This is a genomic window from Polynucleobacter sp. 15G-AUS-farblos (genome assembly GCF_018882445.1).
Classification (GTDB): Bacteria; Pseudomonadota; Gammaproteobacteria; order Burkholderiales; family Burkholderiaceae; genus Polynucleobacter.
This window is the reverse complement of the sequence record NZ_JACVOM010000005.1, coordinates 173,015-218,632: the sequence shown is the minus strand read 5'-3', so window position 1 is coordinate 218,632 and position 45,618 is coordinate 173,015. Positions and strand designations below refer to the sequence as shown.

General features: G+C 42.9%; 50 protein-coding genes (1 of these 50 running past the window's edge). 14 read left to right on the top strand and 36 right to left on the bottom strand.

Annotated elements, in window-relative coordinates:
• Positions 1 to 334: 334 nt before the first annotated feature.
• Positions 335 to 706, bottom strand: a complete 372-nt coding sequence (locus ICN41_RS09880) for a nuclear transport factor 2 family protein (protein WP_216292757.1) — start codon at positions 704 to 706, stop codon at positions 335 to 337.
• Positions 707 to 815: 109 nt separating this feature from the next.
• Entirely contained in the window at positions 816 to 1,634 is an 819-nt protein-coding gene (locus ICN41_RS09875) for an outer membrane protein (protein WP_216292756.1), read from the bottom strand.
• Between the two features lie 400 nt (positions 1,635 to 2,034).
• Between ICN41_RS09875 and ICN41_RS09870 the strand changes: the two genes are divergently transcribed.
• The gene (locus ICN41_RS09870) at positions 2,035 to 3,282 is read left to right on the top strand and encodes an MFS transporter (RefSeq protein ID WP_216292755.1); all 1,248 of its coding nucleotides are present in this window, start codon (positions 2,035 to 2,037) and stop codon (positions 3,280 to 3,282) included.
• A gap of 267 nt (positions 3,283 to 3,549) precedes the next feature.
• Here the strand turns inward: ICN41_RS09870 and ICN41_RS09865 are convergent, their stop codons facing one another.
• The 3 genes from ICN41_RS09865 to ICN41_RS09855 form a co-directional block, all read right to left on the bottom strand.
• The gene (locus ICN41_RS09865) at positions 3,550 to 4,377 is read right to left on the bottom strand and encodes a sterol desaturase family protein (RefSeq protein ID WP_216292754.1); all 828 of its coding nucleotides are present in this window, start codon (positions 4,375 to 4,377) and stop codon (positions 3,550 to 3,552) included.
• 210 nt (positions 4,378 to 4,587) lie between these two features.
• Entirely contained in the window at positions 4,588 to 5,091 is a 504-nt protein-coding gene (locus ICN41_RS09860; protein WP_255537970.1) for a hypothetical protein, read from the bottom strand.
• A gap of 48 nt (positions 5,092 to 5,139) precedes the next feature.
• A complete protein-coding gene (locus tag ICN41_RS09855; RefSeq protein ID WP_216292753.1) occupies positions 5,140 to 6,033 on the bottom strand; it encodes a phosphate/phosphite/phosphonate ABC transporter substrate-binding protein in 894 nt (297 codons plus the stop codon).
• Between the two features lie 229 nt (positions 6,034 to 6,262).
• On the opposite strand from ICN41_RS09855, the gene ICN41_RS09850 reads away from it, so the two are divergent.
• The gene (locus ICN41_RS09850) at positions 6,263 to 7,108 is read left to right on the top strand and encodes a hypothetical protein (RefSeq protein ID WP_216292752.1); all 846 of its coding nucleotides are present in this window, start codon (positions 6,263 to 6,265) and stop codon (positions 7,106 to 7,108) included.
• 259 nt (positions 7,109 to 7,367) lie between these two features.
• On the opposite strand, the gene ICN41_RS09845 is transcribed toward ICN41_RS09850, so the two are convergent.
• Positions 7,368 to 7,853: an isoprenylcysteine carboxylmethyltransferase family protein gene (locus ICN41_RS09845; RefSeq protein WP_216292751.1), complete on the bottom strand. Its 486-nt coding sequence runs from the start codon at positions 7,851 to 7,853 to the stop codon at positions 7,368 to 7,370.
• A gap of 181 nt (positions 7,854 to 8,034) precedes the next feature.
• On the bottom strand, positions 8,035 to 8,472 hold the full coding sequence (locus ICN41_RS09840; RefSeq protein WP_216292750.1) for a CBS domain-containing protein: 438 nt from the start codon (positions 8,470 to 8,472) through the stop codon (positions 8,035 to 8,037).
• Between the two features lie 325 nt (positions 8,473 to 8,797).
• On the opposite strand from ICN41_RS09840, the gene ICN41_RS09835 reads away from it, so the two are divergent.
• Positions 8,798 to 9,061: a hypothetical protein gene (locus tag ICN41_RS09835; protein WP_216292749.1), complete on the top strand. Its 264-nt coding sequence runs from the start codon at positions 8,798 to 8,800 to the stop codon at positions 9,059 to 9,061.
• A gap of 60 nt (positions 9,062 to 9,121) precedes the next feature.
• On the opposite strand, the gene ICN41_RS09830 is transcribed toward ICN41_RS09835, so the two are convergent.
• From ICN41_RS09830 to ICN41_RS09810, 5 genes are all read right to left on the bottom strand, one after another.
• Positions 9,122 to 9,358, bottom strand: a complete 237-nt coding sequence (locus ICN41_RS09830; protein ID WP_216862327.1) for a CDGSH iron-sulfur domain-containing protein — start codon at positions 9,356 to 9,358, stop codon at positions 9,122 to 9,124.
• Positions 9,359 to 9,480: 122 nt separating this feature from the next.
• Entirely contained in the window at positions 9,481 to 10,248 is a 768-nt protein-coding gene (locus ICN41_RS09825) for a carbonic anhydrase (RefSeq protein ID WP_216862326.1), read from the bottom strand.
• 208 nt (positions 10,249 to 10,456) lie between these two features.
• Complete coding sequence (locus tag ICN41_RS09820) at positions 10,457 to 11,221, bottom strand: cytochrome c (RefSeq protein WP_216292748.1); 765 nt, start codon at positions 11,219 to 11,221, stop codon at positions 10,457 to 10,459.
• Positions 11,221 to 12,651 carry a cytochrome C gene (locus ICN41_RS09815; RefSeq protein ID WP_216292747.1) on the bottom strand — a complete coding sequence of 477 codons (1,431 nt, stop codon included), beginning with the start codon at positions 12,649 to 12,651 and terminating at the stop codon, positions 11,221 to 11,223. The genes ICN41_RS09820 and ICN41_RS09815 overlap by 1 nt, the downstream gene beginning before the upstream one ends.
• A 106-nt stretch (positions 12,652 to 12,757) precedes the next feature.
• Entirely contained in the window at positions 12,758 to 13,498 is a 741-nt protein-coding gene (locus ICN41_RS09810) for an outer membrane protein (protein WP_216292746.1), read from the bottom strand.
• A 290-nt stretch (positions 13,499 to 13,788) separates the two neighbouring features.
• Between ICN41_RS09810 and ICN41_RS09805 the strand changes: the two genes are divergently transcribed.
• The gene (locus ICN41_RS09805) at positions 13,789 to 15,735 is read left to right on the top strand and encodes a PhoX family phosphatase (protein ID WP_216292745.1); all 1,947 of its coding nucleotides are present in this window, start codon (positions 13,789 to 13,791) and stop codon (positions 15,733 to 15,735) included.
• A 95-nt stretch (positions 15,736 to 15,830) separates the two neighbouring features.
• On the opposite strand, the gene ICN41_RS09800 is transcribed toward ICN41_RS09805, so the two are convergent.
• The 3 genes from ICN41_RS09800 to ICN41_RS09790 form a co-directional block, all read right to left on the bottom strand.
• The gene (locus ICN41_RS09800) at positions 15,831 to 16,484 is read right to left on the bottom strand and encodes a cupin domain-containing protein (protein ID WP_216292744.1); all 654 of its coding nucleotides are present in this window, start codon (positions 16,482 to 16,484) and stop codon (positions 15,831 to 15,833) included.
• 83 nt (positions 16,485 to 16,567) lie between these two features.
• Positions 16,568 to 17,917, bottom strand: a complete 1,350-nt coding sequence (locus tag ICN41_RS09795; protein WP_216292743.1) for an APC family permease — start codon at positions 17,915 to 17,917, stop codon at positions 16,568 to 16,570.
• Positions 17,918 to 17,950: 33 nt separating this feature from the next.
• Complete coding sequence (locus ICN41_RS09790; protein ID WP_255537969.1) at positions 17,951 to 18,841, bottom strand: class I SAM-dependent methyltransferase; 891 nt, start codon at positions 18,839 to 18,841, stop codon at positions 17,951 to 17,953.
• Positions 18,842 to 18,938: 97 nt separating this feature from the next.
• Between ICN41_RS09790 and ICN41_RS09785 the strand changes: the two genes are divergently transcribed.
• The gene (locus ICN41_RS09785; protein ID WP_216292742.1) at positions 18,939 to 20,345 is read left to right on the top strand and encodes a DUF2252 domain-containing protein; all 1,407 of its coding nucleotides are present in this window, start codon (positions 18,939 to 18,941) and stop codon (positions 20,343 to 20,345) included.
• A 35-nt stretch (positions 20,346 to 20,380) separates the two neighbouring features.
• Here ICN41_RS09785 and ICN41_RS09780 read toward each other — a convergent pair whose 3' ends face one another.
• The 3 genes from ICN41_RS09780 to ICN41_RS09770 are packed head-to-tail and all read right to left on the bottom strand — an operon-like array spanning position 20,381 to position 22,577.
• On the bottom strand, positions 20,381 to 21,796 hold the full coding sequence (locus ICN41_RS09780) for a 3'-5' exonuclease family protein (protein WP_216292741.1): 1,416 nt from the start codon (positions 21,794 to 21,796) through the stop codon (positions 20,381 to 20,383).
• 13 nt (positions 21,797 to 21,809) lie between these two features.
• A complete protein-coding gene (locus tag ICN41_RS09775) occupies positions 21,810 to 22,379 on the bottom strand; it encodes an Rrf2 family transcriptional regulator (protein ID WP_216292740.1) in 570 nt (189 codons plus the stop codon).
• Positions 22,380 to 22,427: 48 nt separating this feature from the next.
• Positions 22,428 to 22,577, bottom strand: coding sequence for a hypothetical protein (locus tag ICN41_RS09770; RefSeq protein WP_216292739.1), 150 nt, complete (start codon positions 22,575 to 22,577; stop codon positions 22,428 to 22,430).
• A gap of 132 nt (positions 22,578 to 22,709) precedes the next feature.
• Between ICN41_RS09770 and ICN41_RS09765 the strand changes: the two genes are divergently transcribed.
• From ICN41_RS09765 to ICN41_RS09740, 6 genes are read left to right on the top strand one after another with little or no spacing between them, the layout of a single operon-like run.
• Positions 22,710 to 23,357 (top strand): LON peptidase substrate-binding domain-containing protein, encoded by a 648-nt coding sequence (locus tag ICN41_RS09765; protein ID WP_216292738.1) that lies wholly within the window; start codon positions 22,710 to 22,712, stop codon positions 23,355 to 23,357.
• Between the two features lie 40 nt (positions 23,358 to 23,397).
• Complete coding sequence (locus ICN41_RS09760) at positions 23,398 to 24,258, top strand: oxygenase MpaB family protein (RefSeq protein ID WP_216292737.1); 861 nt, start codon at positions 23,398 to 23,400, stop codon at positions 24,256 to 24,258.
• Positions 24,259 to 24,277: 19 nt separating this feature from the next.
• The gene (locus ICN41_RS09755; RefSeq protein WP_216292736.1) at positions 24,278 to 24,652 is read left to right on the top strand and encodes a DUF4149 domain-containing protein; all 375 of its coding nucleotides are present in this window, start codon (positions 24,278 to 24,280) and stop codon (positions 24,650 to 24,652) included.
• Positions 24,653 to 24,668: 16 nt separating this feature from the next.
• A complete protein-coding gene (locus ICN41_RS09750) occupies positions 24,669 to 25,283 on the top strand; it encodes an alpha-ketoglutarate-dependent dioxygenase AlkB (protein WP_216292735.1) in 615 nt (204 codons plus the stop codon).
• 3 nt (positions 25,284 to 25,286) lie between these two features.
• Positions 25,287 to 26,312, top strand: coding sequence for an NAD(P)/FAD-dependent oxidoreductase (locus ICN41_RS09745; RefSeq protein WP_216292734.1), 1,026 nt, complete (start codon positions 25,287 to 25,289; stop codon positions 26,310 to 26,312).
• A gap of 8 nt (positions 26,313 to 26,320) precedes the next feature.
• Entirely contained in the window at positions 26,321 to 26,722 is a 402-nt protein-coding gene (locus ICN41_RS09740) for a dihydroneopterin aldolase (RefSeq protein ID WP_216292733.1), read from the top strand.
• 1 nt (position 26,723) lies between these two features.
• Here the strand turns inward: ICN41_RS09740 and ICN41_RS09735 are convergent, their stop codons facing one another.
• The 8 genes from ICN41_RS09735 to ICN41_RS09700 all read right to left on the bottom strand — a co-directional run bounded on the left by ICN41_RS09735 (position 26,724) and on the right by ICN41_RS09700 (position 33,227).
• Positions 26,724 to 28,037 (bottom strand): aspartate aminotransferase family protein, encoded by a 1,314-nt coding sequence (locus tag ICN41_RS09735; RefSeq protein WP_216292732.1) that lies wholly within the window; start codon positions 28,035 to 28,037, stop codon positions 26,724 to 26,726.
• A 131-nt stretch (positions 28,038 to 28,168) separates the two neighbouring features.
• On the bottom strand, positions 28,169 to 28,537 hold the full coding sequence (locus tag ICN41_RS09730) for a hypothetical protein (RefSeq protein WP_216292731.1): 369 nt from the start codon (positions 28,535 to 28,537) through the stop codon (positions 28,169 to 28,171).
• 162 nt (positions 28,538 to 28,699) lie between these two features.
• On the bottom strand, positions 28,700 to 28,894 hold the full coding sequence (locus ICN41_RS09725) for a hypothetical protein (RefSeq protein ID WP_216292730.1): 195 nt from the start codon (positions 28,892 to 28,894) through the stop codon (positions 28,700 to 28,702).
• A gap of 204 nt (positions 28,895 to 29,098) precedes the next feature.
• Complete coding sequence (locus tag ICN41_RS09720) at positions 29,099 to 29,641, bottom strand: hypothetical protein (protein ID WP_216292729.1); 543 nt, start codon at positions 29,639 to 29,641, stop codon at positions 29,099 to 29,101.
• Positions 29,642 to 29,680: 39 nt separating this feature from the next.
• The gene (locus ICN41_RS09715; protein ID WP_216292728.1) at positions 29,681 to 30,067 is read right to left on the bottom strand and encodes a hypothetical protein; all 387 of its coding nucleotides are present in this window, start codon (positions 30,065 to 30,067) and stop codon (positions 29,681 to 29,683) included.
• A 26-nt stretch (positions 30,068 to 30,093) separates the two neighbouring features.
• A complete protein-coding gene (locus ICN41_RS09710) occupies positions 30,094 to 31,782 on the bottom strand; it encodes a thiamine pyrophosphate-dependent enzyme (RefSeq protein WP_216292727.1) in 1,689 nt (562 codons plus the stop codon).
• 62 nt (positions 31,783 to 31,844) lie between these two features.
• Positions 31,845 to 32,717, bottom strand: coding sequence for a sterol desaturase family protein (locus tag ICN41_RS09705; RefSeq protein WP_216292726.1), 873 nt, complete (start codon positions 32,715 to 32,717; stop codon positions 31,845 to 31,847).
• An 81-nt stretch (positions 32,718 to 32,798) separates the two neighbouring features.
• Complete coding sequence (locus tag ICN41_RS09700; protein WP_216292725.1) at positions 32,799 to 33,227, bottom strand: hypothetical protein; 429 nt, start codon at positions 33,225 to 33,227, stop codon at positions 32,799 to 32,801.
• A gap of 273 nt (positions 33,228 to 33,500) precedes the next feature.
• Between ICN41_RS09700 and ICN41_RS09695 the strand changes: the two genes are divergently transcribed.
• Entirely contained in the window at positions 33,501 to 34,127 is a 627-nt protein-coding gene (locus ICN41_RS09695; protein ID WP_216292724.1) for a TetR/AcrR family transcriptional regulator, read from the top strand.
• Here ICN41_RS09695 and ICN41_RS09690 read toward each other — a convergent pair.
• From ICN41_RS09690 to ICN41_RS09675, 4 genes are read right to left on the bottom strand one after another with little or no spacing between them, the layout of a single operon-like run.
• On the bottom strand, positions 34,116 to 34,592 hold the full coding sequence (locus ICN41_RS09690; RefSeq protein WP_216292723.1) for a DUF2127 domain-containing protein: 477 nt from the start codon (positions 34,590 to 34,592) through the stop codon (positions 34,116 to 34,118). The genes ICN41_RS09695 and ICN41_RS09690 overlap by 12 nt on opposite strands.
• 17 nt (positions 34,593 to 34,609) lie before the next feature.
• On the bottom strand, positions 34,610 to 35,215 hold the full coding sequence (locus ICN41_RS09685; protein WP_255537968.1) for a glutathione S-transferase: 606 nt from the start codon (positions 35,213 to 35,215) through the stop codon (positions 34,610 to 34,612).
• A gap of 40 nt (positions 35,216 to 35,255) precedes the next feature.
• Positions 35,256 to 35,669, bottom strand: a complete 414-nt coding sequence (locus ICN41_RS09680) for a DUF2244 domain-containing protein (RefSeq protein WP_255537967.1) — start codon at positions 35,667 to 35,669, stop codon at positions 35,256 to 35,258.
• Between the two features lie 56 nt (positions 35,670 to 35,725).
• Positions 35,726 to 35,905: a hypothetical protein gene (locus tag ICN41_RS09675; RefSeq protein ID WP_216292720.1), complete on the bottom strand. Its 180-nt coding sequence runs from the start codon at positions 35,903 to 35,905 to the stop codon at positions 35,726 to 35,728.
• Between the two features lie 167 nt (positions 35,906 to 36,072).
• On the opposite strand from ICN41_RS09675, the gene ICN41_RS09670 reads away from it, so the two are divergent.
• A complete protein-coding gene (locus ICN41_RS09670) occupies positions 36,073 to 36,666 on the top strand; it encodes a histidine phosphatase family protein (RefSeq protein ID WP_255537966.1) in 594 nt (197 codons plus the stop codon).
• Positions 36,667 to 36,671: 5 nt separating this feature from the next.
• Here the strand turns inward: ICN41_RS09670 and ICN41_RS09665 are convergent, their stop codons facing one another.
• From ICN41_RS09665 to ICN41_RS09645, 5 genes are all read right to left on the bottom strand, one after another.
• The gene (locus ICN41_RS09665) at positions 36,672 to 37,001 is read right to left on the bottom strand and encodes a P-II family nitrogen regulator (protein ID WP_216292719.1); all 330 of its coding nucleotides are present in this window, start codon (positions 36,999 to 37,001) and stop codon (positions 36,672 to 36,674) included.
• Positions 36,998 to 40,093 carry an efflux RND transporter permease subunit gene (locus ICN41_RS09660; protein WP_216292718.1) on the bottom strand — a complete coding sequence of 1,032 codons (3,096 nt, stop codon included), beginning with the start codon at positions 40,091 to 40,093 and terminating at the stop codon, positions 36,998 to 37,000. The genes ICN41_RS09665 and ICN41_RS09660 overlap by 4 nt, the downstream gene beginning before the upstream one ends.
• 3 nt (positions 40,094 to 40,096) lie before the next feature.
• Positions 40,097 to 41,443: an efflux RND transporter periplasmic adaptor subunit gene (locus tag ICN41_RS09655; RefSeq protein WP_216292717.1), complete on the bottom strand. Its 1,347-nt coding sequence runs from the start codon at positions 41,441 to 41,443 to the stop codon at positions 40,097 to 40,099.
• Positions 41,443 to 42,714: a TolC family protein gene (locus ICN41_RS09650; RefSeq protein WP_216292716.1), complete on the bottom strand. Its 1,272-nt coding sequence runs from the start codon at positions 42,712 to 42,714 to the stop codon at positions 41,443 to 41,445. The genes ICN41_RS09655 and ICN41_RS09650 overlap by 1 nt, the downstream gene beginning before the upstream one ends.
• Positions 42,715 to 42,899: 185 nt before the next feature.
• Positions 42,900 to 43,232, bottom strand: coding sequence for a hypothetical protein (locus ICN41_RS09645; RefSeq protein ID WP_216292715.1), 333 nt, complete (start codon positions 43,230 to 43,232; stop codon positions 42,900 to 42,902).
• A gap of 216 nt (positions 43,233 to 43,448) precedes the next feature.
• Between ICN41_RS09645 and ICN41_RS09640 the strand changes: the two genes are divergently transcribed.
• On the top strand, positions 43,449 to 44,321 hold the full coding sequence (locus ICN41_RS09640; RefSeq protein WP_216292714.1) for a LysR family transcriptional regulator: 873 nt from the start codon (positions 43,449 to 43,451) through the stop codon (positions 44,319 to 44,321).
• Positions 44,322 to 44,388: 67 nt separating this feature from the next.
• On the opposite strand, the gene ICN41_RS09635 is transcribed toward ICN41_RS09640, so the two are convergent.
• A protein-coding gene (locus tag ICN41_RS09635; protein ID WP_216292713.1) for a GGDEF domain-containing phosphodiesterase crosses the window boundary here: on the bottom strand, positions 44,389 to 45,618 show its 3' portion. It continues 1,179 nt past the right edge of the window; the window shows 1,230 of its 2,409 coding nt (coding positions 1,180-2,409); its start codon lies off the right edge, out of view; its stop codon occupies positions 44,389 to 44,391.

The following is a 45,618-nucleotide window of genomic DNA, read 5'->3' as shown; positions in this document are numbered from 1 at the left end:
CACAAAACGTAGCTTTTCATCCATCTTCGTACTTTCATTCCACGGCATAGAGTGGTCCCTCCTATGCCAAAAACTGTAAAGTATGTGTCCGGTATAAAGTGTTAACTATGTGTCGAGTCGTACACAAAAGCCCCTTGAGAAATCTTGGGGCTTTTCTTTAGCATGAATGACTACTACAGACCGACTTGAAACTTTGAGATCGATTACTGCAAATAGCCTCTTCTTAACTCAAGGTAAGCCTTCATCCCATGATAAAAAACCTGCCGAAGCAGGTTTGATATCAATCCAATTCAAACAGATTCCTCATTGCAAAACTATTCTCCGAGAATCATACTTAAACAGGATTTAAGTTAGCCAACGCTATCATCTGCCAACCCTTCGATGTTTTACCCCAAACACTTAAACGGGTAGAAGATTTAGTAGAAAGACGCTCGCCATCAATAGTCTCCTCAATAGAAATCCAACATGTAACAACAAGATGGCTATCTGCTTTGGTCACTTTAAAATCATGCAGAGTATATGTGCCCAGGTCAATACCTTTTAAAAGGTCTAATTCAGCAACATGGTCTCTTGCTCCATCAGAGTGAGCTGATTGAAAGCTAGGAGAAATCATGGCTTCAACTGCCGACCAATTTTTGCCAGCTATTGCACTTAAAAACTGGCGATAAAGATTTTCACCTTCTAAATTCAGATCTATTTCTGACATGGCATTCCCTTACATAAAAAAATGTTACATCATTTTTACAGCTATTGCTCTCATATTAGAACAAATTGAAGCTCTCATTTATATGGACTAAGAGAGTGCCCAACTACTCCTAAAACGCATAACCCAAACCAATTAACATTTGATAGGTATTGAGGCTAGCAAAGCTAGCAGTCACAGTTCGAGTACTCGTAGTAGTCACACCGCGAGACGTATCTGTTGCATTAGTAGAGGAAAATGTATAGGAAGGCGAGTTATAGCCCATATAGTTTCCTTCAACAAAACCATACAAGCCATTCGAGATGACTTGTCTATAACCAAGTCCCAATAGGTAACCTCCTTGATTAGAGGACTGGTTTCCACCTGTTGCAGGATAAGTATTTGATACACCATTTGTTGTTCTTGTTGCAGAAGTAGCTCGGTTATATTGAGCAGTTACTTGGCTATAGCCTGCTTTGACATATACCAATTTGTCTTTATCAATCGCATACCCTGGAGTAATAAATAAATTAAAACGATTTGATAACTGCATATTTCCGCCATTAAAAGTCAGGCTTTCACCGGGGGCGATAGAAGTACTGCCCGCAGCGTTAGCGACGGTTACTGGAATCGAGGAGCTGGTTTGCTTTAATGCTGAATAATCTGCGCCTAAACCGATTAACCATTTATCGTTGGCTTGCCAGTAGTAACCAATCCCAAGAATTAATGGTGCACCGCCAAAAGTTTGACTAGGTCCCGTATTGTTAGTGTTAGATTTTGCATACGGGGTTACAGTTGCTGTATCACTTTGACTACCTAACTGATTGCTTTCATAACCAGTCGAGAGCTGTCCATAAAAACCAGCAAACGCATTTTGAGCTTGGGCATCTACTGTCATCAAACTTGCCGCTGTACATCCAGCTAATACCGCAAAAGAATTACGCCATTTCATGAATTAATCTCCAAGGAAATTGATTTAAAAACACCTTGCGATATTAAAACTCTCTTCTTCTATTTTTTGCTCTTTTATTAAAGGCATTGAAAGCCCATATTCACTAGGTCCGGAGGGCAGAGTCAGAGACTGCTCGGTTTTACCTTAAAACAAATTATCTGGCGTGAAATATTCTCTCTCAGCTTGACTCAAGAATTTTCATCCTGAAATTGCGAGGATAGTCAGACATAAGCACCATCCTTGAACTAATCAGGATGGAGATCTTCATCATGTCATATTGCAGTGGCTTGGATAATGTTAGACTTTGCGCGATGAAGTATTGACTTGCATATGATCTTAGCAGTCAGCCTTTCAAGAAAACTAGGCACTTGTTTTATTTTCAATCTCAGGGAGCTGCACAATGTCTCAAGGCATAGATAAAAAAACGGTTGCTGCAGGTGCAATTGGAAATGTTCTTGAGTGGTATGACTTTGCCGTTTATGGTTATTTTGCAACCTCAATCGGGAGAGTCTTCTTCCCAAAAGAAGATCCTATTGCCCAACTTCTTTTTGCCTTTGGAGTTTTTGCAATCGGCTATTTAATGCGCCCCTTAGGCGGAATGCTGATTGGGAATATTGGTGATCGACTTGGCAGAAAGCAGGCTTTATCAGTTTCAGTTGCTGCAATGGCCATTCCTACTTTTATAGTTGGAATTCTGCCTGGGTATGACAGTATTGGACTAGCTGCCCCAATTCTTTTAACACTATGTCGAATGCTGCAAGGATTATCCGTTGGCGGTGAATACACCACTTCGATAGTATTTATGGTTGAAAATGCGCCATCTAATAGGAGAGGCCTAGCGGGAGCTCTTGCTGGCTGTGGAGCGGTATTAGGTATATTGCTTGGCTCAGCCACCGGCACAGCCCTCACAGCGTTAATACCTCCTGAAAGTCTTAGTTCATGGGGCTGGCGAATTCCATTTTTACTTGGATTGGTAATCGGATTTGTGGGCCTATTGCTACGAAGAAATATTGAAGTGAAAAATGAAGTTGTGGTTGAAAAAAAACAACCCATCATAGAAACACTAGAACATTACCGGCCACTAATTGCTCAGCTTGCGGGACTATCCATCTTCAATGCAGTGACATTTTATTTAATTTTTGTTTACTTAGTTAGCTGGTTACAGCTGGAAGATAAGATGCGGCAAGAAGTTTCTCTTGAAATTAATACAATCAGCATGGTTATAGTGATCCCTATCATGATTGCTGCAGGCGCTATATCTGACCGTATTGGTCGAAAGCCTTTATTAATAGGGACTGTCATTGCCGCAATCTTCCTTGCTTACCCACTATTTAATGGAATGTATCTCCAGAGTCAGGCACTTGTCCAGTTGTGCCAACTTGGTTTTGCTTTGCTTATTGGAATATATATTGGCTCTTCTCCTGCTTTTATGGTTGAAACAGCCCCAACACATATTCGCACTACTTCAGTGGCCCTAGGCTACAACTTAACCGTTGGAATAGTTGGTGGACTTACGCCCTTAACTGCTACTTGGCTGGTTCATCAGACACATAGTGCTATTGCGCCCGCATTTATGATTATTGCTGCTGCCCTTATATCATTTACTGCCCTCTTATTCATGAAAGAAACTTACAAACAAAAATTATGATTAGCGGTTGTAGTGAGTCACCTAATCGATATTAGAGGTGGCTGCAAACAAATACATATTGAGTAATTCCGCGTAACTCTGAGTCCGTCAGCGTCTAACTAAACCATTTAATCCGTTAGTCACGAGTTTGAATACGAAGTTTCGACGAAGTCAATCTCGCCCGATCCACCAAGTGTTACCAGGTATCGTTCTGCAGGGCTTAGTCAATTATCCGGGGTCGATTGTTGATTAATGCAACACATCAGATAGCTCTCATGGGTAATATTTTTAGCTGGGAGGCGAAAAAATCAACTTGAGCTTATTTTTAACTCCGGGAGTCTCAATCACTTTATGTATCAACTCACGCCATACTCTAAAGACCACTTCAAAAGGGTTACGTGAATGATTAGGATGAGTTAGTCCATAAATAATTTCTATCCCAGACTCTTCCTTGGCATAGGTGCCAAAAAGACGGTCAAATAAAATCAAAATTCCACCGTAGTTTTTATCCAGATACATCGGATTACTAGCATGATGAACTCGATGTGATGATGGGGTATTGAGAATGCCCTCTAAAAAACCCAATTGACCGATAAGTTTTGTATGGAGCCAGAACTGATACATCAAGTTTATCGATAGCATCGTAAAGACAGCAACCGGAGAAAATCCAATCAGTACCAGTGGTAGAAAGAATACCCAGCTAAAAGATAAAAAAGGCATCCAACCTAAGCGATATGCGGCTGATAAAGTCATTTCATTAGGGGAGTGATGGGTGCTATGAGTAGCCCACATTAAAAAGACTTCATGTGAAGCACGGTGATACCAGTAGTAACAAAACTCCAGACCAATAAACAATGCGAGATATACCCACCAGGCGTTTGGCATAGTGTAAATACGATATTGCCAAACAAAACTAGCCATCAAACCTTGGATTAAGAGGCGATTTACGATCCCAGTTAATTGATGACCAAAACCCACGCCCAATGAAGTAGCACTCTCGCGCCATGGATAAGATTTTTTATACTGTTTTTTATAGTAATAAGACTCAACAAGAATAGCTATTGCAACAAGCGGCAAGAAAAAGATCAGTTGATGGTTAGTGAAAAACTGTTCCATATCAATAATGAAGGGTCTTTTAGTAATTTACTTAATTTTAGTAGAAAAATTAGTAACTTTTAATCCGTTAGTCGCGAGTTTGAATACGAAGTTTCGACGAATTCAATCACGCGCGACCCACTAAGTGTTACTACGCCTCTCTCTGTGAGGCTTAATTATTATCAAAGCTAAATTTGAAAAAGCCTCGTTGTTTGATTAACAGTGAATTTATTATGGCACTGTTATTTTGCCTTCAAGGCTAAATATTCTGTCGGAAGGAATTGGGGCTAGCCTGATATGAAGGATGCCGGCACCTTTCATTCCTTTAAACGAGCCAGTGCCGCTAACCACTTCCCAGAACCCGTTGTCATTCATTTGCGGTATGCCATCTTTACCTGTTAAGTAAATCGTTCTTACCGTCCACTTGATATAGGCTACGTTACCCTCACCCTTGCCGAAGACAAGATAACCGCTAGGATTTCCGTTAAGGCCCGGAGTAACGTCATGTCTGCCATACTCAGTAACCGATGCTCCAGCCAATAAACCACTACCAGTGGATTGACCCTCCCGTTTGACCATCAAAACATAATGGCCAGTGCCGTCATTAATATCCAACATGATTTGTTCTTTAGGCGTCATTACTGCTGAAATACTTAAACTACTTAGATTATCTGCAAGAACTAAATTAGCCTGAAGCAAGATAAATGCCATTAATAATTTAACTAAATTCTTCATAGAAATCCCTTAAATTTTCAACCATTCAGTAGGTGCTAAAAACCAGATCTATTGAATCTTTAACTCACGTTCCACTTCCTCAATCGGAAGATAGCTTTTCGCAGCAACATAACCTGCAATTCCAGCGGGACTTTTAGCTGTAGCATCCAATTTGATTGCGAGCAGCGCATTAGTTACTCGCTTAATTGTTTGTGGCGATACCTTTTCAGTTGCCACAATTGGCCATTCTGGGTAAAGCCGTGTCGATAGGGCAACAGGGAAACTAGCGCCCGGCTGAGAATTAATAATTTTGAAACTGGATAATTTAATTTGCCCTCTTTTTTCCATTCCCTCCAGAACTCCAGTTCTAACAAAACCTACATCTGCTTTGCTATTTAATACATCCATGACCACTAAGTCATGCTTCTCCTTGAAGACTATTCTTTTAGGTATAGGCAGACCTGCTTTTAGCAACTCGAATGCTTGTGACTGGTAACCTCCTAATGATCGAAGATCAGGAGAAGCAATTTGCGTATTAACGATGTCTGGCAGACCCTTGATATCAGTCCGATCAGCTTTGGCAAAAATGACGCCGCCCATCATTGCAGTCGGCTGCCCTTTTTCAAAAACCTCCTGCGTTACCAGCGGGCCAATAAATTTATAGGTTTTTTTAAGTTTGATGTAATGACTTGGATTGGTTAGTAATAAATCCAATTCCTTACGATTAAGCGCATTCTCAATTTCATTCTTATCATAAGATAGTGGTACTAGTTTGACATTGACATCCCCAAGCGATTTATTAAGACGATCAACGATAGGCTGATACCGCTCTACAATTTCTGATTTAGGCAAATAAGCAAGTACGCCTAATGTAAGTGTCTCAGCTGCGCTAGATGTGCCCGCACCCAATAGGGAGGCTGCAATAAGAAAGGGGGTTATAAGCCGAGATGCTCGTAATTTCATTGGTAGTCCTTAACAGTCAAAAGAACGCTTAATGCGTGCGAAGCAAATCCTAACATTCCCTTTTTGTAATTAACGCTCTTTTATTGAATCCATGAGAAGCCCTAATTGATTGGGTTTTAAGGCAATTAAATGATTCGCTCGGTTTTTCTGAAAGATAAGGTCTTAGGCAGAAGTCTGTCACTATTCACGCTTTCAGCCCTTCTTGAAAACTCAGTTAAATTATTAGCTCATGCACAAGTTTCTCTTTCTATATCTTCTTTGTCTCTCATGCCACTCCTTTTCGCAATCTAGAAATACCTCACCTCTAGAAAATAAAAGTGATGCCAATCTTGCCTATGAATTAACTAATCCATTATCAGATTTGCAGATTGTTTCTTTACAGTGGGACCACAATCGAGGGTTAGGAACCAATCAAGCGGGAACAAGTCAAAATCTTCAGATTGGTCCTCGCTTTAAAATTGATGTATCAGAAAATTGGAATGCGATTTCTCGCGTCTACATTAATGGAGATAAGGTCCAAAATGTGAATGGAGTAAATAACGCTGGGATGGGGCCAACCCAGATTGAAACTTTCTTTACACAAAAATCTGACAATAAAACCATTTGGGGAGCTGGACCTTATTTACAAGTGCCAGGTGGCCAAAGTGGCGAGTTTGGAAGTAAGCAATGGGGCGCTGGAATACGAGCTGTATTTCTGACCAAGCCAAAACCATGGACTCTTGGAATAAAAACTTTTCAGTCCTGGAACGTGGGTGGTCCAGCTGGCGCTGGGACTATTAATAGTCCAGGCACCGGCACTACCAACACCTTTTCTGCATGGCCTTTTATGGCCTATGTAACCGAAAATGCATGGGTATATTCATTTGACAGTGAATCTAGCTATAACTACGATGCTCGAAGAACATTTAATCCTGTTAACGCTGGTATTGGTAAGGTCCTTCGCGTTGGAGGTGTTCCCGTTGATATTTCTGTAGGCGCAAGATATGTTGTCAGCGGCTATCCAAGTACATTGCAATATCCCGGTACTCCGAGGGGTTGGGGAGCAAGAGCGCAACTCACCTTCATTATTCAATAAGCACCTTAAGCTGGCCTTTTAATCCGTTGGTCGCGAGTTTGAATACGAAGTTTCGACGAAGTCAATCTCGCCCGACCCACCAGTTATACAAAGGGATCATAGCAATGCGGTCCCTTTTCTTTTGACCAAGTGGAATACTTTGGTGATCGTTAGTGATATTTCAATATCTTATAAGATGTTATGGGTAGGCATGAGAGAAGCTGGGCCGGGACTGACGCATTAGCAGCTGACAATCAAAGTAAATGCCTGAATAGTTCTACTAATAAACACCAGGAATTAATTTTTTGACCCGAGCCTGATAGGCCTTATAGTCTGGGAAACGCTCTACCAACCAAACCTCTTCACGCCTAGCTTTGATATCAAACAATACAAATAAGAAGATTGAATAAACTAATACATAGAGACCAGGGAAGATGAGTATCCAGGCAAGAGCCGCCAAGAGAACACCAAAATAGATTGGATGCCGAACATATTGGTATAAACCAGTCTGAATCAGAACAGCATTATCTTTAGGACAAGGTAAGGGGGTAAGATTTTTACCCAGATTAATAGCGGCAATCACCATAATTACACAAGCTAGCAAACCAACGGCAATACCGCAGGATTGCAGGATGGTGACGAGCGGCTCTGATTGAATGAGAGGGGATCCTTGGGGCCCGAATAAGATCAGGCCAATGAGAATTCCCTGAACCACCACATACCATGCACCTCTCTTGAATATAGATTTATTAGGTGATGAATTCATATGATGGCCTTATGGAGGTAAGTCTATAGTCTATCCCTTAGCAGCTAAAGGCATGAGTAAAGCGCTCCAAGCATCCCTTTATAGTGCGGTTGATAGAAATTGTCATCTAGATCGACCTAAAGGCAAATAAAAAACCACCCGAAGGTGGCTTTGCTGATTCTTGGTAGTGCAGCAGGAAAAATTAACTTCCGTGACCCTTAATATAGGTTTCTAGAAACTTAATCTGGTCTCCTTGAAGCGCCATAATCGTTTTAACCGTATCCCCGACAGAGATAATTCCAACTGCCTTCCCTGCTTCAATTACAGGTAAATGTCTAATATGTTTATGAACCATGATTGCCATACACTCTTCTAATGAATTAGATAGAGTCACAGTCAGAGGATTCGCTGTCATAATTTTTGAGACGGGAACTTGTTTTGGATTCTGATTGGGCAACAATACTTTGATGGCGCAATCCCCTTGAGACACAATCCCCTTTAAATTGCCTTCATCAATAACTAAAATTGCTCTGACTCGATGATCGCGCATCAATATCAATACTTTTTCTACAGAGTCGGATGAACTAACAGAATAGATCGTGTTGTCTTTCTGTGAAATCACTTGCTTTACTGTTGTCATTTTTACCCCTCTATAGATCAATACAATTTTGAGATTATTAGTCTTTTCTATAGTATTTCAATGCTATAGAAAAGATGAAATTACATGTGGTGCAAAGATTAAAATGACTATATCAGGTTGTAGTCATTTATTCCTCACTTTTGTATTTCTGGAGCGATCCCGGCAGACACCCCATTTACTTATATTGATGGGGAGCTTGTAGCCTATACAAGTGCAGCATAGCCCTCCTCCCAAGGTCAGCCCCTCAAAATCTCATCTAAACCGTCAAACCATAGCGCATGAGAAATCAGACTTAATTTGATAGAGTTAAGATAGCATTCAAGCAATGGCTGCGCTGGTAGCCCATTATTCTGCATATGTTGCAGTCAAAAATAACGAAAGTAACGTGATTACAGTTAAACACGAATCAGATGTCTACGAATTTGAAACTCTTGATCAAGCAATGGCTTGGGCAAAAGAGCTAGGTGAGTTTGTGACCATTCAATTTAATGGCACTGAAGTTGTGGGGAAGTTCGGGGCTGATGGCATCTCGGATGGTAGGTTTCCAAATGGCGAGCTTTACACCTGGAAAAAACGCAGAAGGCAGTAAAAAATAAACTGATTGAGCGTTGTTCCCTACTCACCCCTTATTCAAATTTGTAGGCAACTCTTAGAGCTTGTTATGACTGCCGTCACAAAATGCACCCTTAGCACTATGCTTACATCCGCACAGATAAACAGTCTCTGTTTTTTCTGCAGTAATCGCTACTGGCGTAAATGAAGTGGGTTTGTGACTACCATCACAAAATGGTTGATTCTTACTGAGGCCGCAAGAACACCAGTAGTAGGTCTTACCGGCAGTTACTTCTACAGCATATGGTGCTTTTTGTGCAATATGTGGATTCATAATTCTTCCTTTAACGATTAAAAATGAATCTAAGGATATTGAGAGACTCTTCAATTTCCTTCACTTCCTGTTATTCAAAATCGGAACGCCGCTGATGCCATGCTGGGCGTTCCTTAATCTATTTAACCCCCCTCTGTCACTTTTCTACCATTAAGCGGCATTACAGGTCTTGCATTCATTGGGAAAATTTTCTTGAACTGTGCCAATTGGGCGGCTGACATTTCTACTGGGGTTTTGAGGATATAAAAAGTAACGCCCTCATTACAACCTGGGGTAGTTAAAGATCCTGAATAACTGTAGTAAGCCATGGACTTCGGAAGGAGCTTAGAAACATCAAACTTCTGCTTCATTACCACCTTACCAACCTTCGCTGGCATAACCTCAAAAATAGGTTTTAATGCGGCGTTTTCCTTACCCTCTTGGAAGAAAATACCAATCACCGCCAATTTACCTCTTTCGGTATCGCTCTCGCTATCGCCCGGATTAATGTGGACTAAGTGAGCATTAAATGGATAGCTCTTGCCATCAACTGTTTCTTCACCAGGAGCATGCATATGAAATTGCAAAATATTAAAATCATCATCTGACAAACTTGCATAACCGCCATCGGGAAGATCAACCTGAATAGTGTGACCGTTATTGACTACCGTCGCTTTTGATGAATGATAAAAAGTTTTAACTGGGGTGGTCGCTTTTCCAAGGCCTTTAGAAGAAATATCAATCGGCGCTTGTACTTTTCCATTTTTACACATAGCAAATTCGGGACTGAGATCACCCCAGTTAGCGGGACCGATATTTCCTTCGTAACCCCACTTCACCTTACCGTCAGCAATTGCTGATCCAGCCAGAAATATCAGACCACAGGTAATGGCAATTTTCTTAATAATCATCATGTCTCCTTGATAGTAAAAATACTAGATTTAAGGAATCTAACAGATTTTGAAATTATTGCCATAGACCTAGCACTTTTGAAGTGCAGTGCACCATAAATGCCACCGGTGGCTAAAGTCAGCTACAGCTTGAATATCATTTCAACAATGATGAATCGCTGAATCGACCATACAGATTCAGAGTCAAATGGAAAAGGGGTCTTTCAAACTAAGGAAGTGTACTGAGATATCCAGCTACGGCCTTGATATCTTCATAAGATAGATTTTGCTCTTCGTTCATCATCAGTGTGCCGTGAGGTCTTGCAAATTGAATTGTTCGCGGCGCCCAAGTATTGCCGCCCACCTCCATAAATTCTTTTTTTACGGGCTGCTTCCACACATTCAGTTGCTCAATTAAATAATACGTATGCTGACCAGCAATTCTGGGAAAGGTCGCCATGCCCTCCCCTTTGGGGCCATGGCATGAATTGCATTGAATAACGCCTTTTGCAGGAATTCCATTCTCGAAAATTTCTTTTCCTCGCGCAAATGTAGATGGATTACCTGAGACTATGGCAGCAGACTTAGGCACTTGCTTTGAGAAATAATCTGCTAGCTCTTGTATTTGCTTATCTGTTAATGATCCAGCCATGCCCCACATAAACTGCACGGCGTATTTATTACTTCTAGTGCGATCTCGATAGTCTTGCAACTGATTCACAATATATTGTCTTTGCTGTCCGGCAAGATTTGGAACCATAGGTGACTGGGTTTGGCCATTAACACCATGACAAGCGGCACATACTTGAACCGCCAGTACGTTACCTGCAACCTCATAGTCGCCAAGAGTCCTGCTTCTCGTGGGATTTTCGAGGGTGCTTACTGGAGGAATGTTATTGAAGTAGGTGCAGCCACCCAATACCAATATGAACAGAAATCCGCCAACTGAGGCAATCCGTCTGGCGGCTTTACTTAGGCGCAATGGAGTATTCATCACATTGCCACCCATAGATAAAGCCAGCTTGCATTATTCGCACTCGCGTTCGTTCCCAAACCGTTGTAATTGGTAGTGCCACCGTTATATTTTGTGAATGCAGTGTATTGATAAGTAAGTCTTACATTTTGCAAAGGCTGATACCAAATAGAGGGGATCCATGCTGCAGAATTCGGATTTAAAGCAGCCCCCGTTACTGCATTGGTTCCATAGAATGTATCAGCTGTGCCAGTAATATTCTGAAATGCTACTGCCGCCCCATAAGTCGCGTTGTAAACATAACTAATCTTGGTCATAAACGAATTGGTTTTATTGTTTGCATTGCTATACAAAATGCCATTCGGGTCGGAAATAGTTTCTTTGGTATAGCGAGCTTGCGCAGTGACAGTATGCGGGTCTACCAAATATTGATATTGACCATCCACTGCTCTATCTTGATATTGCACGGTACCAGAGCTCAAGGCTGGTGAATTGATAGCCCCGCAACTTGGAACAGATCCTGTATAAGAACCGCTATTGGCAATCGTCGTACAACTTGAATACTGATTAATATTTGCCCCCAAGACTCCCACCATCCAGTTGTGACCAGCACGCTCGTCACTTTGGTAGGCCAATCTAATATAGGGATTAACTCCCTGTAAGTACACCGGGGCATTATTAGGGTTACTGTTAGTAGCTGGATAAGTCATCCAAGAAAGTGCGCCTGAGCCACCTGATTGATACAAGTCAGCCTCAAAATAGAAATTACGATTGATATAGGCATAGACTCCAACCCCTGGGTTGTGCATGGAGTAGGCAGATAGCCTGGTATTAAAGGGTAAGCCATATGTTGAGTAATTTCTGGTGGATCCCATATAGGGATACATCCACATAGGAGAGGAGTTCCATACATCGGTAACACCTGCATAGTTATTTAAAGACGCCCCCCAGATGATATCTTTAACAACATCCGTACCATCACCTACATAACGATCGGCATAGCGCCAGTCTTGAACATCTGCGGCAAACTGATTTTGATTTGGAATGCTTCCATTGCCACTCACTTGCTCATTAAACGCGTAATACCATTGACTGAATGCGCCAAAATTGTCAGTTATTTTTCCGCCAACATTCAGAAATGCGTAATTTGCTTCAAGCTTTCCGCTTTGATTAACTTGGCCAGTGCCATTATTTCCATTAGTACTGGTAGCAGCGCCACCAACAAACTGAACGGAAACTGGAACGTTGGTCCGCTTACCCAATGTGTAACCAGTTAATTTGAAATAACGCCCATAAGGAGTTAATTCAGGGTACTGACCTCCAGCATGACAAGCGACACAGTTTTGCTCTGTCTGCCGAGAAAACAATGGCAGCGCCTCCGCATAATTCAAGCCAATACAATAGAGCAGGACTCCAAATAAGAGTGCAGTAAACGCTCTAAATTTTTTCATGATGGACAATTTAACATTCAGAATATTGAAAAGCTTAGAAAATACGTTCACATTTATGGTCGCGGAGAGCCCATCTTTTGCATGCTTGGATAGTATACAAAAATATCTAGTACTTGTAGCCCACACCAATCAGAGTCTGATAAGTACTTAAGCTTGGGCTATTAGTGACTGTGTAAGTAAGTCCATTCACAGAGGAAAAACTGGGTTTGCCATAGCTCATATAGTTGGCTTCAGCAAAACCATAAAATCCATTTGCAATCATTTGCTTATAACCAAGGCCAAGCACATAACCATTAACTGTAGCACTAGGGCTTGTACTCCATGCGGTGAGCGCAGTTGTACCAGTAGACTTGGTAATCGTAGTGGGATAGGTTTCTTTCATTGAAGCAGAGCTATATCCCGCCTTTAAGTAAACCAACTTCTCTTTATCAATCACGTATCCTGGGGTTATAAAGATATTCACTCGATTTGAGACCTGCAATTGAAAGCCATTAATGGTGGCAGGAACATTATTCACACCACCTGTTGGGCTATATGAACTATAAGTAGAAGTTTGTTGGCTGATAGCTGAATAATCTGCGCCAATGCCCACTAACCACTTAGGAGAGACTGCAAAGTTATAACCCAAACCAATAATGAGTGGTGCGCCACTGGAGCTTTGATTACCTGTTGTCCAAGTATCAGGGACTGCCTGGCTTGTGTTGGAACCTGTACCGCTTAAATTGGAGTAAGTATTATTTTCATAGCCAGTAGCTAATTGACCATAAGTACCCTCAAATGCCGATTGAGCCATAGTAGTTGATGCAATGAGCCCAAAGGAGGCTATTGCCAATAATTGTTTTTTCATTTTGCTGCCTTAATAGATGAGTGAACAAACGTAAAACCAAGAACAATTTGCAAATCCTAGCATCAACTTTTTTACAGGCACCGCTCTTTTATCCGCTCGATTAAAGGCCTATATTTATTAGGTCTAGAGCTTAAAGCAAAATCTTGCTCGGTTTTACCTATAAATCATTCCCACCTAAGCTACCAGGATGCAAAAGCCATTTTCGGATGATTTTTAGAGGATTTGATTAATCATTTTGTCACAAAGCTTCCGCAGAATAAGGTTTCCAACCTAATACTGACATATCTATCATGAAAAATACTCCTGTTATTGAGCGTCGCTCATTCATCAAAACGATGATGGGGGCTCCGATGCTTCCTCTTGGCGGAACTGGTATAGCTGCCTTAATGAGTTCCGAGTCTGTGCTTGCCGCCCAAGCTAATAGTCCGTTTAAGTCGGCTGAATTTACCGCAATGGCTGCGCCATCCTTAATGAATCCTGAGGCCATGGCAACAACCTCCGTTGGATCCTTTTTAGAAATTACAAGCCAAAACAATCTCAAGAAAACTTATCAGCTAGCTTATGAGCCTTTTTTCATGACAGGTGATATGGTTCCAGATGGAAAGGGTGGGAAAGTTTTAGCCGGGGGTTATGTCGATATTCATAACAGACCGATCATGGATTCATCCGTAGCCGGAAAAGAAAGGCAGTTCTTCTCTGATTGTCCAGATGGCATGTCTTTACTAAAGCTAGCGAAACCTAGTGCAAAAGGTGTATCCGGTAACACCGTATTTGCAGTTGTTCAATTTGAATACACCAATAGCAATCAAAACGGTGACAAGATGTATGCGCAACTGCCCTCCCAAATTGCAGTGCTGACATTAAATCAGAACCCAAGGAACGGAAAGCTTTCCTTGGTTAAATACTCTCCCGTCAATACCTCAAATGCCCAAGGGCTATGGATCACTTGTGGATCCAGCCTATCCCCATGGAATACACACTTATCAAGCGAAGAGTATGAGCCGGATGCGCCATTTGCTCATGAGAATGCGAGATTTAAGAGTTTTAGTAAAAATCTCTACGGTAACGAAACTAGCGCCAATCCTTATAACTATGGCCACCTCCCCGAAGTCACTGTGAATGCCGATGGCACTGGAACATTAGTAAAGCACTATTGCCTTGGAAGGATTTCACACGAATTAGTTGAGGTGATGCCCGATAGAAGAACAGTATTAATGGGTGATGATTACACCAATAGCGGTCTGTTTCTTTTTATTGCAGATAAAGAAGCAGATCTCTCCTCTGGCACTTTATACGTTGCAAAGTTAGGTGATGGGTTTTCAATAGACCCTAAAGATGCAGGTGCAAAACTGAGTTGGATCAAGCTAGGTCACGCTACTAGCGATGAAATTAAGAAACTAGCGAATTCTTTAAAGCCGTCTGACATCATGACTGTTTTAAAGAAGGATCCAAACGATCCTTCATTTACCAAGATCTTCTACGATGGAACAGCCAATTGGGTAAAGCTCAATCCTGGCATGGAAAAGGCAGCAGCGTTTCTAGAAACACACCGCTACGCCTATTTGATGGGTGGCAGCATGGGCTTTAGCAAAATGGAAGGCACAACTGCCAATACGAAAGATAAGGTTGCTTACTTTGCTTTGCAAAATATTCAAGACTCCATGATTAAAACTGGCAAAGGTTGGAATGCGCAAAGTAATATTGAGCTATCCAAGCCACTCATTGCAGGTGCAGTGATGACTAGTAAACTAGAGGGCATGCAGAAAGATCAATTCGGCGATACCTTAAATAGCGAATGGATACCCACTTCACTATCAGCCCTATTGGTTGGTGAGGATATCGAGCCAGATAACTTAGGTAATCTAGCCAACCCTAATATGATTTCAAATCCAGATAACTTAAAGTTTTCAGAAAAGCTAAGAACCCTCTTTATTGGCGAAGATAGCAGTACTCATGTGAATAACTTTATTTGGGCTTACAACATTGATACGAAGAAGCTGAGTCGCATCGCTTCCATGCCATCTGGCGCTGAAGCAACTGGACTAGGGATAATCGATGACCTCAATGGCTGGATGTATATCACAGCAAACATTCAACACCCAGGAGACTGGTTAGGGAAACTGCACAATACCGTCAAACCTACCCTTGATCCACTAATCAAGAAGAATTACAAAGATCGCTTTAGCGCGGCAGTCGGCTATATCACTGCCGTTCCTGTTGGAATAAAAATAAGCTAAAGAATTTGTTGTATTCAACTTTTACCACTTGATACAAAAAAAGGGTCATAGCGATATGGCCCTTTTTCTTTTGGATAAGAATGTTTATTCTTTCATTAGCCGAGCAAATGTCCGGTCTTTACAAAGATCGTGCAACCTTCCTTACTGAAAGGTTGGTGCAGACTCATATGCGGACTTCTAATCCATGAACCAGTTGGGTAACGTCCATGCTCATCCTCAAACACACCATCGACTACAAAAATCTCTTCGCCGCCGTAATGCTTGTGGGGGTTGAAATAGGTCTGAGGCGCCCAACGAACTAGGGTTGATCCACTGCCCTGCTGCATGAGTGGCATTACATGAAGACCGGGAACCATTCCTTGATGCCATTGTGCCGTTTTGGTATCAATGACCTCACGTACTACTTGATCTGGGCCAAGATGACGTAACTTCACAAAGAGCGTGCAGCCCGTTTTACTAAAAGGGGCATGTGAAGATCCGGGTGGATTCATGAGGTATGTACCAGCTGGATAGTCACCCGTTTCATCGCTGAATACTCCCTCCAGAACCAAGATCTCTTCACCCAAGTCATGGTTATGTTGCTTAAATTGGGTTCCGGGCGCATAACGAACGATCGATGTTGCTTTTGCTACTTCTTCACCCATGCGCTCAAGCATGCGTCTGTCGACTCCAGATTCAGGACTTGGAGTCCATGGCAAATCCTGGTGATTAATCACTACCCGTTGAGTGTAGTCGGCATTAATGTTCATTTATCATATTTATAGATAGATTAGTCAGACGATGGATGGTAAGAAAGTGGGTGTGAGCATGGCTAGACTCACCATTCACCCAATTACTGAGTCGCTTTTTTCATCCTAAGAATAAATAGTGCGATAAGGCCCAAGAGCATGACATACATGGATATGTAAACGGCCCCTTTGCTGTGTGCATAAGCAAAGCTTGAGTAACTCAAATATGCGCAAGATAAACAAAATAGCAGGGGCGTTAATGGATACAGAGGAATGCTAAATTCTCTCTTCGCTCCATGATGTTTATGACGCAGAATAAAAACCGCCACCCCTATTAAGAATAGAAAGAACCAGAATACTGGGGCTGTAAATTCCACCATGGCATCAAAGCCATCAGCCTGAAAGGCTCCAAAGACTACTAAGGCTAGGCAGATAACTGATTGAACTAAGAGTGCAAAATGCGGAGAGCCACGAGCACCCTGCCAGCGCCCCATAAAGCGCAAACTATCCCAATCTTCCCCCATGGCGTAGTTAGTCCGCGCCCCAACAATCATGGTTGCATTAATACTAGTTAAAGCCGCAATCGCAACAAATAGACCGAGTAATTTTTCACCTAATGGTCCAAAAGCTAAAGCCAAGAGATCGGCGGGCGCCGCCTTACTACTGGCTAATTTATCCATACCTAAGCCGGCAATCAGAGCCCAGTTCACCAGTAGATAAATAATGGTGATCAGCACAATACTCAAAACAATAATCGAGGCTATCGTTCTACTACCCCCTTTTACCTCTGCAGAAATATAAGCAGACTCGTTCCACCCACCAAAGGTCAGCAAAACAAATACCAGAGCTAATCCCAAAAGACCTGTTGAAGGAGTGCTTGAAAAAAGAGGAGCATGTTCCACTGGCGGCAAGGGCTCCCCAATCAAACCAAAACCTACGGCAACAATGACTACCAAGCCCGTTACCTCAAACAGTGTTAATAAGGTTTGAATACTGGCGCTAAAGTGAATGCCAACTAAATTCACTATCGTCAGGACGATGATGATCATGAATGCCCAAATGACGCTGGAGTAAATGCCAAGAGATAACACCTTCGTCATGTAATCACCGAAAACAAACGCAAGTAAGGCGATTGACCCGGTATTAATCACAGCAGCCTTGGCCCACCCATATAAAAATGCAATATTTTTTCCGTAGGCCTGGTTGAGAAAGTGATAATCTCCGCCTGCATGGGGATAGGAGGTAGCCAGCTCTGCATAACAAAGGGCTCCTGCCAAAGAAACAATAGAACCCACAACCCAGATCGCCATCATCCATCCGATATCACCCGTAATACCGGCGACCATGGATGGCGTCTTAAAGATTCCGGCACCGATGACAATACCAACAATAATGGCAACTGCACCAGAACGCGATAAGAGACGCTCAGGAATATTTTGAGCGTGTGTGTTCATTGCTTAATTGAAAAGCGCTTTGCGAGGGATGCTTTAACGCCTAAAACCAGAGAATTCTCTAACCATATAAGTAGAGTTTTCTTCACCTTTGGCTTTAGCATCATCAAATTTTAGGCGAACTGATCGCAAGTTATTGTCGTTATCGGTATAAGAAAAGAGCAAAGTATCGCCCATCAGCTTAGGATTGAGTATGGGCTGAGTCTTTTTACCCAAGGTGATGTTGCCTCCTACGTATTGAAACTTTTGAGACAGATTTAATACAGTAGCGCCTTGTGAGTCGAAGCTATTGAGGACCCATTCTCCAGCTACATTGGCTGGGACCACCCAAAAATATCCCCTAGCAGGAGTATCAATCTCAGCGTCAGGCTGCCAGTCGCCCATATCAAATGCATGAGAGACAACTCGTGTACCGGGCTTCATCTTGAGAATTGTTGGCCTCAGTTGAAAATTGAGCTCGGGTAGTAAATAGAGAGTGACCACTGTTGCCATAGAGAAATCTTCTTTAAAAATATCTCCTTGAATAATTTTGACTCTATTTGCTACGCCTGCTCGTTCAGCATTTCTTTGTCCTAGCGCGGCCATATCCGCGTTGTACTCAATTCCAACAGCTCGAGCACCAAAATCTTTTGCTGCAGCGATGGCAATCTTTCCATCGCCAGCACCTAAGTCATACACAAGATCGGCTGGGCCAACATTGGCAGTTTTGAGCATCTGTGTAACCAGCTCATTACCCGTAGGAATCCAAATGACATCCTTGCCGCTTTGTCCCATATTTGGCCTGTACTTCTCATCGCCAAAATTGTAAGAAGGTTGAGCAATCGCATTGCCAAGCGCCAAAAAGAACAAGAAAAAACTGATTTTTTTAATCATATAAATGAAAGAAGAGTAAGCCCAGAGAGAATATAACCCGAATTGACTATTCATGAATTAAGTCCTCAGAATAGCAATTCAGCCCGCCAATGATTGAAAGGCCAGGCTGAAGCGTCTTTTTGTTTTATCCCACACATGGCATCATATAACCATGCATAGCGAACTATATAAGTCATTTACGAGTCAAAATCCCAGCCCTCAGGAACGGCATGAGCTTGGGAAATCATTTCGCAAGGAAGTCAGCAGAACCGCATTGGGGGAATTCAAGGTAACGGAGAGTCGCCAATCCCCTATTGAGATCTTACTTTCTCAAGCTAAAACACGAATTCCAGAATATATTCCGATTCGCCATGCCAGAATGGCAGCTGATCCATTTGCCTTTTTTCGGGGTGGAGCCGCCATCATGGCTCAGGACTTAGCTAAGATACCCAGCCCCTCTATAAAGGTTCAATTATGCGGCGATATGCATGTCAGCAACTTTGGATTTTTTTCTACAACCGAGCGTCAATTGGTTTTTGGAATCAATGATTTTGATGAAACCCTTCCCGGAAATTTTGATTGGGATTTAAAACGCCTGACTGCTAGCGCAATGATTGCTGCAAAAGCATTGGGCCAAGACCATATTTATGGCGAGGAGCTGGTACGTAATATCTGCAGATCCTATCGCATTAATCTTCAGCGATATGCCTCGATACCCTATATTGATCTCAAGCGAACTTATATTGATGAAAAGTCTTTAGTTAACATTGCCGCTAAATATGCAAACCCAGCTAGCCAAAAATACCTAAAGGGGATAGTAGAAAAGGCCAGAAAGAATAATTCTCAAGGCCTCATCGGTAAGTTAACAGAAGTCACTTCCGATGGAATACGATTAATTAATAACCCACCATTCATCGAACACCCCAAGTTTTCTCGAAAGGGATTAAACATTGCAGACTTGAATGATGAAGGCCTCAACTCCTATATCAAAAGCTTAGCTCCGGATCGAAAGAACTTGTTATTACGCTATAAGTGGATTGATTCTGCACGCAAAGTTGTTGGTGTTGGTAGCGTAGGTACTGCTTGCTGGGTAATCTATTTTGAGGGGCTTGATGCAAATGACCCCTTATTTCTACAAACAAAACAAGCTCAAAAATCTGTTTTAGCCTCTTACTTTCCCGACACTGAGTTTGAGTCTGAAGGGGAGCGTGTAGTCCATGGACAATGTTTAATTCAAGGAGCGCCAGATCTCTTTCTGGGTTTTGGCAAGTCTGCAGAAATTGAATTTTATATACGCCAACTACGAGATATGAAGGGTGGTATCTCGATTGGTGATGATGGAATCAATGCCAAAATATTTCCGGATTTTGCCAAGCTGTTTGGATGGGCCTTAGCTAATGCACACGCTCGCTCTGGAGATGCAGCCATTCTTGCTGGATACTGCGGTAAAAGCGAAGCCTTAGATGATGCTCTGGTTAAGTTCTCAATAGCCTATAGCCAACAAAATGAGATTGACTATGAGGCATTCTTGCAAGCCATCAAGTCAGGCCAAGTCTCGTGTGCTACTGAGCACTTTTAGACTGCAGTACAAATCCAACCAAATCCAACTTCACTCTAGCCCTCACTAGTCACCAAGTTAGATAGCAGTCTCACTTCATGCTTATAGGGTCCAGAAAGTGCCTTTTTAATAATCTTGTAAATATCAAGGTCAAACTCCACCTCACCAGAGGAGGCTAATTCACTGAGCTCATCTTCATTGATGGCGCTACCTAGATAGCACCATTTATCTATTACCAACATCGCATCCCCTTCGCGAATAGCGATAGGCCCCCTATAAGGCCACACCTGGACACGATAGGACTCAAAAACGGATTTCAATTGCAGGTTATGAAGTTCTATGGGGCTTGCCCCAATACAAGATCCAGTGCAGTTCTTCACCTGATAGCCAAAACAGGATTTGCCCTCAATACGCTTTTCGAGTCCAAGTAAAGCTTCACATAGTCGGTATTTTTTTGCTACTGCCTTTAGGTAGGATTGGGCTTCACGTTTACTGTAAAACAGACCATAAAGATTCTCTTGCAAGCCAGGCGATAAATTTTTGCGCCCTACTAGGGTAGGCACAAGCACTCCAGCCTCATCCATCTCAAGACTCCAAGCACATAAGTCCTTGGAGCGACGGAGTTTGATATTCATGCTGGGCATACGCTCTTTGATAAGCTGTGACTCTAGCAATAAGGCGCTTAACTCTCCAGCGGTATCAATCCAATCAATATCTCTCACCTGCAAAGAAAGCTTCATTTCCTTGCGTTGCGTTAGTGCCCCCTGAAAGTGCCCCATGACCCTACTGCGCAGAGAAATACTTTTGCCAATATACAGAGGCACTTTATTTTCTCCATAGAAAATATAGCAACCCGGACCATCTGGAATGGAGTCAATTAATGCTTGATCAATATTCGGCGGCAGGCTTGCATTACCAATCAGTTGATTTACCGCTTGGAGTAAACGCTCTGACCCTACTCGTTTTTCACAGACATTCCAAAACTGCAGTAACAAATCGGCATCACCTAATGCACGGTGTCTAGCGCTAATCTGCAGACCATGGACATTAATAATGGTGTCCAAGTTGTGTCTTGATTGATCCGGAAAGAGTAAGCGGGACAGTTTTACTGTGCAAAGTACCTTTGGCCGAAAATCCATTCCCATACGCTTAAATGCAGCTTTAATAAAGCCATAGTCAAAGCGAGCATTGTGCGCGACAAATATCTTTGCTTCGAGCTCGGCCTTCAGCTCTCTAGCAATCTCCTCAAAGCTCGGTTGATCAGCAACCATGCTGGGACTGATGCCCGTGAGCTTTTGAATATTTTGAGGTATATAAGTTTGTGGGTTGACTAAGCTTTCCCAAACCGTAAGCTCACCGCCAACTAAGGACTTAACCCCAATCTCCGTAATACGATCACGATCAAAGTGAGAGCCCGTCGTTTCAATATCAACAAATGCTAAGGGTGGATATTCCTGATCAAGCTTGCTCATCTTTCGGTACTAGTTAAGATGACTTGTTATCAAGATAGCTTGCAAAGTTAAAAATAGAGTTTGGGCCCAAAGCGACTTCCTCGACTTTTTTGAACTGCGCCTTAACTACCTTCTGCGCTTCACCTTTGAGCGGCTTCCGTTTAGGCTCAACAATGGATGTGTACGGCCTCCGCTCAGGCGCGCTGGTAGCATCACTAAAACGGGGGATGTAATCCCTGATTGCAGGTGATAGCGAGGCATTAGAGAGATATGTCTTCATATAAACCTCTAGAGATTGATATAACTCCTTTGCCAAATCAGAAACCTCAATCTTGCGTTTTTTAATGTGGTTCATGGCAAGCACAATATCTTTGATCAACAATTCCTGAGGATCTTGATTCAGGAGATATCCACCATGACGACCTTTGGTACCCCTCACAATGCCTGCTCTTCGCAATGCGCTCAAAAGAAGCTCTATGCGACTAATCGATAATTTTTGTCTTTTGGCCAACTCGGGCACAGGTACAGGATGCCCATTGCTTGAATAGCGGGCAATATCTACTAAGGCATTTAAAGCAGCTTTGGCTGCAATCGTTATTTCCATGATGGGGAGAATCAATCTCTGAAATCAATACTTTGGGAAGGGCAAGACTTACTTCATGTCTTTACGTTTTTGAGCTTGTGCAAGCTGATCGGCGCTTCTCTGCTGAAAATCAACCATGCTGTGATAACCCATTTGATAACAGGGACAATGCTTCCCAAGAATCCAGCGTGCTAGCTTGATGCGTAATGTTTGTATCATTTTTTATCTCCAATATTTATCTATCAAATGTAAATGAGAATTTGATTCTTTGCTTGGCATCATATTTGGAGAGCTTTTGCCGTCATACATAGTCAGCAAGCAAAAAATTCTGAATTCCTTTACATTGGGATCATGTCTTCCAAATCACTCTCCACTCTTCAAATTCCACTTTTCCCGCTGGGCACCGTTCTGTTTCCAGATGGTGTGATTGCCCTCAAAATATTCGAGGCGCGCTATTTGGATATGATCAAACGCTGCTTACGCGAAGAAAAGCCATTTGGTGTGATCAGCATCATGAAGGGCTCTGAAATCCAGTCTGATCAAGATCCAGTAACTTCTTTTGCCAATATCGGCACTCTGGCGCATATCGAGGATTTTGACCCGATTCAGCCTGCGCTCTATATGACCAAGTCTTTTGGCACTCAACGCTTCAAGTTGATCGAGGCAAAGCAGGCAGAAGATGGACTATGGTTAGGTGAAGTAGAGCTGATTGAGAACGACCCCCTCATCCCAATACCACAAGAACATACAAAAGTGGTCAAACTCTTAAATGAGATTATTTCCGTTATCGAGAGTGAAGACCTGCTTGGTCAAACACCTTTTAAAGCGCCGCATAAGCTCGATGATTGCGGCTGGGTCTCCAACCGACTTGCTGAACTACTACCGCTTTCGATTGCCCAAAAGAATCATCTACTTGCACAGAGTAATCCCCGTATTCGTTTAGACCTCATTACTGAAATCATCGATGACGATAGTCTTCGTAACACCAGTATTCACTGAGTCATTCACTAAGTGAATCAATACGTGAATCAATAAGTAAATGCTGGATGAATTTATACGCAAGGGAATTCGAGAAATGGTGGGAGGCGGAGGCCCGCCAGTTGCATTCTTGACGCCTGCAGGCGACCGCGGGCTCTTCGGCCCAGAATCCATAGCCTGGAAAGTTCATGCTGACTTTATTTCCATGATGATTGGTGGCATTAGTTCACTGATCATGCAAGCACTTCATCCTCAAGCACTCGCTGGCGTATGGGATCACTCAAGCTTTCGGGAAGATCTCAAAGGCAGACTCGGTAGAACGGCATTTTTTATTGCTGCCACTACCTATGGCTCACAAGAAATGGCTTTAAATATCATTGAGAAGGTCAATCGCATTCATACCAAAATTAACGGGGTTGATGAGTTTGGCAAACCCTATCAAGCGAGCGACCCACATCTATTGGCCTGGGTTCATCTCACTGAAACGAGAAGCTTTATGAGTGCATTTGAATCTCATCGCGTAGAATTGCTAAGCTTAAGCGCCAAAGATCAGTACTTTGCAGAAATGAAGGGTTTGGGCGAACGTATGGGGGCGATTGATTTGCCTGCAAGCTATGCTCAAACCAATCAAGCAATTGAAAGCTACATACCCGAATTGCATTACGGTGAGCGAGCCAAAAGCATCATTCAATTACTCGAATACTTTCCCAGTAATTTAGCTGCCAAACCCTTTGTCAAACTCATTAGTCGCGCCGGGTTTCTGAATTTACCCGATTGGGTACATCCCATCTTAGGCAGGCCTAAACCTAGCACCCTAGAAAGAATTGCCGTAAACCGAAGTATTGATTTAGTAGCCATTCCTGTTCGCGAAGCCCTGAAAGATGGTGTAGCGGCACACTCTCTTCGTAGGGTGTATGGATAGCCCCTTATAGAAAGCCATCATGATTACCAACTATCTTCTCTCCGCCATGATTGGCATCATGTTATTTTTTACTGTTGTGGTCGCCCCTACAGTATTCAAGGTTTTGCCTGTTGAGTACTCCAGCAAGTACGTCAGGAACTTTTTTCCAAAGTATTACGCCACGCTAGGATTAATCACGATTATCAGTGCCTTTACAGCCCCTGATGGAAGCAGCCAGCTTCTGCTAGCTATCTGCGCAGCACTCTTTGCCTTCACCCTCTTCTTTCTGACTGGAAAAATTAACCTCGCGAAAGATGAAGGGAAAAGTCGACAGTTCCACATCCTTCATGGACTCAGTGTAGTCATCAACCTATTTCAATTGCTCGTATTCATCTATTTAGTAGTTGCTAATTGAGCATTTGAGGTTGTTGATGCAAATATCACTCATAGACTCCTTAGGTAGCAAAGAAATAACCAATCTATTACCAAAAGATGGTTGCGTACAGTATTACCCGCAGATTTGGAATGAAACTCAATGCGCTGCCATGTTCGATGCATTGCTTCAATCACTGCATTGGGAGACTGATCAGCTAGTCATGTTCGGAGAAGTCATTACAACCAAGCGAAAAGTAGTCTGGGTAGGCGATGAAGGTCGTTCCTACACCTACTCTGGCGTCAAAAAGCATCCGCACCCTTGGACAGCAGAACTGCTTGCCATTAAGGCAAACTTAGAAGAACTTGCTCAGTGGAAATTTAACTCCTGCCTCCTCAATCTGTATCACAACGGGAGTGAAGGTATGGGCTGGCATAGTGATAATGAGCCTGAATTAAATCCCAAGGCCCCAATAGCTTCTCTTAGCCTAGGAGAAATTCGTAAATTTGCTTTTAGGCATAAGATCGATAAAACAGTCTCGTCTGTATTTTTAGAAAATGGTAGTGTGTTAATGATGCATGCACCAACACAAGAATATTGGCAGCACAGCTTACTAAAGACATCAAAACCGCTGGGGCCCAGAATCAATTTAACCTTTAGAGACATTCGATAAATGATGCCAAAGCCAACACAGAAAAAGGTAGCGGTCATTGGTGCCGGTATTGCAGGACTCAGTTGCGCAATACAGCTTCAGAAAATGGGATTTGGTGTAGAGCTATTTGAAAAGAGTCGCGGCCCTAGTGGACGCATGAGTACTAGGCAAGGGAAAGACTGGGTGGCAGACCACGGTGCACAGTATTTCACGGCAAGAGATCCGATTTTGATTGCTGAGATGAGCGCTTGGATTGCCACTGGCATTGTGAGTCTTTGGAATCCCAAGATTGGCATCTACGAGGGCGGGCAGTGGACAGAATCTACTTCTCATGAAAAACGCTTTATTGCTAACCCGGGCATGAATGCCCTCGGAAAGTATTTAGCAAAGGACCTTCACCTACACTTTAATCAAACCATTGATCAAATAAGCCCTATCAGAAATGGATGGCAGCTGAGCAGCAAAGAGTCAGGCCTCATCAATACGCTTTTTGACTTTCTGATCATCGCCATTCCTGCACCGCAAGCAGCGCAACTTACAAAAAGCTTATCCAAAGAGATCCAATCCATTTTTAACTCAGTACAAATGGATGGATGCTGGACCGTGATGGCGAACTTGGATCAAAAATCATCCCTAGCCTTTGATGCCGCTTTTATCAATGGTGAAATCATCTCCTGGATCTGCAGAAATCAATCAAAACCGCATCGCAATAGTAATAGCAATGGCAAGGACAACGAGACGTGGACTATTCATGCAAGCCCCAGCTGGAGCCAAGACAATATAGAGCTTGAAGCTACTGAGGCAAGCGCAAAACTCATAGAGTGCGCCAAGAAACTTGGATTAGATTGCACTCACGCTGAAATCTCAACACATCGCTGGCGCTATGCCAGCGGATCTGCCAAACCGAGTCCTGAATGCATTTTGATTCTTACGCAAAATCTTGGATTCTGTGGTGACTGGCTTAATGGCGGCAGAGTAGAAGGTGCGTGGCTTAGTGGATATAAGTTAGCCTCCCAAATTGAACAGACTCAGAATCAAACCCCAACCTAAAGATCACTATGACAACAACTGCGCGCATTGAATTAAAAGACCTAGAGATCCAGACGCAAATCGGAACCTATGCTCCAGGGGCGGTCATTCCTAAGCAGCATCTCTTGGACTTAACGCTTTGGATTGAGCCACAGCTGGTTTTAATCTCTGAAGATGTGATGGAGAATGTTTTTGATTACGATCCTTTGATGGTCGAGATTGATCAGCTAGCAGCTGACGGTCATTATGAAACGCAGGAAAGACTCATGTCCCGAATTATTCAGGCCTGCACCAAGTATCCTGAAATTGAGTCACTAGAAATAGGTTTGAGAAAGTTACCAGTGCGCGCAGGCACCGGCTCACTTGGTGTTCGACTCTTTGTAAATCAGGAAACCCTAGCAAGCTTGCGAGCCTCTAGCGCTTTATCGTAAATTATTGCGTTTCGCTAATAGCACTTCTAAAGGCATCGATCATTTGATCAATTTGAGCTCGGGTAGTAATAAATGGTGGCGCCAATACGAGCGTATCTCCAGGAGCGCGTGTTAATACACCCTTCTCAAATGCGAGAGCCTGAGCCTGAAAGCCCCGTTGCCCAATTGCACCTGATTTAGCCCTTAATTCAACTCCAGCTGCTAATCCATAGTTACGAATACTGACGACATGCTCAAGATCCGCCAAAGAATGTACGGCCTCTTCAAAATAAGGCGATAAGGCATTGACTTGGTCAATGAGACCCTCTTCCTCGATGACATCGATCATGGCAAGCGCTGCTGCGCATGACAAAGGGTGTCCTGAACAAGTGTAGCCATGCATTAATTCTGCTAAATGAGGAGGGCCCTGCATTAAGGCATCATGAATTGAACGTTTCACAATCACGCCACCTAGCGGAGCTGCTCCGTTAGTAACGGTTTTCGCAAACAGAATCATGTCCGGCACAACATCAAAACTGGTCGACGCAAACATATTTCCAGTACGGCCAAAACCAGTAATCACTTCATCAAAAATCAGCAGAAGCTGATGACGATCGCAAATTTCTCGAAGACGCTTTAGATAGCCTTTGGGTGGCACCAAGACTCCTGTCGAACAAGCAATAGGTTCAACAATGACTGCTGCAATATTACTAGCGCCATGTAGGGCAATGATTCTGGTTTCAAGCTCATCGGCCATCTCAATCCCAAGATCTGGCTGACCTTTTATAAAGGCTTGATTTTCAGGATCCCAGGTAGAACGCAAATGGTCAGCGCGGAGCAAAGAGGTTCCGAAAGCATTGCGATTATTGACCATGCCTCCTACTGAAATTCCGCCAAAACCAACACCATGAAAACCGCGCTCACGACCAATGAATAAATTACGCTGACCCTGACCATTTACACGCCAATAAGCCAGGGCGAGTTTCATTGCTGTATCGCAAGCTTCAGAACCACTATTCACTAGAAAGACTCTATCTAGACCCGGCGGCGCAATGGAGGCAATGCGGTCAGCGAGCTTGAAGGCACCAGGATGGCCAACCTGAAAACTAGAAGCGAAATCCAGTACATCAATTTGGGATTTCATGGCTTCGGATATCTTCGGATGACGATGTCCTGCCCCAACACACCATAAGCCCGAAGTGCCATCTAAGATCGACCTACCATCCTCGGTCTGATAAGTAACTCCTAAAGCTGAACTGACTAAGCGAGGTGCAGTCTTGAACTCTCGGTTAGGAGTGAATGGCATCCAAAAGCTATCTAGAGAATTCATATCCATTTAATTTGAACGCATTGGTGAGTGATTAAAAGCTAGCTTGCATCAGCATACCCGAAAGGCGCCCTAGTGCTGATAACGTTTACGACCGAAGCGAATTAGATGCAGTGCAATAGGCATCTTTGCAGCACATGCTATTCACAAAAACCCGTCAACAGAAGGCTACCTGAAAAGAACCCAAAAGGCTTTTTTGCCCCCTTCACAAATTCATCCACGTTTAAGTAATCAAGAAAAACTCCATTTTTACCAGAGGCTTTTTGAGTCCAAATGACTTTGTATGAATTTTTCTCGCTACCCAAGGCAAGTACTTTAGGATTTTTCATTGGATCCATGACATCCCCAATGATTTCGCCCGTTTTTTTAATCACTGAAAATGATTGATCCACTCTAGAGCTATCTTTTACTATATCGAGAGCTCCATCGGGCTTAATACTGGCATCGCTTACCACCTGGCATCGATAAATCTCAGGAGCAGCGTAAGAAACTAATGGGGTGAATGTCATCACAACAGAAAAGGCGAATAAGAAATACTTCATAGTAGATAAGAAACCCTTAATTAAATCCATTTATGTATTTGGAATACGTTTCACAACACTCAAATTAAGTGTATCTTAAAGTGATAGCTTAAAGTATTCGCTCAAATTTTAGACTCAAGCTATTGGTGATTATTCCTCCCAGGGAAATCTCTCACGAGACAGAGCTTCCATCATTTCTCGCTTACTCAAGGCAGCCTTTCTTGAAGCATTTGCACCGTATTTGGCTCTGAACTCACTATCAGACAGAATCTCTGATGACTCATTCCTTTCACCACCCTCTTGAGGGGGTAACTTTTCAAGCTTTGAGTTGGGATTAGTAGTCATAAGGCAGCAATTCTTCTAGTGCAAGTTGCCATTCTTCTCTACTCTGAAAAGGGGCCAAGCAGCATAGAAAGCACATCAAAAATATAGGATAGATTTTGATACCTAAAAATAATAGTACTAATTTAGCATCTTTTAATTGGCTTGATAGTGAAGTTAGAAAGCCACCCGGAGGTGGCGTTATTTGCTTGTTCAGCTAAGAGAATGTTATGGAGCGACCCACTGCTTGTTAAGTACTCGCCTCACCATTGGGTCAAATGTTGATAAAGGTTCACTTTTGTAATTAGGATCAAAAGAGATCTCATCATATTTAGCGCAAAATTCGACTGTTTGATCATAAGCAGGATCAGACTTGTACTGATCGCGTGCATTAGGGTCTAAACCCAACTTATCACCATAAAAATACGTTTGGAATAAGCCATGCTGAACTAACATCCAGTAATTATTTCTAGATATAAAAGGATGCAAGATCGATGCAATGACCTCACCATGATTAAACGGCCCTAATGGTTCGGCAATATCATGAAAGAGTGCAACGACAATATATTCTTCATCTTTGCCATCACGTAAGGCTCTAGTAGCCGTTTGTAAACAATGCTCCTTACGCGTGATGTTGTAAGCCGTATCCTTGGAAAGATTTTCCAGAAGCGCATAAAGCTGGTCCGGTAGAGCTGCCAATGTATGCTCATGAACTTTTTTTAAAGTCTCAAAATCAGCAACAGTTCCCTGATCCATTCTGGTGAAATGCATTTTTTCCATATCAAGCCTCTGAAAATAAATAGGATAGTTTTATTGTCTTGTAACTTCATGACAATCTGCTACTGGTCCAGCAGACTGATCGTAACGGTCGGTAGTTGTAGAAGCAAAATTGACTGACATCACATTTGGGCCAGTCATCTTAAAAGTATACGTGCCGTCTTTATCCGCCATCGTGCCGCTTACTAGATCACTACTAAATGAGCCAACGATTTGGACGGTATGTCCCTCAATCGTAAATATCCCTGCAAACGCACGATTTGACTGCTTATTAAATTGATACGTTACCGTTAGACCAAGAAAGCGCACTTCTCCTGGCTCGCCATCTGGGTAGTGGCTTCCACCACCAATAACAGCATCATTCGTTTTGCCTACCCATGTACCGATGACATTGGGAGCTTGTTTATTTGAATCTGACATACTGATCAACCTTTCAATTAGAGAAATTACTGCCTGGCATTTGCTTTTGCTACGTGACTACCCCACTCAGCTAACTGCCTAGAGCAATCATCGCGATCAAGTGGGCACTCTATTAATACTGGACCCCCTTGATGTGCAATTGCTTGGCTAATTGCAGCAGATAAATCACCCGCCGTCTTAACCTTAATTCCAAGACCTTTTCCATCGTCCGCATTAAATACATTCATTAAACCTGCGTAATCCCAGTTTTTGATCTTGTTATAAGGACCATCATGTAACTCTACTTCAATAGTGTAGCCACCATTATTCATCAAGAAAATAATGGGATTGACTTGATAGCGAATCATGGTTGACAACTCTTGTGCGGTCATCTGAAAAGAACCATCACCTATCAAAGCAATGACTCTCGTTTTTGACTCGCTTGCTAAGGCTACACCCAAGGTTGCCCCAACGGACCAACCAATAGAACCATACTGCATTTGTACGTGGTAGCTCGCACCCTTTGGTAAATGCATATCTTGGCCGTTGAACCAAGAATCGCCTGTGTCCACAAGTAGACTCGTCTCTGAGTTAATCATGCCCTGAATTTGCCTTCTTAACTCTCTCAAATTCAACACATCATTTGCAGCTGCAACCGGTACCGGAGCAATTGGCTCCTTGTAACGCAGGAACTCTTGCATTGAAGCCTCTTTTTTAGATACTTTAGCCGCTAAAGCATTTAAAAAATCAGACATATACACCTGAGTGAAAACACCCTCAGGCATGCTGACTTGATCAACCCCAATATTGATCGCACTACCCATCTTATATAGTGCTGTCCATCCAGTCGTTGTGTAATCGGTTTGCTGCACCCCCACTAATAGCTGGCAATCACTTGACTCAATGATCTCTGAGCAATTGGGGCTGCTGACTTCAGACCAATAGGTACCCAAGAAATTAGGATGGTCTTCTGGAAAAATTCCTTTTGCATCTGGCGTAGTAGCAATTGCGCAAGCCATTGCATTTACTACGCCTACAACCGCATCAGCTGACTGTGCGGGTCTAATTTTTTCTCCTACTACTATTACCGGCTTAACAGCAGCATTAATGCGTTTGTTGGCAGCATCCACTGCAGCCGCTAATGTACTTGGGTCGCTCTTAAAAGCAGGCAATGGAAATTGCATGGGGGTAGGCGCTGGGATGTTTAGCCCTGTCAAATTACAAGCAATCTCAAGGTAAACAGGCTTTCTCTTGGTCAAGCAAGTGACGATTGCTTCATCGATCATTCTTGCTGCATCTTCCAAATGGCGAATATTAAATACTGCTGCAACTACAGGGGCATAGCATCGCTCAGCTTGATAAAGATCTAACTCACCAATCGTATGGTGAATTCTGTGATGATCGTGAGCGTCATTTGAATTGGGCCCACCTGAAATAGCCAATAAAGATAAATCATCACCATAAGCACCTGCCACAGCATTGATTAAGCTTAAGCCGCCAACAGTGTAGGTAACTACGGCTGCTGAAAATCCTGCAGTACGTGCATAGCCATCTGCCGCATATCCAGCATTGAGCTCATTACAGCAACTGACCATGCGCAAACCAGGCGTTGCCAATAATTGATCTAGTAAGACTAAAGTAAAGTCACCGGGAACGGTAAAGAAGTCCCGTAAGCCAGCCTGTACTAAACGTATACCCAAATAAGAGCCAACGGTGACCTGCTTAATATCATTCATATGAGATGCTTTCGATGTCTGAAAAAAATACTATAAGCGAAATTGAAATGATTGAACGCTAATTACTGAGGTGGCCCAAAAAAAACATTGAGACGCGCCTTCCAGCTTGGAGCATTTATGAGGCCTTTGGCTATCTTCCGATATTGCCCAAAAGCAATATCGAACACATTGGAGGGCCTAGGCAGCGCAGGAATTAATCCAAATTGAGCTTTGTTATCGGCAAGCTCAGCTTGATATGTGCCGAAGATATGATCCCAAATCATCAAAATTCCACCGAAATTCTTATTGATATAAATATCATTAGTACCATGATGCACTCGGTGATTTGACGGCGTGTCAATAATATATTCAAGCCACCCTAAACGTGGAACCAATTCTGTATGGACAGAAAATTGATAGGCTAAAGATGCACTTACCATTCCATAGACCCATTGGGGCGTAAAGCCTAGCCATACGAGTGGTAAATAGAATAGAAAAACACCCGATATCAAGGGAGTCCATGTCAATCTGATAGATGCCAAAACAATCATTCTTTGGGCGGAATGATGAACTGCGTGAGAGCCCCACAGAAAATTTACAGAGTGACTAGCCCGATGCATTACATAATAGGCAAAATCACATAGTACAAATAGAAGTACTCCCATATACCAATGATTCATATCTACTGTTAATGTAAATAATCGATAGTGGTATACGCCAAAAGCAATAATTCCAAAGACGATTCCATGAACTGCGGCGCCAGCAAGCAAGTGCCCCGACATCAGTGCCACACTAACACCAGCCTCTTCCCAGGGGTAAGCTTTTTTTTGAATTCTATAGGCAATAACTTCAGTGAGCATGGCGAAAATGATTAATGCAAAAGCCACTCTACCGGCTGCATACCCCTCATTGAAAACTAACTTATACCAATCCTCTGTGCTTAAAAACCATTCCATCCTGTATTACCTCTGAATTAGTGAGTGTTTGTTTGAACAACTTATAGACTAGCTTGCTTGCTTACCTGCTTGCTATAGCTATTATTTTCTGCTGATCTCGTGACAATCCGCTACAGGACCGGCATTCTTATTTGCAGGATCAATAGTGGTAGTTGTAAAGCAGAGGGCAATCTTATTAGGGTCAATAATCTTAAATGACGTTGTTCCTTGCTTGGTCGCAATTGCACCGCTTGAGAGATCTCCAGACAAAGATCCAACAAATGTAATACTGCTGCCTTTAATGGTAGCGGCACCTGAAAAAGTTCGACCCTCTTGCTTATCGACTTTATAGCTAATTTTTTCTTTCAAAAATCGAATTTGACCTGGACTACCGCCAGGATAAATACGACCCTCACCAATCGTAGCGTCATTAGTTTCACCATTCCAGGTACCGATTAAATTAGGTGTTTGTTGCGCAAATGCGCTTACTGAAAAACCAATACCAGCTAGGAGAGTTACGAGTAGTTTCATGTTGGAGCGTACTTTCATTAAGTTTGGATTGAAGAACTTTCAGCCCATTAGGACAGCGGGCAAATACTAAAGAACAAGGTATGTATTAGCTCATCAGCAATTCATGTGAAAAAAGAAAATAACATGATCTATTTAAAGATCTTGCTCTTTTATCTACCCCCTAATAGCCCTTAATTAGCCTGGTTTAGATGGTTATCTGGAATTCTGCTCGGTTTTTGATGCGCCTTATTTTCTTAGCTTAAAATTCCGAATACTTTTAGGAAAGTGCATTCAATGCCGAATAATTACGATTCTTACTTTAATAAGCCCTCGAAGCAAAAACGAGGCGAGGAGCGGGTTGAGAAAATCTTAGAATCTATCGAGCTAGCATTAGAAGAAAATCCAAATTGGAATTTGAATACTCGAACTATCGCCAAGAATGCGAAGATATCATCTGGGGCGATTTATCATCACTTTCCTTCGGTTGGAAGCCTCTTTGCTAGTTTATTTATTCGCAAAGTTAAAAAAACGCATTCTGTCACTATCGACTTGGTCAATTCATTGGGCCCCGACGTTACTCTAGATGATATTTGCAATATCTTGGTCGATCATGCATTTGAAGTGTGGGGCAAAGGAAATATACAAATCAAAAAAATAATGATTGACTACTTTTATCGAAATGCAAAAGAACCCGAGCTTCTGTATTCTTTTATAGACCCTTTAGTTCCCCACTTTCAAGCTTTTGTAGCGCGCAATACTACTAACACCATTAGAGAGATTGCTGAAGAAGAATGGCCTATGATTTTACGAACTACACAAACAGCCATTTCTAGTCCTTTTATTGAAAGACAAGCAATTGCTGGCACTGATCAACATAGACGATTTGCCAAAGATTGCTTTAGACGCTTGCTATCTAAGTGATCTATGCGATCTCTTGATCAGTAATATTCGCAATAAATACATGATGACCAGGATGCTGACACATAAAGAAATGAATGTGATCCAATTAAATCCGCTCATCAAACTCCAAGAAAAGAAGGTTACAGCAATAAGGCCGGTAAAGACTGCAAGCCATTCAGCCCAACTTTGATCAAACCAAATTCCCACTGCCTCACTAAAACGAACAATGGAAACAAGCAAGGCTAAGACAGATAATCCAAGGGCATTGAATTCAGAAAAGCTGGATAGCCAGGCAGGAGTAATGCCAGCCATTCCGATGATTCTATTGATATAGGGCTTATTCAATAAACCCTCTCCGGCGAGAGATAAGTCCTGCTGGGATAACCAGAATAAACAGGCCGCCAAAGCTAGCGCACCAATACCGCGTATTGTTTTGAAGACGGCGATGAGCTTTAATCCGTTTGGCATGGCGCCATTATCGATCATGCTGTGAAAATGAGTTCTCAGTCCACCCATACAGGGTATTTATTCATCACAGAGCTAAAGAGCTCAGACTCCAACAATTGATTTAGCCACTGCTTTGTTTTCGGATAGGGCAATGCATTGAACTTTTGCAGATCCACCATCGAAAACTGTCTTATAAATGGAAAGATGGCGATATCAACCCATGAAAGCTTACTGCCCAATAGGTAGGGGTTTGAATGCAAAGCAGTCTCTATAGGCTTCAGCATGAGTTTGCATACAGAACTGAGAACTTCTGTTTGCTCAAGCTCTGGGAAACGATTGGGATATTTATATTGATCTAAGAGAAGCTTAAATGGGCCATCATTTTTTTCAATCCACTCTTGAGCGAGACTGTGATCCACACTCAACCATCCATCGGGATCTGATTGCTCTAGCGCCCAATGCATGATGTCAATGCTTTGGTCGAGTACTAGCTCATTTACACATAAAACAGGAACAGTTCCTTTGGGTGATGCGAGCAACATGGATGAGGGCTTATTACGCAACTCAATTTCTCGCTGCTCAAGCTCAATGCCTGCATACTTCAATGCCATACGCGCCCGCATGGCATAGGGGCATCTTCGGTAGGAGTACATAATAGGCATCATCGATCCATTATCGCTGGAGAGACAATTGCTCAGCACCTCAACCCAAGTGGGCCCGAACTGAGGAAATTAAGGGCAGCTGTTGCTCTTGCCTCAAGAACTGGCCGAGTTCAACCCGCTGATCTGATTGACTAATGACAAATACTTTTTGACCCTGCACAGGTGGCTCAATCTTGGCCCACTGCGTATTGAACTCATAAGTAGTTTCTTTATAGCCAATAAATTTGCGGACGATGAGGCGTCGATTAACGATTTCAATCGACTCATAATCTAATGCATGCCGGCAATAAATCAGGAATCCAATAGTGACTGCCGTTAACTCTAAGCCAGTAAAAATAGGGATAACCCAAACACCTGCCAAGAGAAATCCAATAGCAACAGTAATCGATAGGCAGACTAGAGCAATATAGAACTTTAGCAACTGCTTCGGTGATAGCGCACAGTTGCGTTTCATCTGCCAAGTTTTGGTTTGGTAATTTTGCATTGCCGTTACAAAAACAGTGGATACGCCTAAGACTCGGGGCCTAAATCCTTAGGGGTCTGCTTTGGCTTGAGTGGGCTAGGAGATTTAGTAATCAAACTAGGGTGAGCCATTTTTTCACCATCCCACACCTGACCACACCAACATTCTCCATCGGCATTAATAATGCACACACCAGATCCACAACAACGTTTATCAGTTTTAACCATTCTCAAAATACCTTTGACTCATATCCATTTATAGACCCTTAGCGGGCAAATCTAGCCATATTGTTTGCTTAGTGTGGCACAAATTGGGCGCTGATGCATTTGACTTTAGAGGGAAATAACCAGCCTCAGCAAATAATGAGAATCTTGAATAAACTTAATAAATTCAAATGATTGCCTATATGAAACCCTCCAAACTGATTCCCCTGCTTTTTTTCACTCTTCTAAGCACGATTGCCTCCACTCAGGCTTTTGCCAATTTAGCCCAAGATTTAAGTGATGGTCGACATGTTCTGCTGATGCGCCATGCGGATGCTCCAGGCTATGGAGACCCCAAGGGTTATCAGCTGGATCAATGCGCTACCCAGCGCAATCTTGGAGAGGTAGGAAAAAAACAATCCCAAATCATTGGCCAATGGCTCAAAAGTCAGGGCATTAATAATGCACGGGTCTTCAGTAGCCCCTGGTGTCGTTGTATTGATACTGCGAAGTTACTGAATTTAGGGCCAGTCACTATTGCACCAGAGTTAGGCTCATTTTTTGATGATATGAGTCTGGAAAAAGAGCAAACCCGTAATCTAGAAAAACTGATTAAAGCACAACTGAGTTCAAAAGTTAAAACGCCGATCATTATGGTGACACATCATGTCAATATTCAGGCGTTCACAGATAAAGTGGTAAACGTGGGAGATATGGTTTTAGTTAAGGTAGATCAAAATGGCCGTTATGTCTCGCACCAGCACTACCCTAGTCCAAAGTTTTAATCGAACTAGATTGAGCCAGTAGACTTTGCAATGAAATAGCCCTTGGGTACTGGAGTGCACCAAACTACACCATCACCAACCTGCCCTGTCTGACATACTTTAACGATCTTATCCATTAAGACATCAGCAACATCGGCACTGCAAACAATCTCAATCCTGATCTTTGCCGAATAATCCGTGAGCTCATCCTTAATAGTTGATTTATTGGTTTTAGAGGGCGCACTACAACCCTCAACCTTAAATACTGTCATCCCAGGAAACTCTGGCATCTCCAGCAAGGCTGTCCTTAATGTAGCTAATTTATTAGGGCGTATAACCGCCTTGACCTCCATCATGCTTCTATCTCCTTATCCTCAAACCATCTATACAAGACTGGCAATACCAACAATGTTAATGCGGTAGACGTAACCAAACCAGCAATCACAACCGCTGCTAATGGGCGGGTGACCTCAGAGCCAGGACCGCCGGAGAACAACATAGGCACCAAAGCCAACATCGCCACAGAAGCAGTCATCATGACCGGCCTAAATCGATGGCCACATCCGTGCAACAAAGCATCTTCCATACTGTAACCATCTTCACGTAATTGCTTGATAAACGATATTAAGACCACGCCATTGAGAACGGCAATTCCCCATAAGTTAATAAAGCCCACTGCAGCAGGAACCGACAAATACTCACCAGTAATAAAGAGACCGAATACTCCGCCAATAGAGGCAAATGGCAATACCAAAATAATCAAACTGGCTAGGCGAAGCGACTTAAACAGCATGAATAGCAAAAAGAAAATAGCCAAGATCGTGAGCGGAATAATAATCATGAGACGCGCCATCGCTCTTTGCATATTCTCGAACTGGCCGCCCCACTGCAATGTATAGCCTTGAGGAAGCTCGACATTTTTAGCAATGAGCTCTTGGGCCTCTTTAACAAAGCCTCCCAAATCGCGACCCTCGACGTTGACACCAACCACTAGGCGGCGCTTACCAGACTCGCGAGATATTTGTGCTGGACCCTCCACCAAGGAAATTTCAGCTAAGTCACGCATTAAGACTTGCGCTCCATCTGGTGAATGCAAAATAATATTTTCAATCGCATCAATCTTGTTTCTATAAGATGTGGGATAACGCAATACCAATGGGAAACGTCTCTCCCCCTCATAAACAGTACTTGCTTGTTTACCACCAATAGCCGTTTCTATCACTTCATTGACATCAGAAACATTAATACCGTAGCGTGCGATCGCATCACGATCAATTTTGATATTCAAATAGTTTTGGCCAGATGCTTGCTCAATACGCAAATCATTACTGCCCTTCATTTTGATCAGGGTTTGGCCGATCTGCGAGCCTAGTTTTTGTAATACAGCGAGATCTTCACCAAAAATCTTCACCGCCACCTGTGAACGCACACCTGAAACCATCTCATCTACACGAGCAGCAATCGGTTGAGAAATTGCCAACTCAATACCAGGCAAAGTTTTCAATTTCTCTCGTATCTGTTGTGCAATCTCTTCTTGGCTATGGTCTCGATCACCTAAAGGCTTAAGAGTCACAATCGGATCTGATTCATTTGGCTGACCAGGATCAGCTGGTGACTCACCCTTACCTAAGCGTGACACAGCCATCTCTACACCAGGAATGGTCATGATGCGTTTGATTGCCTCAAACTCTAATTTAATGGACTCATCTAGAGAGATATTGGGGGCGCGGACAATAACAGGGGTAATTGATCCCTCCTGCATAACCGGAATAAATGCCTTACCCAGTAATACAAAGCCAACAAGACTTAGGCCTAAAGCAATGAAAGATCGTTTAACAACTAATTTAGGATTAGCAAGACTCCAGTGCAGCCAACGCTCATAGGGTGCACGCATTTTTTTAACGATCTTAGTGTCATCTTCACTTCCACCTTTAAGGATGTATGAACATAAGACAGGGGATAGCGTGAATGATAAGAGCAGTGAGATTGCCAAAGCGATGGCGATGGTAATAGCCATCGGAGCAAACATCTTGCCCTCCATACCCTCTAGCGAGAGTAAAGGCATAAATACCAGAATGATGATGCCAACACCGAACAAGACTGGTTTACCAACCTCAGTAGCTGCTTCCAAAATAATACGGTTTTTAGACTCACCCGCTTTTAAGCGTTCGCCCAATTTAGCAAAGGTATTCTCAACGACAACGACGGAGCCATCGACCATAATACCGATCGCAATTGCAAGGCCGCCTAATGACATTAAGTTCGCTGAAATACCATAGCGATTCATTACCAAGAAGGTTAGTAGCGGGGTCAGTATTAGCGTTGCAACCACAATCAAGGAAGACCTAACGTCACCCAAGAATAAGAACAGCAAGATAATGACGAGAATGACGCCCTCAATCAACACTTTGGCCACGTTAAACATGGCTGCATTAACTAGATCTGTACGGTCATAGAACGGGACGATCTGTAATCCATCCGGCAATAATTTGCCCTCATTGATTTCGGCAACCTTTAGCTTGATACGATTCACTACTTCTCTAGCATTACCGCCACGAATCATTTGCACAATACCGGCGACACTTTCGGTATAGCCATTCTTAATAGCAGCACCCTGTCTTATCTCGCTTCCGATTGTTACTTCAGCGACGTTCTTAACGTAAACAGGGATTCCCTTAACTTCTTTAAGAATAATTTTGCCAATATCCTCAGGCTTGGTAATCAGACCAAGACCGCGGATCAAGTAGCGCTCTGCATAACTTGGTAGCTGCCCACCGCCCGAGTTCGCATTGTTACGAGCGAGAGCTTGATAGACATCTTGCAAGCTAATTTGATAATGGCGTAAGCGTTCAGGATTAACGAGTACTTGATACTCCCTCGCATAACCACCTTGAGTATTAATCTCTGCAACACCTGGAATAGATCGCAGCATCGGGCGAACAATCCAATCCTGAACAGCTCGGCGATCTGATAACTCATCCACACTCAACTCACGATGTCTATCCGAGGGATGATCTAAGGTGTATTGATACACCTCACCCAATCCGGTAGAGGGTGGCGCAAGCACTGGAGTAATGCCTTCTGGCATCTTGGATGCAACTTCAATCAAGCGCTCGGTCACCAATTGACGTGCAAAATAGATGTCCGTTTTTTCGGTAAAGACCAGGGTAATGATGGAGATACCATTGCGATTTAATGAGCGCATCTCGGTGAGGCCCGGCAGACCCGTCATACCCAACTCAATCGGGATTGTTACAAAACGCTCGATTTCTTCAGGTGACTTACCAGGTGCTTCAGCAGCAACTTGTACTTGCACATTGGTTACATCTGGAAATGCGTCGACCGATAGTCGCTTAGTTGCTAATAAACCCGCAACAAACAATACGACAGCAATGATGACAACTAGTAAACGCTGTTGAAGCGATAGCCGGACAAGTCTTTCAATCATGTGTTAACCGCCACTCAGCTGACGCTTACGCTCAGTATTGAGATGGTAAGCACCATCAATCACGATTTCCTGGCCTTCCTTCAAACCAGAAATCACAGGTCTAAACCCTCTACCTTCCGGTCCAAGCTTGACTGGCACCATGCGATATAAATCGTCATCTACACGAACGTAGACGTGATCATGATTGTCTTCACGAATCACAGCAGCAACTGGAACAACCAACTTATCAATAGGCTGGCTCTCAATCAGCATCGTTGCCAGCATTCCAGGCTTAATTTGCCCTTCTTTATTTGGTAGCTCCATTCGAACCACAACTGTTCTAGTCTGTGGATTAACGATAGAGTCAACATGCGCAACCGTACCCTCAATCTCTTGATTGCGTAAAGCTGGAATGATTAAAGAAGCCTTTTGACCCTTGCGAATTAAGTAGGAGTTGCTTTCTGGTACTTCAGAAATAGCCCAGAGGGTTGATAAATCGGCTACTGTAAATAAAGCATCCGCTGGCTGCACAACCTGCCCCTTATTAATCTTGCGCTCCACAATCTCACCGGGGATGGTGGCGATCACATTGTTAATAGACTCAATCAGGCCTGATTTAGCTAAACGATCAATATTGATCTGGTTCATGCCTTGGACTCGCAACTGATCATTGGCTGCACGATATTCAGCTTTAGCACTACTAGACTCTGCCTCACGCTTTTGTAATTCTGCCAATGCAATCACGTCTTCTTTAAAGAGAATTCGGGCACGATCAGCAGCTTGGTCAGCCAATTGACTTGCGCTCTTTGCTTTTAGAAATGCCAATTGCGATTGGGTTAATTCAGTAGAGGTAATTTTTGCCAATACATCACCCTGCTTTACGATCTGCCCAGGCACAGCCAAAATCTCTGAAACCCTTCCGGTGACGTTGGCACCAATACGAGATAGATTAAGCTCATTGAAATCGATGCGTCCTGAAGCTCTAAGCTCCTCAACAAAAGGCGCAATCTGTGCCTTGCCATCGGTAACCATTTTTCGCAAATCTTCATTCACCACAACAACGTTGGGATCCTGTACTGATTTGATAGCAGGACTACGGTCAAATACGTTGAAATAATTCAGCACAATCAAAAAAGCGAGCAACCAAGGCAAATAGAAAAAGCTCCGCTTTAGCCACTGCGGGGATCGATCGTAGCGCTGTGTAGCTGCTGGCAGCTTATTGGCAAGCCACTGATGGGCTGTTGCATACAACTGTGTTTGATATGTCGCAACCTGATTCAGCCAGTCTTTGCCATAGAAGAGCGCTTGATTAATACCCGTGCTAATCCATTGCTTGGCTTTGGAGAACATTGTGATGATTTCTTGCTTCATTACTTGCCACCCTCTATCTTGGCTAACCACTCTGGATTTGCTCTTAATCGTTGAATCTCGGTTACGACCGATGCCAAATCAAATCTCGCTTTAATTAAATCGTTACGCGCAGCACGAAAGGTTCTTTGCGCATCTAAATATTCCAACATGCCACGTTCACCATAACGATAGGAGACTTCTGCAATTCGTCTTGCACTAAAGGCTAGCTCTACGACCTCTTGATCCAAAACCTTCACTTGATAACTTGCCATCTGATACAGCTTGTACGCAGTTTCAAGCTGCTGCTCCAGATTTTGACTTTGTGCATTTAATTGATTCTTCGCTTTTGATGCATTGGCTTCTGCTTCGGCAACTTGTCCACTCTTAAAATCCCAAATCGGAATACTGACTACCAAACCATAAAGTCGATCAGTAAAGTTTGGATCGTTGTACTGTGATGCCTTAAATGAGAGACGTGGCAATCGCGAGTTCTTCTCAAAACTCAATTTAGATTCGCTTGCCTCTACTTCAGCTTTTGCTTTTTGCAAGTCAGGACTCTGTGATTGAATTTCCGCCATTAAGATATTCAGAGGTGGTAATAATTCGATCTGAGGCTGCTCTGCGATCACCTTAAAATCGGCTGGTAAGACATGACCAACCACCTGCCTTAACTGGCTGCGCGCTTGATCGACCCTAAGGCGACTCGATTCCTGGGCAATTTGGGCATTCAGAAATTCTGTTTGAGCACGAATCAACTCAAAGCGAGCCGTATCTCCCACGTCATACCGAACCTGCATGCGATCGCGGATTTGTTTTGTTAGGTTAAAGTCCTCATCAGCGGCTCTAGACTCTGCCTCACGACGCATGAGCTCATAAAAACGTTGCTGAACCCGAGAAATGGTTTCAATTTCAAATGCCACTCTAGTTGCTTCAGCAGCTCGCAGATTCGCCTCTGCAGCATTGACCCTCGGGAAACGGGTGTAAGGCATATCTAATGGCTGTGTTACTGCCCAAGATGAGACATTGCCGACAGTTAACGGGCTAGTAACCGATCGCTGCTGTCCCGTGCTTACCTCAAATTCCGGATTAGGAATGGCGCGTGCAATCGATACCTGACCCCGAATTGCTTTTGATTGATCTCTTGCTGCCAATACCTGAGGGCTAGACTCAAGCGCAATTCCAATTAATTCATTTAGTGGAAATGCTTTTTGTGATTGAGCAAAAGCCGATCCAGAGGACCATACGAGTAAACACAAAACTGTGCCAGCAAATAAGTATCTTACAGAAAACATATGAGATAAAAAAGTAGAGTTCAAAATTTAGCCATTTATTCAAAAGTAAATGGTCTTGCCCTAACTTAATACCCATATACCGGACTGGTTGGTCGTATTGACGATATATGGGACCCATTGCTGGGCAGGCTACTCCCCGCTTAATAAGCTATTAGATCATATAAAGCACTTTTATGATAATTGTTCTATGCATAAGCATTTTTAGAGAGGCGCCCATACTTCTGTGCTTTATTAATCGCCTTTTGAAGGTGCTTGTAGGCCTTCTTTAGCCCCATCTCTAGGGCCGTGCGACGGTCTCTAGCAGTGACGCTTACCTCAATTTGACGATGATCAAAAGTTTGTAATTCAATCAAGCAATTTTGATTAAATGCGGTGCTTGAAAGTTTGACAGCTGAGTACTTCACCTTGATTTTTCTTACTAGCCAAATAAGGCGCTTTAAGGAAAATTTCACACGGTTTTCAGTGAAAACTTTCAATTCAGGCTCTAAGACTTCTTTATTCTCCAAAACTACGTCCATCGCATTTCTCCTATAGGGACAACAGATCCGCAATTTAGCGGTAATAACCCTTTTAACGAAGCGGAAAATCTAGGCTCAATCGCTCCATTTCCACCCCTCAATCCCAGCCAATCCAGAATGTCATGGGTTTCCATGGGAGTAATTTAGAGTAATCTTAATTAAGATAAAAGCAGATATATATTGATTATAATTTCGTAAATAACTGAATGTTTAGATATGAACTATAACTACCGGCATCTTTATTATTTTTGGGTTGTAGCTAAGGCAGGCAGCATGTCTAAGGCTGCTGAACGGCTTGGTATGGCTATACAGACTATTAGCACTCAAGTTCATGAGCTCGAAAAATCTTTAGGTTATTTACTTTTTAAACCTGCCGGAAGAGGCATTGCTTTAACAGAATCTGGCTTTGCTGCCCTGAAGGTAGCCGATGAAATATTCTCACTGGGTGAGAAATTGCCTGAACTAGTCAGAGATGCTGCCAAGGCCCCCAAAAGTAAAATTGCTGTTGGGGTATCTGATGGTCTACCCAAGTTAGTAACCAAGCAATTATTAGAGCCCATACTCAAACATAAAGATGTACTACTGATTGCGCACGAAGGTGAATTCGATGATCTCTTAGCTCAGCTTGCTCTTCATAAGCTCGATATCGTTTTAGCAGATCGCCCAGCACCAAATAATAAAAACCTAAATGTGTACAGTGAGCAACTCACCAAATCGCCTATGGCCTGGTATATCCCTAAAATATTGATTAAGGACAATAAGAAAGTGTTTCCAGAATGCCTAAATCATTTACCTATCCTATTACCAACAACTCACTCTACTGTTCGCGCTTTACTCGATCAGTGGTTTACTAAAAATAACGTTGTCCCCAATGTTGTGGGTGAGTTCGAAGATAGCGCCCTCCTAAAAACCTTTGCTGCAAGCGGACTTGGCGTCTTCCCAGCTGGAAGGTTAATTCAAAAGGACCTCAAGGATACTTATGAAATTGAACTACTGGGATCGTGTGATGATATCTATGAATACTTTTATGCCATTCGATCAGAAAAGAAGATTCATCACCCCCTAGTAGAAGCGATTATTAAGCGTTAGGTGCTATTTGGCCAATTACTAAACAAGGGATTATTTATCTCTTAAGTTATTTGCTAGCATCGCAATTTTATTTTTTAGTATTGATATCTTTTAAGGGCTCTTGAAGACTTTCGCTTGGCCTACCAAAGTACCATCCCTGGAAATAGCCACACCCTTTTTGGTACAGAATCTCATATTGCTCTCGTGTTTCGACGCCTTCTGCAATAACTTTCATTTGAAGGCCCCTAGCAAGATCCAAGATAGCATCTACGATCACCTCGTTGGCTTTGATCTCTCCTAATCCTGCAATAAATCGCTTATCAATCTTCAGATATTGAAATGGAAGATCTGCAAGATACTTAAGAGAGGCATAGCCTGTTCCAAAATCATCCAAGGCAAATTGGATGCCATGTTTCTGCAGATGAAGCATGACTTCTCTGGCTAAAGTCACATCAGATAAAAAGACATTTTCAGTTAATTCAAGATTCAGACGATGCATTGGCACATCATGCGCTTCACACATACCAATCAACTGATCAGCAAAGCCTGGATTGAGTAATTGATGTGCACTGACATTCACCATGATGGAATGGTCGCCGGATTTGACCCAGATTTCACGATGACTCAAGATGTATTTGAAGATGGCATTACCAATCTGAACAATTTGCCCGCCCTCCTTTGCGAAGGGTATAAAGTCATCCGGCATGACTATGCCTCGCTCTGGGTGACTCCATCTAGCCAAAGCCTCATATGCTAGGCACTGACCATCTCGACCAACAATGGGTTGATACACCGCGAAAAACTGCTCCTTATCCGAAGCATCACTAAGTTCATCGACCAAACTAATCGACCGATCAAAATCAGCCTGCATATGATCGTCAAAGAATCGATAACTTACCCCATGATCCTTCTTAGCAGAGTACATTGCCAGATCTGCAAACTTGAGAATGTCATCAAATTGAGCGACTTCTTCACCAAAAATGACTACGCCACTACTCACTTTAATATTGACATGAATACCACCTCCCAGATGTATGGGCTCTAGTAGACTCGCTTCTATCCGCTCAATAATTTGTTCGAGCATAGTTGTGGCATCTGATTTTGTCGCACTCACCTGCTCTAACAGGATTAAAAACTCGTCCCCTCCAATTCTGGCAACAATATCTTTTGGTCTGATAGCGTGCTGGATTCGTTTACCAAACTCAGACAACAGTATATCCCCGGTGTAATGACCATATCGATCATTTACATTCTTAAAATCATCCAAATCAAGATAAATCAAGCCTGAGTAAGTCTTAGTTCGGGTCGATTCACTGAT

What these genes read in the sequence shown, in the direction of transcription:
- ICN41_RS09880 (WP_216292757.1), bottom strand. Translation starts at nt 706, where the DNA reads ATGTCAGAAATAGATCTGAATTTAGAAGGTGAAAATCTTTATCGCCAG.
- ICN41_RS09875 (WP_216292756.1), bottom strand. Translation starts at nt 1,634, where the DNA reads ATGAAATGGCGTAATTCTTTTGCGGTATTAGCTGGATGTACAGCGGCA.
- ICN41_RS09870 (WP_216292755.1), top strand. Translation starts at nt 2,035, where the DNA reads ATGTCTCAAGGCATAGATAAAAAAACGGTTGCTGCAGGTGCAATTGGA.
- ICN41_RS09865 (WP_216292754.1), bottom strand. Translation starts at nt 4,377, where the DNA reads ATGGAACAGTTTTTCACTAACCATCAACTGATCTTTTTCTTGCCGCTT.
- ICN41_RS09860 (WP_255537970.1), bottom strand. Translation starts at nt 5,091, where the DNA reads ATGAAGAATTTAGTTAAATTATTAATGGCATTTATCTTGCTTCAGGCT.
- ICN41_RS09855 (WP_216292753.1), bottom strand. Translation starts at nt 6,033, where the DNA reads ATGAAATTACGAGCATCTCGGCTTATAACCCCCTTTCTTATTGCAGCC.
- ICN41_RS09850 (WP_216292752.1), top strand. Translation starts at nt 6,263, where the DNA reads ATGCACAAGTTTCTCTTTCTATATCTTCTTTGTCTCTCATGCCACTCC.
- ICN41_RS09845 (WP_216292751.1), bottom strand. Translation starts at nt 7,853, where the DNA reads ATGAATTCATCACCTAATAAATCTATATTCAAGAGAGGTGCATGGTAT.
- ICN41_RS09840 (WP_216292750.1), bottom strand. Translation starts at nt 8,472, where the DNA reads ATGACAACAGTAAAGCAAGTGATTTCACAGAAAGACAACACGATCTAT.
- ICN41_RS09835 (WP_216292749.1), top strand. Translation starts at nt 8,798, where the DNA reads ATGGCTGCGCTGGTAGCCCATTATTCTGCATATGTTGCAGTCAAAAAT.
- ICN41_RS09830 (WP_216862327.1), bottom strand. Translation starts at nt 9,358, where the DNA reads ATGAATCCACATATTGCACAAAAAGCACCATATGCTGTAGAAGTAACT.
- ICN41_RS09825 (WP_216862326.1), bottom strand. Translation starts at nt 10,248, where the DNA reads ATGATTATTAAGAAAATTGCCATTACCTGTGGTCTGATATTTCTGGCT.
- ICN41_RS09820 (WP_216292748.1), bottom strand. Translation starts at nt 11,221, where the DNA reads ATGAATACTCCATTGCGCCTAAGTAAAGCCGCCAGACGGATTGCCTCA.
- ICN41_RS09815 (WP_216292747.1), bottom strand. Translation starts at nt 12,651, where the DNA reads ATGAAAAAATTTAGAGCGTTTACTGCACTCTTATTTGGAGTCCTGCTC.
- ICN41_RS09810 (WP_216292746.1), bottom strand. Translation starts at nt 13,498, where the DNA reads ATGAAAAAACAATTATTGGCAATAGCCTCCTTTGGGCTCATTGCATCA.
- ICN41_RS09805 (WP_216292745.1), top strand. Translation starts at nt 13,789, where the DNA reads ATGAAAAATACTCCTGTTATTGAGCGTCGCTCATTCATCAAAACGATG.
- ICN41_RS09800 (WP_216292744.1), bottom strand. Translation starts at nt 16,484, where the DNA reads ATGAACATTAATGCCGACTACACTCAACGGGTAGTGATTAATCACCAG.
- ICN41_RS09795 (WP_216292743.1), bottom strand. Translation starts at nt 17,917, where the DNA reads ATGAACACACACGCTCAAAATATTCCTGAGCGTCTCTTATCGCGTTCT.
- ICN41_RS09790 (WP_255537969.1), bottom strand. Translation starts at nt 18,841, where the DNA reads ATGAATAGTCAATTCGGGTTATATTCTCTCTGGGCTTACTCTTCTTTC.
- ICN41_RS09785 (WP_216292742.1), top strand. Translation starts at nt 18,939, where the DNA reads ATGCATAGCGAACTATATAAGTCATTTACGAGTCAAAATCCCAGCCCT.
- ICN41_RS09780 (WP_216292741.1), bottom strand. Translation starts at nt 21,796, where the DNA reads ATGAGCAAGCTTGATCAGGAATATCCACCCTTAGCATTTGTTGATATT.
- ICN41_RS09775 (WP_216292740.1), bottom strand. Translation starts at nt 22,379, where the DNA reads ATGGAAATAACGATTGCAGCCAAAGCTGCTTTAAATGCCTTAGTAGAT.
- ICN41_RS09770 (WP_216292739.1), bottom strand. Translation starts at nt 22,577, where the DNA reads ATGATACAAACATTACGCATCAAGCTAGCACGCTGGATTCTTGGGAAG.
- ICN41_RS09765 (WP_216292738.1), top strand. Translation starts at nt 22,710, where the DNA reads ATGTCTTCCAAATCACTCTCCACTCTTCAAATTCCACTTTTCCCGCTG.
- ICN41_RS09760 (WP_216292737.1), top strand. Translation starts at nt 23,398, where the DNA reads ATGCTGGATGAATTTATACGCAAGGGAATTCGAGAAATGGTGGGAGGC.
- ICN41_RS09755 (WP_216292736.1), top strand. Translation starts at nt 24,278, where the DNA reads ATGATTACCAACTATCTTCTCTCCGCCATGATTGGCATCATGTTATTT.
- ICN41_RS09750 (WP_216292735.1), top strand. Translation starts at nt 24,669, where the DNA reads ATGCAAATATCACTCATAGACTCCTTAGGTAGCAAAGAAATAACCAAT.
- ICN41_RS09745 (WP_216292734.1), top strand. Translation starts at nt 25,287, where the DNA reads ATGCCAAAGCCAACACAGAAAAAGGTAGCGGTCATTGGTGCCGGTATT.
- ICN41_RS09740 (WP_216292733.1), top strand. Translation starts at nt 26,321, where the DNA reads ATGACAACAACTGCGCGCATTGAATTAAAAGACCTAGAGATCCAGACG.
- ICN41_RS09735 (WP_216292732.1), bottom strand. Translation starts at nt 28,037, where the DNA reads ATGGATATGAATTCTCTAGATAGCTTTTGGATGCCATTCACTCCTAAC.
- ICN41_RS09730 (WP_216292731.1), bottom strand. Translation starts at nt 28,537, where the DNA reads ATGACATTCACCCCATTAGTTTCTTACGCTGCTCCTGAGATTTATCGA.
- ICN41_RS09725 (WP_216292730.1), bottom strand. Translation starts at nt 28,894, where the DNA reads ATGACTACTAATCCCAACTCAAAGCTTGAAAAGTTACCCCCTCAAGAG.
- ICN41_RS09720 (WP_216292729.1), bottom strand. Translation starts at nt 29,641, where the DNA reads ATGCATTTCACCAGAATGGATCAGGGAACTGTTGCTGATTTTGAGACT.
- ICN41_RS09715 (WP_216292728.1), bottom strand. Translation starts at nt 30,067, where the DNA reads ATGTCAGATTCAAATAAACAAGCTCCCAATGTCATCGGTACATGGGTA.
- ICN41_RS09710 (WP_216292727.1), bottom strand. Translation starts at nt 31,782, where the DNA reads ATGAATGATATTAAGCAGGTCACCGTTGGCTCTTATTTGGGTATACGT.
- ICN41_RS09705 (WP_216292726.1), bottom strand. Translation starts at nt 32,717, where the DNA reads ATGGAATGGTTTTTAAGCACAGAGGATTGGTATAAGTTAGTTTTCAAT.
- ICN41_RS09700 (WP_216292725.1), bottom strand. Translation starts at nt 33,227, where the DNA reads ATGAAACTACTCGTAACTCTCCTAGCTGGTATTGGTTTTTCAGTAAGC.
- ICN41_RS09695 (WP_216292724.1), top strand. Translation starts at nt 33,501, where the DNA reads ATGCCGAATAATTACGATTCTTACTTTAATAAGCCCTCGAAGCAAAAA.
- ICN41_RS09690 (WP_216292723.1), bottom strand. Translation starts at nt 34,592, where the DNA reads ATGATCGATAATGGCGCCATGCCAAACGGATTAAAGCTCATCGCCGTC.
- ICN41_RS09685 (WP_255537968.1), bottom strand. Translation starts at nt 35,215, where the DNA reads ATGCCTATTATGTACTCCTACCGAAGATGCCCCTATGCCATGCGGGCG.
- ICN41_RS09680 (WP_255537967.1), bottom strand. Translation starts at nt 35,669, where the DNA reads ATGAAACGCAACTGTGCGCTATCACCGAAGCAGTTGCTAAAGTTCTAT.
- ICN41_RS09675 (WP_216292720.1), bottom strand. Translation starts at nt 35,905, where the DNA reads ATGGTTAAAACTGATAAACGTTGTTGTGGATCTGGTGTGTGCATTATT.
- ICN41_RS09670 (WP_255537966.1), top strand. Translation starts at nt 36,073, where the DNA reads ATGATTGCCTATATGAAACCCTCCAAACTGATTCCCCTGCTTTTTTTC.
- ICN41_RS09665 (WP_216292719.1), bottom strand. Translation starts at nt 37,001, where the DNA reads ATGATGGAGGTCAAGGCGGTTATACGCCCTAATAAATTAGCTACATTA.
- ICN41_RS09660 (WP_216292718.1), bottom strand. Translation starts at nt 40,093, where the DNA reads ATGATTGAAAGACTTGTCCGGCTATCGCTTCAACAGCGTTTACTAGTT.
- ICN41_RS09655 (WP_216292717.1), bottom strand. Translation starts at nt 41,443, where the DNA reads ATGAAGCAAGAAATCATCACAATGTTCTCCAAAGCCAAGCAATGGATT.
- ICN41_RS09650 (WP_216292716.1), bottom strand. Translation starts at nt 42,714, where the DNA reads ATGTTTTCTGTAAGATACTTATTTGCTGGCACAGTTTTGTGTTTACTC.
- ICN41_RS09645 (WP_216292715.1), bottom strand. Translation starts at nt 43,232, where the DNA reads ATGGACGTAGTTTTGGAGAATAAAGAAGTCTTAGAGCCTGAATTGAAA.
- ICN41_RS09640 (WP_216292714.1), top strand. Translation starts at nt 43,449, where the DNA reads ATGAACTATAACTACCGGCATCTTTATTATTTTTGGGTTGTAGCTAAG.